Below are 56991 nucleotides of genomic sequence, written 5' to 3'. Positions count from 1 at the left end.
CAGCTAAAAAAAATGTTTTAGAAGAGATATCCATGGCTGTCAATAAAGAGATACTTCCTAATGATGCAACTGTTTGTCCTATTGCTTTAAATCCTCTCAATTGACTATCTGAGCGACTTGTCGTACTATACTCTACTGTAGATTCCTTCATTACCAAATTATCCATTGGAAATAAATAAGGATAATTCTCCCCGATGTAATTATACAAATGTTTCATCTTACAAATTATTTTGTTTAATAATATAAGTACAGTCTATATTTGAATTTTCGTCATAGAAAGATTGGGACACTTGTATTTCTATATTACTTAATTGAAGATAATCTTTGATTCCATCTAAAAAAGCTATTAAAGTGGGAAAAGTTAGATACTGATCAATTTTATATTGTTTAGCAGCTCTATGATAACGATCAACACCTTTCAAATGAATCACAGCATAATCTGACATATATTCTTGCACATCAAACTTGAACTCCGGACTCGAAGTGTAAATAGCAGAAATAGCAACCATAACCATTGATCTGCAATCTCGAACCATAGTAGTATCTTTAATTAATGCTTGCTCTGCTTTTGCTTTGCCAAGATTGTAAAATAGTTTATCGGAGTGCAAACGTATTTTATCTACTCCATACTGCTCTCCTATTGACTGTAATTGCAAAGCATAGAATTGGGAAGTAATATTGGATAAATTAATCGCTAAGTCTGATACAGTCGAAGGAAGATATAAATCAATTAATTTCTCTTTAATCTGCTGTGAAGGATATTGATCATCCCCTCTTAAAAGACGTAATTCTTCAAATAAACTATTTTTTTCTTTCATTGTCACATATTTTATTATTCTACTTTTTAAGTTAAAAAAAACAATACTTGTAAAAATATAATTAAATTAATTTTTTCTTAAATCAGTTATTTAGGATTAGAAAACCGTTTAAATCTTAGTGTAAGCTACTGTTTAAAAAGAGCTATGCTTTATTAACATTTAAATACCCTTTTATTAGAAGATAATAGTTAGTTTTACTTGTATTTTTTAATTAAATAACGTTGAATACATCTATTAAAATAAAAAATAAACTAGAGACAAGAACACTAATAAAAGTTGCTCCTTTTAGACAAGAAATTCGAAAAACTAATCCTCATAAACACAATAATTACTTCGAAATTATTTATTTAAGCGAGGGAACAGGCTTTCATACAATTGATCAAACTGTATTTTCGATAACTACTCCTACAGTTTTTTTTATACAAAAGGAGCAAGTACACTTTTGGGATATTACAAGTATACCTAAAGGCTTTGTACTTCTATTAAAAAAAGAGTTCTTACAAGCCTCATTAGATTATAAGTTAAGAGATCTCCTGTCCCAATTAAGTCATTTTACTTGCTTAAAAATAAATGATACCCAAAATATTGATGCATTATTTCATCTACTTGTATCAGAGAAGGATTTTACGGTAACAGAAGGTCTACTAAAAGCTTTATTGGCTAAGATAATAGCAAGATCTACTTCTTTTTCTACTTCCGTAAATAAAAGCGATACGATCGCCTTGTTTCAGGATTTTTTAAAGCAAACAAATAACTTACATAATAGTGTTGCCTATTATGCTCAAAGATTAAAAATTTCACCACAAAAGCTAAATGCCATCTGTCGCAAAACACTCCAACAGTCAGCATCCGAAATATTAGCAGAACATATTATTGATGAAGCAAAAAGACAATTACTATACTCTGAAAACAGTGTTAGTGAAATTGCTTACAACCTAAACTTTAGTGACTCTTCTTACTTTATAAAATACTTCAAGCGCTATATGGGTATTACTCCTAAAGCATTTCGGGAAATTTAAAGTACCATTCTTTTTTCAAATTCACCTTATTTTAGGTTCTAATTGTGACATATTTGTATGATTAAAAATTCTTAAGATATGAATACCAAACAAGGTGAAGTAAGTCTCAAAGAAATAGTCAAGGTCTTTACAAAATTAGGGATTATTGGTTTTGGAGGTCCTGCAGCTCATATTGCGATGATGAGAGAAGAAGTAGTTGTAAAAAGAAAATGGATGGATGAACAACACTTTTTAGATCTGCTTGGTGCTACGAATTTAATTCCTGGTCCTAACAGTACAGAAATGGCTATTCACATTGGTTATGATAAAGCAGGTTGGAAAGGTCTTATAATTGCAGGGCTATGTTTTATTCTTCCCGCTGTTTTTCTAACGGGTGTATTGGCTTATTTTTATAAAAATTATGGAGAATTACCACAAGTTCAACCATTTATCTATGGAATTAAACCTGCCATTATTGCTATTATCCTTGGAGCTGTATTTCCACTAGCCAAAAAATCCATTAAATCCTTATTCTTAGCCTTTATAGGACTTATTGTCTTAGTAGCTTCTTTATTTGGGACTAATGAGATCATTTTAATGTTTGGAGCTGGATTTTTAGCTTATATAGTTTTTTATATTAATACTACAAAGCGAAGTACCTTACAAAGTTTTCTTCCATTACCCTTCTTACTTACTATACAAAATACTCTTTTCACCAATACCAATATGCAGCTATTTTGGATTTTTCTTAAAATAGGGGCTATACTGTACGGTAGTGGTTATGTATTATTTGCTTTTTTAGATACAGAACTCGTGCAAAAAGGTTTACTCACCAAAGAACAACTTATAGATTCTATTGCTGTAGGACAATTCACACCAGGACCTGTTTTCTCTTCCGTTACTTTTATTGGTTTTCAAATTAATGGTTTATCTGGAGCAATTCTTTCAACTGTTGCAATTTTTTTACCATCCTTTATTCTAGTAGCCTTACTAAACCCATTGATGAAAAAACTTCGCAACTCAAAAGGGGTATCTGTCTTTTTAGATGCGGTGAATGTTGCCTCTGTCGCCTTGATTGTCGCTGTTTGTATAACGATGACACGAGATGTGTTGCTGAACTGGCAAACCCTTGTTATTACCCTACTTAGTGGTATACTCGTTTTTAAATTTAAAAAAGTAAATAGTGCTTTTATTGTTTTAGTAGGAGCTTTGTTGGGATATCTTCTCTTTTAATTGTTTAACTTACATGTGTTTATTTAGACTTTACTACCGACATATCTTCCTTGTCATGTTCAACCCAAATCAAACGAGATACATCATAACCAATTTCATTAGCTAGTGTCAAGTATTGTTGTTTAATAGCTTCGGGGATACTTTTTTCTCGAGATAAAATCCATAAATAATCAAGATCTTTTCCTGCTATTAGAGCATACTTATAATCTGAATCTAATGCAATGATATTATAACCCGAATAAAAAGGACCGAAAAAGCTAACTTTAAGTGCCCCTATATTTTTCTCTGCTCTGAACTTAGCTATTCCTTCTGCTTGTTTCCATTCTTTGGTTTTAACATTAAAACCTCGATTTAAAACCTTGAGATTTCCTTTCTCGTCCAAACTATAGTAAGCTGTGGTATTATTTAAATCTCTTTCAAAATAAAAATCAAACCGAGCAATTTCATACCATGTTCCCAAATAACGATTTACATCAAAATTTTCAACGGGTTTAGCTTTTTCTGGTATTGTACTTGCATTACATGACACAAACAAAAAAGATAGAATAGCAAAAAAACTTATTCTATAAAACACTTGTAAATTCATAAAAAATTAGTTTATCTCAAAAATAAAAAAATAAATGATGAATTGATTTATTCTAGTGATTAATTTAATAGAAACGATTTAAAAACAACTATATTTTATCACTTTGCATAATATTTCTTTTTCATCCACAAACTCACTCGTACCAGTAGAATCAACACAGGAACTTCAACTAAAGGTCCGATAACCCCCACAAAAGCTTGGGGCGAGTGAATTCCAAATACGGCAATAGCAACAGCAATAGCTAGTTCAAAATTATTACCTGCTGCAGTAAAAGAAATAGCCGCATTTTTATCATAATCCACATGCATTGATTTATTTACGAAGAAGCTGACAAAGAACATCAAGACAAAATAAATAATTAGTGGGATAGCAACTTTGATAACCTGCATTGGTAATTGAACAATCTGCTCTCCTTTTAAGCTAAACATAAGCACAATGGTAAAGAGTAAAGCATATAAAGTAAAGGGGGAAATAAAAGGGATAAACTTGCGCTTAAACCAAGCTTCTCCTTTTATTCTAATGAGATACTTATGACTTAAAAAACCTGCTAAAAATGGAATTCCTAAATAAATAAGCACACTTTGTACAACATCACTCATCTTAATTGAAATAGCATAATCAGCAAATCCAAAATAAGAAGGTAATACGTTGATAAAAAGCCAAACAAAAAAGCTATAAAACAGCACTTGGAACACACTATTTAATGCAATTAGTAAGGCAGCATACTCTCTATTGCCCTTCGCTAAATCATTCCATACAATCACCATTGCAATACATCTGGCTAAACCAATAAGGATCAACCCTACCATATAATCAGGTTCATCACGCATGAAGATAATAGCCAGAACAAACATTAAAACAGGTCCTACAATCCAGTTTAAGAAAAGAGATAAGCTTAAGACTTTTTTATCCCGAAAAGCCAGTGGTAATAGATTATAATCAACCTTAGCCAGTGGAGGATACATCATGATGATTAGCCCTATAGCCAGCGGAATATTGGTAGCTCCTATAGAGAGTTTATCCATCACATTAGAAACACTTGGAAATACATTTCCTAAGAGAACACCAATCCCCATCGCCAAGAAAATCCAAAGGGTTAAGTATCGATCTAAAAATTTCATTCTAACTTGCATAACTTACTTTTTAATTTGTGATAAGATGTAAAACATTTCACTTGCAATTTCAAGGCTTCGATTAAAATATCCTGCTTGCTGGTTTTCCGTTCCATCAAATACCTTAGGATCCTCAAATGTAATAGGGATTCTGCGCTCAGCACCTGCTATAAAAGGACAGCCCCCATCAGCTTGTGAACAAGTCATAACAGCTGCAAAATCACTACTTGGATTAAAAGCAGCATCGTACTTCTTAGAAAAACCAATAATAGGAATTTCATTATCACCATACTTTATAGCATAAATAGGATTCTCTCCTTCCGAAATTTTAAATACGTTAAATCCCTGTTCTTCTAAAACTGTAGCAACCATGGGATACATAGCTGTTTGTTCAGTCCCTCCTGAATAACAAGTAACATTTGGAATACCGTAGTAACTAGCCGCTACTTGCATCCAGATCTGAGTCAAATGACTTCTTCTTGAATTATGTGTACAGATAAAATTGATTCGAATTGGAGATTTTGAATCAACCTTAGATTGAATATAAGCCTCCAAGGGAGCCAAAACTTCTTTTCTATGATCAGTTATCACTCTTGATTCAAGCATAGTGCTAATTGTAGTTGATAATGTTTTATACATCTTTTACTTTTTTACGATTAACAACATCCAGCGTTAGAATCACAACAACTAGTTTGAGCTTCTTGATTACTTTGTGTAATTCCACAAGCATCTTCAGCTAAACAAGCAGTCAATGTATTTTTTAATAGAAAGTGAGTTCCATTAAATGCTAAGAAATACTTTCCTATTGTTTCTTTACCTTGAACTTCTACTTCAATCTCCGCATCAACAATACCTAATTTTGTTTCTGACAATCGAATAATATTAAGCAATTTACCTGCTTTTAAACGATGCTGATAATCATCTGCATTCCACAATTGAAAACTTACCTTAACCTCTTCTCTTATTGTACCTCCACAGTCAATAAACTTTTTTGTTACCTGACCTACTTCTGTTACATGGAAGTGTTCTGCTACAAACCTCCCATCTTCAAATTGAAAATCTACTCGATCTAATTTTTCTAACACTACTTTTACTTCTGATAATTTCATATTTTATCTGTTTTAAATTATTCTACTATCGTAATATTACGATGATGTTGAATAAAAAATATTAACAGCAATCCTTTGATTGTATTTTTTGAGCGAAGAAGAATTCAAACTCCTTGAAGAATTCATTCCAAACTACATTGTCAATACAATAACAAACGGATTTACCCTCAATTGTCCCTTTTATAAGTCCACTATTTTTAAGCTCTTTTAAGTGCTGAGAAATAGTGGCTTGAGCTAATCCAAGTTCTTCCACCAAATCATTGCAAATACAAGCATCTTGATTGATAATATACTGAAGAATGGCAAGTCTTGCTGGATGCCCTAAAACCTTAAACATAAGCGATAATCTATTCTTTTTATCACTAAATAATTCTGATTTTGTTACTCCCATTGTTTTATACTTAAATATACATCGCAATATTACGATGTATATTTAAACTATGCAAGTTTAATTAATATTGATAGCAAATACGATAATAAATTATTCTGTAATGTGATTAGACTTCATAAACTTTGAAAAGAAAATACTCACTTCATACAATAAAACTAATGGTATAACCAAAATAACTTGACTCAATACATCTGGAGGTGTAATAATTGCTGATGCTACTAAAATCAAAACATAAGCATATCTGCGATAACCTTTGAGTGTATCTGTTGATAAAATTCCCATCTTGTATAATACTAGAATGACAACTGGCAAAACAAACACAATACCTGATGCTAGTATGGTGGTTCTAACAAGAGAAATATATGAGGTAAGATCGATTTGATTGGCAACAATACTACTAATCTCTATATTCATAAAAAAATGAATAGATAAAGGAACTATAATAAAATATCCAAACAAGACACCTATAAAAAATAAAAGACTTGTGATTGTTACAAATACAATACTATATCTTGTCTTACTATTATATAATTTAGGTTGTACAAGTTTCCAAATTTGATACAAAATCCAAGGAAATGAAGTTATTAGTCCAAAGGTAAAACTAGTCCAAATCATAATCTTTAACTGACCATCCATTTTTCGATTTTGAATATCAAAATCAATCCCTTCCATATACAATGATGAACTCAAATTAAAAAAATCTATCAAAGAACGATGCCAAATATAAATAGGAAAATTAGGGTTCTTAGGAGCAAATAATATTTGCTCAAAAATAAAGTTAGTATATAAAAACGCTATGCTACTACATAAAACAATTCCAATAAAACACTTGATTAAAAAACTTCTTAAAAGTCCAACAAAATTCAAAAATGTCTTTTTCTTAATATCTATATCCATATCTTATTATAAGATGCTAAACTACTGCTATTTTAATTATTTAATATCCAAATTAGGGCTTAGTTTTTAGTTGCTCTAAATATAGTTGTATGCGCTTGATTTAGCTCATCCACATAGTTCCACTCTAAAGCTTTATTTTCATTTTCTGCAAAAATAGTAGCTAACTTATTTGTATAGGGAGAAATATCAGAGACATACTATTCTACAAACCAAAACGTTATCCTTACTGACTAATTCACCTAGATCAGCGTTAATATTATCAGTAAATGGTGATTATTTTACTAAATTCAAGAGACAAATGCTAAATAATTAGCAAACTATTCTAGTTCTAAAAAAAACATACTTAAAAAAAATCTGAATAAGATTTCTCTTGTAGTGCTTTTTTTACCTACTTAGTGATATATCTTTGATTTTTTACTTCAATAATTCTTCTTTTAAAAAACTTATAAAGTTACATTCTTTACTTGTAATAATATTAAAAAATAAATTTATAACAATTAAAAAATCATTAGATTTATAATTCTAAAACTAGTTCTCCTTATTTACTAGTTGTCTTTAAAAAGAGAAAGTCCTAGGGCTTTCTCTTTTTTCTATTTAGTTACAATTTAAACTTCGTCTATAAAGTAACGTAAACTCCGCTTATTACCAAAAATATTATATCTACTTTTTGTCTTTACCTCCTAACAGACCTTAATGAAGATAACTATTTTTACTTTATCTGGTTATTCCCTTTCTCCTGTATAGGATTATTTCCTTGAACAAGTAAAATGGTATCTGCCTTTAATCGAGTCTTTAACCAATTATTAAGTAGCTTACCATCTACTGCCTTTGTTTTTTCTTTTTGATTAAAAAGAAAAAACCAATTCATTGTAATACTATCAGTTTTTATATATCGCTCTACTTTCCCAATGGATACTTCTTCTATATTAGGAAAAAGTACATTAATTTCATTTATCAAATTAGGTTCATCCACTTTATACTTAGACAGTTCTTTTTTTAAGTCATTGATTATAATATCTTTCTCTGCATATGATCGATCTTGCTTACTGAGTTCATTTAAAATTTCTGATTTAATATCCTTTTCATCTTGTTTAAATGTCAGCTCTACATTGTCTAGACCTCTTTCCTTTAATAACCTGTTGTAGAGTAAAATATTTTCTTCAGTTAATTTCTTATCCAAAAAAGCAAGTTCTACTTTTTTGGGCTTAGTATTATAATTAATCTTTTTATAAATCACAGTATACCCTCTATCATTAAACTCAGAATCAATGAACTCCTCGACAGTTTTTGTGAATTTCTTTTCTTCAAATAACGTATAAGCCAAGTAGAAACTAGGTACAATCATCACAACAATCAACATACTAATACCATATCTTATACGTCTTTCTTTCTGGGTATCTAAAGTAGATGATGTTGGATATTTCAAGTACTTAATAACAAAAAAAGTAGCAATACAAATAAAAAAACAGTTAATAGTATACAGGTAAAAAGCTCCCAAAAAGTAACTTATATTAAATGTAGCTAACCCATATCCTGCTGTACATAAAGGGGGCATTAATGCAGTAGCAATAGCAACTCCTGGTATAGGATTTCCTTTTTCAACCCTAGTAATAGAGATAACTCCAACAAGACCTCCAAAAAAAGCAATCAAAACATCATAAATTGTTGGGGAAGTACGAGCTAATAACTCAGATTGAACATCCTTAAAAGGACTAACGTAGAAATAAATAGCAGAAACTAATAAACTAACAATAGTAGCAATGATTAAGTTTTTTATTGCGATTTTTAGCAATAAAAAATTATAAGTTCCTAAGGCAAAGCCTGCACCTACAATTGGTCCCATCAATGGAGAAATTAACATGGCACCTATAATTACTGCTGTTGAATTTACATTTAACCCAACAGATGCAATGATAATGGCACACGCTAAAATCCATAGATTAGCTCCCTTAAAGGCAATATTAGCTCTAATGTTTTCTAGAACTTTTTCCCCTTTCTCTTCTCCTTTATGCAGATTAATGTAATCAAAAAACTTATTTGTCATCTGCTCTTATTTTTATTGTTATTTTTTTTCTCTACTCAAAACATAATATCCAATCACTCCCCCAATTATAGAAGCGACAAAGATTCCTATCTTAGCTTGAGTCATATATTCCTCACTTGTAAAAGCTAATGAAGTTACGAATAAAGACATGGTAAAACCAATAGCTGCAAGAAGGCTCAGTCCAAAAAGATTTTTAATATTCATCCCCTCAGGGAAAGGAGCTACTTTTAATTTTACCAAAACAACCGTAAAACCTACTACTCCTATTACCTTTCCAACCAATAAACCAAGTGCTACACCTAGAGCTACATTTGTACTAAACAAATGATCAAAATCAATAGCTAAAGATACACCAGCATTGGCTAAAGCGAAAATAGGAATAATTAGAAAAGTAACCATCGGATGCATCATGTGCTCTAAACGCTGTAAAGGCGGTGTTGCACAGGCACTACTGTTTTCTATCTGCTCTAAAATATGTAATTGTTCATTAGTTAAAGTAGATTTAGTATTATCGGGATCTATTGCTTTGAACTTATCTAAAAGTACTTGTATTTTTTCACTAAATACTTTTTCACTAATTCTAACATTGGCAGGAATTGTAAACGCTGCTAAAACTGCAGCAATAGTGGCGTGAACGCCAGATAATAAAAACGCTGTCCATACCCCTCCAATTCCTAAAATAGCATAAAAAAGTATATTTCTAACTCCTATTCTATTACCCAAATACATAATAACTAATATAGAAGACCCAACTAATAAATGCAAAGTCGAAATCTCTGAAGTATAAAAGAAAGCTATAACAAGTACAGCTCCTAAATCATCAACAATAGCTAATGCCGTTAGAAACACTTTTAATGTTAAAGGGATTCTACTTCCTAATAAATAAAGAACCCCCAAAGCAAATGCGATATCGGTCGCCATAGGAATTCCCCAACCATTAGACATCTCTCCACTTGGATTTAAGGCAAAGTAAATAACAGCAGGAACAACCATACCTCCTAATGCCGCTCCAATAGGTAACATTGCTTTTCTAGGATTAGATAACTCGCCTGCTACAATTTCTCTTTTCAGTTCTAGCCCAACAACAAAGAAGAAAATAGCCATCAATCCATCATTAATCCAATGGTGTAAACTATATTCAAAAAAACTATTTCCTGCCCATTGAAAACCAAACTTATATTCCAAGATATGATGATAATGCTCTTTTAACGAGGAATTAGCTAATACAAGTGCAATAATTACACTTATCCCTAATACTATACCACCTGACTTCTCTTGTTTAATAAATCGTTGTATGGGGGATACCATCCTCTCAATAGGGGTCTGATTTAACTGGTTCATAAAAATATTCTTCTTGTTTTAATGTTATAAATAGTTTACAATTTCAAAAATAGAAAATTAATTTTGTTAGTTAATAAAAAACACGTATTTACATGAATTATCCCTTACATTTAACTTTTACAAGATTTTTATTGCAATTATAGCTAAAGTAGATTACAAATTATTCTTATTGGACTATCTACTTTATTTATATTGGTTAATTTTTATACGCTATAAACATTTAAATTTGCTTAGATAATAGCTTTCCTTGACATTGACATTAAATCCTTGAAAACAAAAAAAAATAAAAACATAGCAATTAAGAAAGTAACTCTAAACGATATTCAAGAGTTACAAACAATCAGTAGGCAAACTTTTTTTGAAACCTTTTCAGAAACAAACAGTCAAGAAAACATGACCAAATATCTTGAGGATAGTTTTTCAATTAAGACACTAACTAAAGAATTAACTGATATTTATTCTGACTTTTATTTTGCAATTTTATCACATCAAATAATTGGCTATCTTAAATTAAACTATGGAGTTTCTCAAACAGAAATAAAAGATTCCAACAGCATAGAAATAGAAAGAATCTATGTTTTACAAGAATATCATGGGCAAAAGGTTGGGCAAATATTATATGAAAAAGCTTTACAAGTAGCATATATTAAAAAAGTCAACTATTTGTGGTTAGGTGTTTGGGAAGAAAACCCAAAAGCTATTCGTTTCTATCAAAAAAAATAGATTTATAGCATTTGATAAACATATTTTTCTACTAGCAGATGATAAGCAAAGTGATATAATGATGAAGAAAACATTAGTATAGGATTTTTTTAAACAATACAACCAAATCATGTTAACCTTAGAGGTTTTTGACTGGCTATAATCTAACATGTTGAATTTCCATATATAAAAATTCTTCTATTAATTTTATAGAAAAACAGCTCAATTTAGGTTTGTTTTTCATTTGAAAATCCACCATCGGTTCATATTTGCATATTCAAAATCTTGTTTATATCGATCGGGAATATTCCCTTCGAGTAAAGATCCCACTTTTAAAGAAGGAAAAATTTCTTCATACGTCAACATCTCATTCAATGAAACACGTCTGTAAATATGGGTACGCGTGATGTTTTTTATATCATCCAATCCAGAAGCACCTAATAATTCAACGAAGCTCTCCACTGTTCCTTTATGGTAATTGGCCATACGTACTTTTTTGTCTGCAACGTCTAAACCTATGGTTAACTTTGGATCCTGCGTAGCAATTCCCGTAGGACAACGGTTGGTGTTACATAAAAGAGTTTGGATACATCCAATAGCAATCATCATCGCACGAGCGGCATTACACGTATCTGCACCTAAAGCCATAGCACGAGCAATATGAAACGACGAAGTTACTTTTCCAGAAGCAATGATCTTAATGTGCTTGCGAATTCCCATTCCCATTAAAATATTATGTACAAAAGCCAGTCCATCCAACATAGGGGCTCCTACATAATTCGAGAACTCTTGCGGTGCAGCCCCCGTACCACCTTCGCCACCATCTACAGAGATAAAATCCGGATACGTATCTAAATGAACCATCGCCTTACAAATAGAAATAAACTCTGCTTTGTGTCCGATACACAGTTTAAACCCAATCGGTTTCCCCTCTGATAGAGTTCGCAATTCCTTAATAAACGAAACTAATTCTAGTGGTGAATTAAAAGCCGAGTGATAAGGCGGTGAAGCCACAACTGTATGCGGTTTCACGTGTCTGATTTCTGCAATTTCCACCGTATTTTTAGATGCGGGAAGTATTCCCCCATGCCCTGGTTTAGCTCCCTGTGAGATTTTTAGCTCAATCATTTTTACATTCGGTAATTTCGCTTTTTCCGCAAATAAGGTAGGATCAAATTTTCCATGCTCATCTCTACATCCAAAGTATCCCGTACCAATTTGCCAAATTAAGTCCCCTCCACCTTTTAAATGATACGGACTTATTCCTCCTTCACCTGTATTATGCGCAAACCCTCCTAATTTTGCACCACCACTCATAGCTTCTATAGCTTGAGCACTTAGTGAACCAAAACTCATAGCCGAAATATTGAGGATACTGGCTGAATACGGTTGTTTACAGTCTTTATTACCAAATAGTACACGCGGATTGTGATCTAGTTTATCAAAGGCTTTTGGAGCAATTGAGTGACACATCCATTCGTAACCTTCTGCATAAACGTCTAATTGCGTTCCAAATGGAATTGTTTCCAATTCTTTTTTAGCGCGTTGATAGATAGTTGCACGATCGATACGACTAATCGGTTTACCGTCCGTATCGGATTCAATAAAATATTGATACATTTTAGGTCGAAGTTCTTCCATCACATAGCGAAGTCGACCAAAGATTGGATAAATACGCCTCAGTGTATGTTTCTTTTGATACATATCCTGATATCCCATAATCACAAATATGAGAATAACTACAAAAAAGATGCCCCAATTCTTATTTAAAAAGAGAGTAAGTAGAAGCATTACAATCAAAAGTAATGTTGAAAAAACGACAAATTGTTTACGCATAAGTTTGACTTGTTTTTAACCTTCACTATATTATAAGAATAATAAATTAGGTTTACTGTTAAATATCTATCTCTATATTCTAGATAAATTAAACCACTCTTCAGAGAAAATATACCAATTAAACTAACGATTCGATTATAAATAATCCTGTACTGATAGTATAAAATTTATTTTTCTTGTTCTTAGAAACTTTTATTTAACACAATTCTTGATAAAATTAGAATATTATCTTACTATCAAAATCAGTTAAAAAGTATTCTATTTATCATTTTCAAGATAGGACTCAATAAGATTGATGGCATTGGATACTACATCACTTAAGGCAACTATATAATTTCCTTCTTTAGCAATAGATAAAACATGTTTAAGGGCTTCAGCTTCTTTTGGGATTATTTCATAAGTAACCTGTTTATTAATACTAGTTATTCCTATTAATATCAATTGTATTATTTCTTCTTCAGTCCTTCCTCGTAGATGGTTTTCTTGTCGAATAATAATATGATCAAACATTCGTGCAGCGATTTTACCACATTTAATAATATCCTGATCTCGTCGATCTCCTACTGCTGCTATTATACCAATTTTCCTAGAGGCTTCAATAAACGTTAAATAGTCTTCAATGGCTAAATATCCTGCTGGATTATGGGCGAAATCAATCATGATTTTAAATTTTTTAAATTCAAAAACATTCATTCTCCCTGGAGTTTGAGTGGGACTAGGAATAAAACTTTGCAAGGACATTCTGATGTTTGCTGGTTCAAATCCATACAGATAACTGGCCAGAGTAGCTGCCAATACATTTTGCACCATAAATTTTGCTTTTCCCTGCATAGTAAGAGGAACATTAATAACTTTTTCAATTCTAATGTTCCAATGCTCTTTTTTAATGGTTATATATCCATTTTCACAAACAGCTACTATTTCACCTCTTTTCAAGCATGCTTCTACAATAGAGCTATTTACATCTAACGAAAAATATGCAACTTGACAGTCTAGTGTTTGTGAAATCTTCATACAATAGGGATCATCTGCATTTAAAATAGCCCAGCCATCTGTTTTTACACTCTCAACTACAACAGCTTTGACTTTTGCCAAATCAGCCAACGTATGAATATCATCTAAATCTAAGTGATCTTCCTTAATATTGGTAATAATAGCAATATCACAACTAGTGAATCCTAATCCTGCACGCAAAATACCTCCTCTAGCTGTCTCTAATATAGCAATTTCAACACTTGGATCTCGCAGCACATAATGAGCACTAACAGGACCTGTGGTATCTCCTTTTTCCATTAGTTGATGATCGATATATATGCCATCAGATGTTGTAAAACCTACTTTAAAGCCATGATTTTTTGCAATATGAGCCAGTAAACGAGTTGTTGTTGTTTTACCATTTGTTCCTGTTATTGCTAGTATAGGAATTCTAGATTCTTTTCCTGGAGGATATAACATATCCAAAACAGGTACAGCTACATTACGCGAAATCCCTTCGCTAGGCGCTAAATGCATTCTAAATCCTGGTGCTGCATTTACTTCTAACACCACACCCTCATTTTCTTTTAAAGCAGTCGTAAGGTTAACAGCCATGATATCAATTCCACAAATATCCAATCCGATAACTCTTGCAATCCTTTCTGCTAATAAAATGTTTTCTGGATGGATTTGATCCGTTACATCAATTGCCGTTCCTCCTGTGCTTAAATTAGCAGTAGATTTTAAATTAACAATCATATTATCTTCGACAATAGAATCCAGTTGAAGCTCTCTTTTAGACAAAAGACTCAGGGTATCTCGATCGATTTCTATCTTAGTTAAAACATTCTCATGACCATTTCCGCGTAAAGGATCTTTATTTGTTAATTCAATTAATTCTCTTATTGTTCGAACTCCATCGCCAATAATATGAGCAGCAACCCTTTTTGAAGCCGCTACGACTTTATTATTGATGACCAAAACTCTAAAATCATGGCCCCTAATAAATTTTTCAACGATGACTCTTTCACTATATTTTTGTGCATGTATTAAAGCTTGTTTAGCTGTTTCAAAGTCGAGAACTTTAATAGACACACCTTTTCCCTGATTTCCATCTAATGGCTTTATCACTATAGGATATCCTACTTTATCAATGAGTTGTTTAAGTTGATCTTGGTTTATACAAACACCACCTTCTGCAACAGGTATGGAGCATTGTTTGAGTATCATTTTTGTCTTCTCTTTATCACATGCTAAATCTACAGCGATATGACTAGTTTCACATGTGATGGTTGCTTGAATGCGCATTTGATTAACTCCATAACCTAACTGAATAAAAGATTGATTGTCCAATGGTATCCATGGAATTTTTCTATTTTTTGCTTCCTTTACAATACTAAGTGTAGAAGGTCCTAAAATAAAACGTCGATAAATTTGCTTTAACTTTTGAATTGTCGAGTCCAAGTCATAAGCAACTCCATCAACTAGTGCTTGGGCAATTTCTACTGCTGATTTTGCAGCAAATACACCTGCATTTTCTTCCTCATAATCAAACACAACATGATAGGTCCCTGAAACTTTTGTTTCTCTGGTTCTTCCGAATCCCGATTGCATACCAGCTAAAGATTGGATTTCAATAGATATATGCTCCACCACATGTCCCATCCAAGTGCCAGTGCTTACTCTACTGAAAAAACCTCCAGGACTTCCTTCAGAACATCGATGACTGTATAATGATGGTAATAATACTTTTATTCGTTGTAAAAACCCATCAATTACATCTGTGGGTCTTTGTTCTAGCTCTTCTATATTTAATCGCATTTGAATGAGCTTCACTCTTGTATTACTCCAAATATTAGGACCTCGTAAAATTGATATTTTTTCTATAATCATATACCTTACTTTTATATTTATCAAGGTACTATTAAATAAGGACTACAACTATTTTAATTAAAAATATTACCAATAAATTAAGATAATTATTTAATGATATAATGGTTTAATTTGATTAAATTACAAAATCAATAATTTTAAACATGAGTATTAAAGGAAAATTAATTATCGTTGGTGGAGGAATAGATGTAGGAAATTCTATCGCCAGTGAAACAGAAATAAAACAAATAAACAGTAATTACTTTTACAATTGTGGTATTCTAAAGAACATAATAGACGAGTCGAAAAACAAGGAAGAATCCCGAATTGAAATTATAACCACTGCCTCTAAAATGCCAGAAGAGGTAAGTCAAACATATATACATGCTTTTAAACTTCTCGGAGCCACAAACGTTGGACACTTGCCAATCAATAGTAGATTAGAAGCTAATGATCCTGATAATTTACAGCGGCTCACCCAAGCAAATACTGTGCTATTTACTGGAGGAGATCAATTGCGTTTAACTTCTGTGATAGGAGGAACTCCGTTTCAACAAATGTTATTGGATAAATATCATCATGAAGAGTTTTTATATGCAGGTACCTCTGCGGGTGCAGCAGCAGTATCATCTAGTATGATTTATCAAGGTAACAGCTCCGATGCTTTATTAAAAGGTTTGGTAGAAATAAATAGTGGTTTAAGCCTGATTGATTCCATCATTGTTGATACTCATTTTATACAACGAGGTAGAATTGGCCGATTATTTCAAGTTGTTGTTGGAAATCCCATGAAAATAGGTATAGGTCTAGGCGAGGATACCGGATTAATAATTACTGATAACAATGACACCATGATTGCAATTGGTTCAGGTAGTATTATACTTGTAGACGGACGACAAATTACAGATACCAATCTAACTCAAATAGACATTGGGAAACCTATTTCTATTAGTCACTTAATTACCCATGTTATGACTCAAAATGATATTTTTTTCTTTAAAGAAAACAAAATAATTATAAAGGATTCTCAGTATAATAACTAATAAATATAAGTAGTATGAAATTAATTATACATGGTGGTTTTCTCTCAGAATCCCATACCAATGACAAAACAAGAAATCAAAAACAAGAGGCGTTAAAACGTATTATTCATCAAGGTTTTCAATACTTAAAAATGAATACTTCTATTCAGACAGTTGCCTATGTTGTTAGTCTTTTAGAAAATGATCCTCTTTTTAATGCTGGGACAGGTTCTCAGATACAATCCGATGGGATTATAAGAATGAGTGCTGCTTTAATGGATGGAAGTACTTTAAGAATGGCCGGTGTGATTAATATTGAGAATGTAAAAAATCCAATTTTAGTAGCAGAAAAATTAATGTCTTATGAAGATAAAATACTTGGTGGAATTGGAGCTATTGAATTTGCAAGAGCGAATCATTTCATCTTTTTTAATCCTCAAATTAAACAACGCAAAGACGAATATGATAAAAAAAAGCAAAACAAAGATAAAAACACATTAAAAACAAGTACTGTAGGATGCGTTTGTATAGACAATTCTGGTAAAATTGCAACAGCCACTTCTACTGGAGGTAAAGGATTTGAAATACCTGGAAGAATCTCTGATTCTGCAACAGTGGCAGGAAATTATGCTAATACCTATTGTGGAGTAAGTTTAACTGGTATTGGCGAGGATATTGTAAGTCTTGCTATGGCAGCCAAAATTGCAACACGAGTGAGTGATGGCATGACCTTAGCTGAGGCATTTGAAAAAAGTTTTCAAGATCTGAAACAAATACAAGGATTGGCGGGAGCTATAGCAATCGATTATAAGGGCAATATATATCATCAAGAATCACATCCAACAATGGTATATGCTAGTTATGATGGAATTAAATTGGATATTTTCTAAAAAAATTCAATAGCCTTTCACTTCTTTGTCAAGCATATCAAGAGAAACAACAAATGTAAACTTAATTCAAAAACCACCTGACAATAAATATCAAGTGGTTTTAGAAAGAAGCAACAAATTATTAATAAAGTTTTTTTATTTTGGTAAATGAATTAATAATATTATAATCTGTCTTTTTTTTATTTTGTTTAAAGTCTATTACTAATTGCTTTCTTTGTACAGACTTTTTGTACAGACTTGTATCTTTGTGTTACTTTATACAGCTTTTCAACCAATCAATATTTATAACACTTACCAGTATTTAGATGGTATTTAATGCCGATTCTAAATTAAACGTAAGTAGTTTGGTGATGATTTTTAATTGGTTTTTATGGGGTCATAACTAACACCACATTACTACCTTACAAAGGTTGTTTTTATTGATTGACAAAGTATTATATAAAAAACATAAGAGATTACATAATTCACACATCTTCCCTGCTACTTTTTCTAGCCGTGAATCTCTTATATTAAGAAGGCAAAATTGACTTCTCTAAAGCAATTAAATCTATACAAAATCTCAAATAAACTTAATTCATCATACTTCAGATTTGAATCTTACAAACGATATTAAATTATTCTATCGTATTTTGTGGTAAATTATTCAATATATAAGCTTGAGTTCTCATTTTTGTTAAAACGTAGTCCAATCTGAATTCATCTCGTAATCTAAAATGGGATTTACATCATTTTGTATATTAAATTGACCATAAAAAGCAGCCAAATCTGAAAGAAGACTTTGACGTGTGATTTCTATAAGTTGCGTATTAAAACCATCCAGTTGCAAGACGAATTGAAAGCTTATAACTCGAGCTATCATTTTACCTATAAGTATTAAATTGCGTTGTTTTAACGTACTATCAATACTTAAATCTAATTGAGACACAAAATATTCAGCACTCAAACTCGTGCGCTCATACTCTTTTAAAAAACCATATAGATTCGTTTTTTTTGCTTTTCTCATCAATTTTAGTATCCCCTCCGCAATTTGGGTATACAACATTTCGTTTGATCCTTCAAAAATTTGAAAAGGTCTACAATCAACCAAGGATCTTCCAGCAATATGGTCTAATCGATATCCATTAGCCCCAGCTAATTGTAAACTAATTTGGGCTGATTCTTGCATTAAATCTGTAACTAAAGCTTTCAGTACATTAGCCTCAATACTCATTAAGGCCAAGTTTTTGTCAATTCCGCTTATATCAACGCTAAAAACACACATACCAGAACACAAAGTGTAAGCGGCCTGTATCTTTGCAATTTGATTTTTGACTGAATCAATTGTCAACAAAGGCGTACCTCCTACTTGTCTTTCTTGGCAATGTGTTAAGGACTCATCTAAAAGCCTTTTAATAAAACCTAATCCCATACCAGGGAATTGAAGCCTGCTGCGATGAAGCGTATCAAGCATTAATTTAATTCCTGTGGTTTCATTGAGTAATTTTTGCTCCTTAGGAACAATTATATCAATTTCATTAATACCATAAGCAATAGCATACAAACCCAAGTTATTATATCGATGAGTCATAGGAATATATTGATGTTCTTTATTATTTTCACAAACAAAAAAATCAATATCTCTTGCTAATTCTCCATTTGGTCTAGTCTCTCTGGCCGTTACAATCCAAAAATCAGCTGTACCACTTAATCCTTGCCAGTGTTTTTGTCCTTTAATATGATACATATTTTGCTTTTGCTCAAAAGCTGTTTTCATATTCAAAGCGTCACTCCCGTGAGCTTTTTCAGTAATCATTAATCCACCCATCGCTTTGTTTTCTATAAACTCTTTAAAAACCCTTTGCTGAACAGCAGCTTGTCCATATTTAGCCAAAGGTTCCAAAAAAAGAGCGATATTAATCCCAAAAATCAATGAAAGAGGTAAAGATTCATAAGAGGCTGCTGAGAGAATTTGCAAGCATTCTTTTACTTTCATTCCCCTGCCTCCATACCTCTGAGGGATAGCTACAGACAAGGGGGTTTGATCCATAATTTCATCCACTAATTCAGCAGGAAAATCACGGGTAAGTCCCAAAGCATTATAATTATATTTTTCTCGAAACAGATATTTCAATCGCTTCTTAAATTCTTCGATATAAATACTAAAATCCATATTTTCTACTAATGCATTCATCTCTATTATCTTTTATAAATTAAAACTTCTTGATTGTCGGAGAATTTATAACCTTGGCATAGCAATAATATTTGCTGGAATTTAATTTTTATTAATAATAAAAAAACCACCTGACGACAACAAATATCAAGTGGTTTTAAAGAAGTAACAAATTATTAATTAAGTTTTATTTATTTCGGTTAAGAATTAATAGTATTAAAATTTGATATTCTGTTTACTTCTAATTAAAGTCTAGTACGCATCTTTTTGCCAGTTTCACTGATTGCTTTTTCTGTACAGGCTTGTGCCTTAGTATTACATTCTACAGCTTTTTCAACCAATCCATCCTCATAATGTTTAGCAGCATCTAAATGATATTTTACAGCTGATTCTAAATGACCAGCCGCTTCACGATGATTCTTGATTTCATTTTGTGAACTACTAGCTAAGGCTTTGTTTTTTTCATCTTTCTTGTCCATATGTTTTGTGTTTTATTTTGTAGTTTAATTACTACAACACAAATATGGAAATTACTGATTATAAAAGCATTACACAATAATCATTATCTATTATATCATTCACACATCTTCGCGATTTATCCTTTTCTTATCTTTGAGCTTTTTAAAAAAAGTTGGGGTCAAACCCGTGACTTTTTTAAATTGAGCAGATAAATGTGCTACACTACTATAGTTAAGCTTATAGGAAATCTCAGATAAATTTAATTCATCATAAATCAAAAGTTCTTTTACTCGTTCAATCTTGTGAACAATACCAAATTGTTCTATTGTAGTACCTGTAGATTCAGAAAATATGTTAGCCAGATAAGTATAGTCATAATTTAGCTGTTTACTTATGTAATCAGATTTTTTTATTTTTAAAACCTCTATATCACCATACACCATTTCAATTACTACTTTTTTAATTTTCTCAATCAAAATAGCTCGTTTACTCTCCATAAGTTCTAATCCTGTTTGAAGTAAAGCCATTTTTAATTGCGTAAACTCTTCATTGGTAAGTTCTTGTTTTAATTCTACTTCACCAAGATCTACACTACCATAAATGATTCCGAGTTTATCCAGCTCCATCCTCACTATCATCTTACAGCGAAAACTCACCATGTATTTTATGAAAATCTTCATACTTAAGAACTTTTATCTAAAGGTAATCTAAAGAATTGATTAACTGATGTTAATAGTCAAAAAAAGCGAATTGATATATAACCTAAAAAACAAAGAGGAAGATCTATATAGATCTTCCTCTTCTAGCAAAACGCTGTTTAGTTAAATCTCACAGCAGAGATTCCTTTAAAAAAATATTGATAAAAACCAAGGTAAGGATATCGAAAAAAATTACTTTTGGGCATTCAATACCAACGTCTGTTTTCTTACCCCGATTTTTATTCAACATTCATTAAACCCAATCATGAAATTATTATTCTATTTCGATAAATGTTTGTGGCCAATTTTTGAACTGTATTCCACCGCCTTATTCGTGCTATCTTGTGCTTTTGCATTGCACTCAATAGCTTTATCAATATCGCCATTTTCAAAATACCTAGATGCATCAAAATGATACTTTATAGCTAATTCTAAATGATTGATTGCTAAATTGTGATTCAGTATCTTTTGCTCCAAAATCTTTTGATCGCTTTGAGTTTTTATATCCATATTATTTACCTTCAATAACTACATTTACATAACCTAAAGGTCTGTTTTACTTGTCTAAAAAGCATTATACAACAATTGATATAAATTATATTTTTCACACATTAAAACATACTATCAATAAGCTGCTTAAAGAAAAAAACTTTTTATATATTAAAATACCCTTTTTATAGACTATCGAATTAGGTCTCACTTTTTAATTGATTAAGCAAACCAGTTATATTACAACATCCTTATTTCAATTGTAGTAAAATCTACAATTAGATGTAGGTCAATGTAGTTTGAACAAACTAAATTTTAATCCAGACATCCAGATTTTAAGAAATAAAGTGCACCCTAAAGTGCACTTACAGTTATATTAAAGCGTTTTATAACAAAATAATTACACTTTACTCTGTTTTTCATATTTATTGATTAAATCAATCACTTCTGAGCGTTTTTTATTCATTTTCTTCTCAAGACGATTTAATAAATCATTCTCCCTTCCTACCTCATACTTCAAATCAACGTCTGTCAATTGCGAAAATTGCTCTTTTAACTTTTTTGACGATTCATCCCAATTTGAAATTTTAACTACTTCTAATCTTTGATTATTATTCATAATAAAGAATTTTATTATAGCTTAATTGCTATTTAGTAAATGTAGCGTTTATAAACTCCTTAGGTTTATATAATAAAAAGTAATGTTTATATAATAAAGCTATTTTCCAAATTCTATCACTTAATTTTTTTTACAATAAAAACCACCTAAATTTAATCACTATATTGCGTATGTTATTTATAATTAAGATTTTACATCTTGTGTAAATAATACAATTCTAAACTGAATTATTGAAAATAATATCCGATATAACTTATGGCTACTAACCAAGATCAAAATCACCCCCAATTGAAATTTGAAACTAAAAATAATACAGTTAATAAATTAATTACAGTAGCTTATTTTATTACTATAAAATATAGTCCAGATTATTTTTTGACTATGTTTAAAAAATTATACAACAAAGATCAATTATATCTTATTTATATCGATCATACTTGCTCTTTAGAGGTAAAAAACATGATTCAAACCTACGTTGTGCATTTATCAAATGTATACATATTAGATAGTTTCTATCTACAAACAGATAGTTATAATAAATACAAAATTCAATTAAATGCGATGCAATATTTATTAAATGTCAGCGCTAAATGGGACTATTATATCAATTTAACTGATGACCATTACCCCTTAAAATCTCAATATAGAATTTGTGAATACTTAAGTAATAATAAAGAGCATAATTATTTTATCTATTATGATAAAAGCAAGTATAATCTAGATACTTATAATAGTAATAAACATAACTATAGTGGCTTAATTGCATTAAAAGACGCTAGTTTTAGTGAAAATACAATCATACCGTATATGGGTAATACATGGTTAATACTAACACGAGATTCATGTGCTTTTCTCTCTTACAGTAAACTAGTTGATCATTATATAGAATTATATACAAATTCATTATTGCCATCTAATTCATTCTTTGCCACTATCTTATTAAACTCTGATTACAAACGCATAATAATTAATCATGACCAAAGAATATTATTTTCAAAAAGCGAACCAGTTGAAGTAATTCTAAAAAAAATAAAATCTAATAATCATTTTTTTATAAGAAAAATGAATTTGACGTCTAACAGTATAATAGACAAATGCATTGAAGATAATTATCAATTACCCCTAATGGATAAAAAAGAAAATAAAAATGAACTAGGGCTAAATAGTAATCAACAAAATTGAAATAAATTTGTATGTAAAATATTTTACTGATACTAACTAAGTCTATTTTTTAAAATCTAAACTTAAAAACCCCGCCTTTAAAGCGAGGTTTTTTAGAAGTCTTTTATACTTCCTTATTATATACCGATAGATTATTTTCTTTTAACATTCACCGCTATTAACCCTTTTTGACTATGTTGTAGATCAAAAACAACATCATCATTTTCACAAATATTATCTAGTAGTCCTGTTGTATGTACAAAAATATCTCCACTTCCGTTTGTTTGTGCAATAAATCCAAAACCTTTGGATTCATTAAAAAATTTTACTTTACCTTCTTGCATATAGGTTTTTATTTTAATTGATTTATATTCACTTTTATACTTATCTTTTAAGTATAAGATTACATTTATATTTATTTAATTACAAAGATGAATTTAACTCGACATTACCGGAATAGTGAATCCAATGAGTTTTTCAATTTTCTTAAGATCCTTTAACTGATCTTCATCACAAAAAGAAACTGCGGTCCCTTGAACACCTGCACGCCCTGTTCTACCAATTCTATGAACATAACTCTCAGGTTCATTAGGTAATTCATAATTTAATACATGAGGTAGTTCAGCTATATCAATACCTCTTGCAGCAATATCCGTTGCTATAAGCACTCTAATGCGATTATTTTTAAAATCATTTAATGCTTTTAATCTTGCATTTTGTGATTTATTACCGTGAATGGCAGCTGTATAAATCCCCATACTCGCTAGCTTTTTCACTAATTTATCTGCACCGTGTTTAGTCCTTGCAAACACTAAAGAACGCTTTATTGACTTATCCTTTAGAATAGTAAAAAGTAAGTTCAACTTTTCTTCTTTTTCGACAAAGTAGATGGATTGCTTAATTGTTCTGGCTGTAGAAGAAATAGGAGTAACTGTAATCTCTATTGGATTTTTCACAATTTGTAAAGCCAATTTTTTTATTTCGATCGGCATAGTAGCCGAGAAAAACAACGTTTGTCGTTTAGAAGGTATCTTTGTAAGTATTTTTTTTACATCCTTTACAAACCCCATATCAAGCATGCGGTCCGCCTCATCAAGTACTACAATCTCAACATGACTAAAATCTAAACAATGTTGATTTAACAAATCCAACAAACGTCCTGGAGTAGCAATTAATATATCAACGCCACGATTTACTTGAGCTACTTGCTTTTTTTGTGGCACCCCTCCAAAAACAGCTAAATGTCTTAATCTTAGAAACTCACCATAGATTTTAAAATTCTCATTAATCTGAATAGCTAATTCTCTTGTTGGAGTTAAAATAAGAGAACGGATTACTTTTTTCGAACTGCTTTTTTGATGTAAAAGCTGTAAAATAGGTATTGCAAATGAAGCTGTTTTACCAGTTCCTGTTTGTGCACACCCAATTAAATCTCTCCCTTGTAATATATGCGGAATTGTTTGCTCTTGTATAGCTGTAGGCGTCTGATATCCCACTTTATTAATTGCCTCTAGTATGGGTTGAATTATATTTAATTTTTTAAAACTCATCTTGGTTTGACTGGAATTACCAGTATTTATTTAACTCCTATATATAGTTTTAAATAATCTGGAGTAGTTAGATTATAAAAAACAAAGCTTCTTATCTGAAAAAAATAGGTAGTTAAATTATAAGACCATCTAATATTTAAAGAAAATTAAATTTAAAACCTCTTATTACTTTTATTTTAGTTGTTATAAAAATTAGTATAATCAAAATCCATTTAAAAAATGTATTAATAATTTTTAACTTTTACAAAAAGTTACTAACATTATATATTTAGCAACAAATAAAATGTACTTTTTTACGAAAGTAATTGTAATTAAGACAACTGAAAGCAAAAACTGAGAAAGAAAAAATGTTTTTGACTATTTTCAGATAAGGCAGAAGGCAGAAGCCCGTTTATAAATTCTTGACAAAGATAGATTAATTTATTTGAATTACAATAAATAAATTGATCTGGACAATAAAACAGTTTTTTAAACCTAATTGATAATCTCATTAATTGGCAAAAAGAAAATATTTATTGAATCAAATTTTGCTCTTTTAATTAACTATATAATTTTATATTATCATTTTTTGTACTAAATTAAGGATAGATAATATTATCATTGTACCTTTTAACAAACTACTTAAAATATGTCAGAGGCTATATCAAAAGAAAAAGTCAAGCTACAAATTATTAAGACATTACATATAATTTCAGCCTTTATGCTAATTGTATTAGGAGTAAGTATTTCTATTGATACCTTTAGTAATATTTCTTATTTAACTGGGGATACTTATATGAAAATTCAATTGTGGATTTGTATTTATTTTTTACTAAGTCTATTCATTGAATTTATTCTATCAAAGAAGAAATCAAAATTCTTTTGGAATAATATAATTTTTATTCTAATATCTATTCCTTATCTCAATTTATTCGAAGCATTTGATATTAGTTTCTCCTCTGAAATGAAATATTTCTTTCGATTCATTCCCTTAATTAGAGGAGGATATGCACTTGGTTTTGTCATTATCATGTTAAGTAGAAAGAAAATTTCGGGTTTGTTTTTCTCTTATATACTAATTTTAATGTCATTAATATATTTTTATAGTCTTATTTTTTATGTTTTTGAACATGAAATCAATCCAGATGTAAATTCATATTTTGATGCTCTTTGGTGGGCGGCTATGGGAGCTACTACTACTGGCTCTAACATTATTGCAATTACTCCAGTTGGTAAAATATTATCTGTTATAACAGCTATTTCTGGCATTACTATGTTTCCTTTTTTTACAGTATATGTCACTTCTTTAGTACAGCGAAAAGTTGCTTTTCAAGGAAAAAAAGTTAAAAGTAAAATTAAGTAGTCTAATTTATCATAAGTGAAATATTATCTCAATGCTATATATTTACTTTTTTCTCTTTTCTAGAAAGTAAAAAAATCCGTATTAGAATATTATCTTATAAGGATTTTTTCATGTTATTCTTTTATTGTTTTATAAATAAGAAAGTTATAGCAAAATATTAATTATCTATCATTACAAAAGTTAATAAAAACAAATACAACGAATAACCAAATTCAAGTGAATTTAAAACTAAATTCACAATCATAAATATCTAAGGCAACCTTTGTTTGCTTTTTTATACAAGAATCAAATACTGATTCCCATACGCGTTGTGCAATCAAATGATAAATACTTTCTTTTATAGCGCTAAGTCTATTTGTGGTTAATAGCCCATGATGATTGGTAACCTTCACATCATTCACTATCTTCTATTAAACCTTGCAAGCTTTAATTTTAAAAGCAGGTTATTATACCTACTATCATCAGAAAGTACTTTTAATAAACTGGGAATCTCCCGCCATAAATCCCCAGGAACATACTTACTCGATGTCTGCGGATAGGTAATAAACTTCTTTTCATACAAGCTTAGAGCCATCCAAAGAGCTCATAGGCTCTTTTTTGAAGTGAGGTTAAATCAAAAAGTAGTTGAGAATCTTCTTTAACAGTCTTTATTTCTACTTTTGTAATGATAGATTCGCTTTGTTTCTCAATGCGTTTGAACGCTTGTTCTGCCTTGTGTTGATCCTCTGACTTATCAATTGAGAGTGACTTGAATAATACTCCTTCTTTTTGATGGGTAAGTTCTAGTTGATAATACAGCTTCTTTGTAAAAGAAGTATTCTCTATATAGCTTGTCGAATTATTTTACTCTATTTCAAAGTGTAAAAAAAAGTTCGATTTGCTTAAGGATAATTATGTTTTAGCCTTCAAAGCAGTAATAAATATCAAGTATTACTTATAGTATTACTTAGTGACAGTTAGAGAAAAATTAACCATTCTCAAATGTGAGATCAGTAAACAAAAATAGACTATCCAAATTTGGATAGTCTATATAAATCAAGCACTTATATTGATTCAAAAAGTAAAATATTACTAGGCTCAAATTTAAGCTCAGTGAATACATGGCGCTAATAGAAACAAATAAGAACTCAATTGAGCGGCTTATCTATTAAGAACCTCCTTATGCAGGTTACCATTTTTTTTTAATTTTCTGTTTGTGATTTTAGATATTTTCTTTGAGATTTTTTCGCTGTGAGTTTTATCAAAAATTTTTCCAAAACCAATCATATCATTTTTTATTCTAATATTCTTGCAAGCCGTAATACCATTGATTTATTCATATATACATATTTTGCTTAATAACTCTTATTTATTTCCACGTCTACTTTTACATGAGGGTAATATCCTTTACTAAATTTTGTTCCATTACTTTTCAAGAACTCATATACTTTCTTTTTTTCTTCAGAAAATTGATCAATAGATGTCAACTCAAATTCAACTATATGATAAATCAAATCAAACATTAATGTTTCCATTATCATATCCAACTCTTCTTGGCTAATTTCGTGTTTCATAGAAATCTGTAATAAAGATTATTCTAATACTTTCTTCTTATTAATCTTTTTCATTCTCCTGTCAACAATGTCTATATGTTGTAATTCATTCGTTCTGTTATCTTTTAAAAAATTATATGAATCCTGGATATCTTTTGTCATCTCTGAAACAGAACCTATATTATGCTCTAAAATATACATCAATATAGTATGAAGCATAATATTCATTACTGAATTAAGTTGGCTTTTATCTCTAAAGTTTACTTCCATTGTTTTTTATTATTGATTAAGCAGTGTAAAATGACTGTCTAAAATTAAGACAGTCATTAACAATAAGATGTAAGATATATAGCTCCTTACACAACAGTAATTATAAAATACGATATTACTAAAAATATAGAATTCACAAAAAGCTGCCTTAAATAATTAAGACAGCTGGACGCAATTTTTTATACGATTTAAGCTCCCTAGGCCCACGTATTATAATGCTAATATAAATAAAAAAATCATATTAAAACAAATTATATTAAAATTTAATTATTTATTGTTAATTTAAATTATATAAATACAAATCCTTTGCTTTTTAAGCAAAAAGCAATATTTTTTTTTAATTCAATATATCTATACTGTATAAAAAATATCTTTGGATTTATTTAGTTAAATTATTATCAACTATAGATATAAAAACATTTAATTAAATTTATTAGTAGATGAAATATATGATATCTATTTTTAACTTAATATACCACTCACTCAATAAAAAGGCTATTTCACTAAATTCAAAATATACTGTTCTAGTAACAAAAAAAAGCCCCAATTAAGGGGCTTTCCTGTTTATATAAATATATTTTTATTTAAAAATAACGATTTATAAGATCTTGAATAATATCTCTAAAAGTGAAATGTCTAGGATAATGATATTCTCCTTCATAAATATCCCACACCCCTCTATTTCTATCATAGATTCCAACATATAAAGTAAAAGAACCTCCGTAATTTGAAGAAGAAGGTGAAATTCTTTGGCCTTCTTCTAAAATAGCTTTAACAGCATCTTTGCTTATTGAGCGTTCAAATTGATATTCAAGAACCTCTCCGCTTCTTACATCTTTAAATTGCGCTCTGGTCTGAGCTTGGACTGCGGTATTTACTCCAAATACCAATAAAAATAACATAATAAAATTCTTCATAGTTTCTGATTTTAAATTATTAAAAATAATGGTTAACCATATCAAATATAATAAAAAAAGAATAAAAATTAATTTATTTTCAAATAAAAGCTAATTTTTATTCTTTTTTTATCAAAAAATTACGTTTAAAAAACAAAAAAAATCTAGGTTTTTCAAGCATTCAAGACTAGAATAAAAAAGCCCCTTAATTGGGGCTTTTTTATTTAAGCATATTATATAAGACATAAGGTATAATACTTATTTCTTATCAAATTTTATAAATCTTGTAAACTTAATAGATAGACTCTACAAACGGAACGAGTTTTACATAGCAAGTAAATATCTTCTTGGAGAGACCATTGTAAATCAAATAGGGAAAACACCAGCTTCAAGATGAGCTTTTTTTGCAAAAACGATATAACTTAACTGTTAGTTTACCTATCCAAAAATGGAAACCTAAAGTTGAATTTGAGCCTTTATTTTAAATGAAAGATTTTACCCAAATACCACAAGAACGATTTTTATATAAAGATGATTACTTTTTGATAATTAAAGATATTTTTCCAGTTAATCCTAATCATTTACTTATCAGAATACTGTAAGATAGGATTACCTATAATATGATTGATTATCATTTTCGAGTCATAATCACACATATGATTAATATTTATCAAAAAGTATGGAATGATTTTAAAATCAAAGATTTCATAGATTCTCCAAATGATTAATTTGAAGTAAAATAAGACATGTAAAAAAATCGCCAATTCGCTACTAAAATCCCCCATTCCTTCTAATAAATCTGTTAAAATTCATCAGTTGATTTTCCTTTGAATTACTTTGAAAAAAGTGTTGTACAAAAATACAAAAATTGGGGATAAACCCCTATGAATGCTAGGATCTTATTTATTGTATCGATATGTAATCCCTTTATTTTTGTTTTATTGAGTAAAATTTACTCAATAAATAGAGGTTGATAAATTTAATGTAGTATATTTGTTGAGTAATAAGTACTCAGTGTTTCATTTTAAACGAAATCATTATGATTATACTAAACAATCAATCGATAACAACGCAAGAGTTTCCAAATAAGGAAACGAAAGTAAAAGATTTTGATGCGTTGATTCAACCAAACAACTTGCTGGAATTTACGTATACCTGCGACGGAGATTTAATTCAGTTACTTTTTGTCAAAAAGAGATTAGATCAAGATAATGTACCGTGCACACTTTGGATCAATTATATGCCGTATAGTCGTATGGATCGAAAAATTGAAGGAGATTTATTTACCTTAAAATACATTTGTGAATTCGTCAATAGTTTGAATTTTAAAAACGTATATGTTGTAGAACCACATTCATCAACAACAATGGAATTGTTAGAAAATAGCATCGCCATTTACCCTGCACTTTCTTGGTTGCCAACTGTGATGAATGAACTTCATTTTACAACCAACGATCGCATTGTTTTTCCTGATAAAGGAGCAGCCTTGCGTTATGAAAATGCAGGTTACGACAATTGTTGTGTTTTTGATAAAACGCGTAATCCACAAACAGGGCGCATTGAAAACATGGTACTCAAAAAAGGAACTATTCCACAAGGTGCGCGTTGTATCATTGTAGATGATTTGTGCTCTGCAGGTGGTACTTTCTTAAAAGCTGGCGCAATCTTAAAAGAAATGGGTGCAAGTGAAATATACTTGTTGGTAACACATTGTGAATCTCGCGTACTAACGGGCAATTTATTAGACGAAACTAGCCTTGTAGAAAAAGTATTTACAAGTACTTCTATGATGAATACAGAACATCCCAGAATACAATACATTAACATTAATCCAGAAAGCTATGTTTAAACCAGTAAGTAAAAATCCCATTCTTTGGACAGACGGATACAAACTATGTCATAAAGATCAGTATCCTGCTTTAACAAGTTGGGTGTATGAAACATGGACACCTAGAATGTCTCGTATTGCAGGAGTTAAACACGTTGTTTTTTATGGATTACAAGGTGCTTTAGCCGAAATGACGCATGCTTTTGCTACGTATTTTTTTGGTCAACCACTAGCACAAGTTGTAGCAGAATATGAAGAAGCAATTGCCGAAGTATTTGCAGGAACAAATCCAAACTTTGCCCAAACACATTCAAGTGAACATATTGCAGCTTTGCATAATTTGGGGTATTTACCCATCAAAATAAAAGCACTGCCAGAAGGTACAATGGTGCCAATAGGTGTACCTATGTTTACCATTGAAAATACACATCCCGAATTTTTCTGGTTGCCTGGCTATTTAGAAACGCAACTTTCATCTTACATCTGGCTGCCAATGACGTCAGCTACTATTGCAGATCAATACAAACGACTATTAATGTCGTATGCAAAACGCACGAGCGATCCTATGAAGGTAATCAACCAATGTGGTGATTTCTCAATGCGTGGTATGGGATCTCCAGAAGCAGCACAACGCAGTGCAGGGGGACATTTATTGAGTTTCTCCGGATCGGCTACACTTTCGGTACGCGAATATTTAAAAGCGTATTACGGAGCAACTAAAAATGTAATGAGTTACACTCCTTCAACAGAACACAGCGTTATGTGTTCTTACGGAGAACAAGAAGTAGAAGCCTTCAAACATTTAATTACGACAGTTTATCCAAGTGGTAATATTTCGATTGTATCAGATACGTATGACCTTTGGAATGTAGTTGATCATGTATTACCACAACTAAAAGAGCTTATTTTACAACGCGATGGCAAAGTAATTATTCGTCCAGATAGTGGTGATCCAACTTTAATTTTATGTGGGGATAAAGAAGCAACATCTCCTACAGTCACAAAGGGAATAGTACAGCGTTTGTATGAGATTTTTGGCGGGGTTGTGAACGAAAAAGGCTTTATCGAATTAGATCCTCATATTGGTGTTGTTTATGGAGATTCGATTACAGTAGATCGCGCAACTAGTATTTGCAATGGATTAATGGAAAAAGGGTTTGCAACAACCAATGCTATTTTAGGAATCGGATCATACACCTATCAATATGTAACGCGCGATACGTTTGGTTTTGCCTTAAAGGGAACTGCAGAGATTATTGATGGTCGCTTCAAAGCGATTCAAAAACGCCCTGCAACAGATACAGGTAACTTCAAAAAATCACAAAGAGGAATGGTAGCCGTTGTTTTTGAGGAGAATGAATACAAATTGATCGATGATTTAAATCCAGAACGCGCAAAGGAACTAAAAGACCAAGATTTGCTACGCGATTTTTACATCGATGGAGAATTTGTATATACCCATAATTTTGAAGAAATAAGAGCTCGAGTATTAACCGAATCAAACCGAATTTATGAAACCGAATCAAAGTAAATCATTTGTAATAGATCGTCAAAATGTAAAGTATTACGCCGACAAAATAAGTGCATGGATAGCAGAATTAGTTAAAGCCAATCATAGAAAAGGAGTTGTATTAGGCATGAGTGGAGGAATCGATTGTAGTGTAGTAGCTTGTTTGTGTCACCAGGCAAATATCGATATACACCTGGTGATGTTGCCTTACGGTATAGATATGAAGCAAACTAAAAGCAATGCACATGCAATGGAACTGATTGAAAAATTTGGTTTTTCGCATGAAACATATGATATTCAGCCTGCAGTAGATATGTTGACCATTACATCTAAACAAGCACTAAACTTGGCAACAGAGGCAAATATAACCTTGAGTAGAGCTAATATTCGTCCACGTGTGCGCATGACCTATTTGTATGAATTAGCACAATTGAGCAGTCGTTTTGTTATCGGAACAGGTAATATGTCTGAGCGTACTGTGGGTTATTTTACAAAATGGGGAGATGGTGCATGTGATTTAAATCCGCTGGCTATGCTAACCAAACAAGAAGTTTATATTCTTGCAGAATTTTTAGGCGTACCAGAAGCAATTATAACTAAAAAGCCCTCTGCAGGATTGTGGGAAGGACAGACAGATGAGGATGAATTAGGAATGACTTATGCACAAATCGATGCTTTTATCTTAAATGGAACTTCAGGCGATACAGCTATCGATAAAATTATAGAACAACGAATGGCACAATCTAAACACAAATTTGACTCCCTTCCAATTTTTACAGCATAACAGCATCAAATCGATATAATATGAAAACAACATATCAAGAAATAATAAAAGTGGAGCACATTGCAGCTGCAACTAGTTGTGAAAATATTCCTCAGATTATTAGCTTAGCACAAGCAGAACAAATAACGCCCGCCCAGAACGATACTAAGCGCGTATTGCTTTTAGCCATTGACATTCAGAATGATTTTATGGAAGATATCGGAAGTTTGGCTGTTGGAGGTTCAAGACAAGATGTAGCTCGATTAACCCAATGGATATACGCCAATTTAACATCACTTACACAAATAATGTGTAGCTTAGATTGTCATTCGATCATGCAAATTTTTCATGCTGACTGGTGGATTAACAGCGATCAAAAACATCCAGCGCCTTTTACCATAATCACATATCAAGATGTGGTGGATGGTATTTGGTTGCCTACAAACGGAGAATTACAAACTAGTTTAGAATATTTAAAAAACCTAGAACTAAATGGACAAAAACAATTGTGTATTTGGCCGTATCACTGTTTGGAAGGAACTGATGGAGCAAAGCTTGAAAGCGAATTTACCAAGATGGTGTATTTTCATGCAGCAGCTAGACAAACCTCACCAAAGTTGATTTACAAAGGACAAAATCCATACACTGAAATGTATGGTATCATCAAAGCGGAGTATGACAAATTGGGATATATTAATCAAGAAATAGTAGATACAATAGCCTTATATGATGAAATTTACATCGCAGGGCAAGCTTCAAGTCATTGTGTATTGGCTTCTACACAGCAGATTGTAACTTATTTTGGAGCTGATGCCGATGTAAACAAGCGCATTACTATTTTAGCAGATTGTATGTCTCCCATTGTTGGGTATGAGGAGTCAACTCAAGAAGCATTTGAAATGCTAAAAGCAGAATACGGTATCCAAATTAAAAATTCAACAGAAGTAATACTATAAGAAATGAAACAAGTAAAAGAACAATTTTGTTATGATTATGCCAGACCTGCTGTAACTGTTGATTGCGTTATTTTTGGTTTTGATGCCAACGAGTTGAAAGTGTTACTCACCAAGCGTGCAATTGATCCTTATTTGGGCAAAATGGCTTTTTGTGGAGGTTTTATTGGCGAAACAGAAACAGCAGAGCAATGTGCACGTAGAAAATTGTACGAAGAAGCAGGTTTATCAGATATTTTTTTAGAGCAGTTATATACTTTTTCAGATTTGGATCGTGATCCTCGTTTTCGGGTAATTAGCGTTGCGTATTATGCCTTGGTACAATCGACTAATTATCAACCAGTAGCTGGTGTGGGCATTGAATCAGTGCAGTGGTTTAGTTTAGCTGAAGCCAAAGATCTAGCATTTGATCACAATCGTATTTTAGAACTAGCACTGCAACGCTTGAAAGGAAAAATAAGGTATGAACCGATTGGTTTTGAGTTATTGCCTCCCCGTTTTACATTACCCGATTTGCATAAATTGTATGAAACTATTTTAGAACGACCTATTGATCGTGGTAATTTCAGAAAGAAAATATTGAGTTTAGATGTTTTGGTTGATCACAGCGCAACACAACAAAACCGACGTGCAAGAGAAGCCAAAATATACAGCTTCGACCAACAAAAATACGAAGCATTAAAAGTCAAAGGATGTTACTTCGAAATTTAAGAAAACATCGTGTTGATACGCCAAAAGATAATCAGATGCCAAAATTAATGGCGTTAAAATCAGAATATGATTTTGAAGATTTACTATGGAGAACTATTTTGAAAATTAATCGCGTTTCTAAAATATTGCATTGCTAATTGTTGCAAAAGAGAACGATATGTTAGTTGAAATTACGGCCGTAGATGGCTAACAGTCGACGTTGATTTATAGTATAGATTCAAATAGTGTGTTGTTCCTCAATAAATAGTACCCTCGTATTGAGTAACAACACTGCGTTAACCGCTTGGCTTTTAATCTGATGTTTCAGACTGCAACAGCTGATGCCCTTGATTCAGTTTTTGGAAGAGTTTCAAAATTTATGAACGTCACCGAGATAGAATTGAGTACTTAGGCAAAGGAGCTTACAGAAGTAAAACCGATTTTGACTAAAACATAAACAGATTAAAGCCAAGCGATACGTTGTAGCACCCTTGGCTTTTGTCTTTATCTTGTTATTTAACTCTACGTTGTTTTAAATTTGTATGCAAGATTTTCACTATTTAAACTAGTATTTCTTTCAACATATTGCAGTCCTTAATTCACACAAATCATTTCTTTCTGTTAGCTATAGCAAAGCCTCAATCGTTTCTTTACAAGAAACACTTAAAAGAATGTAATTTCATCCTTATTGGCTTGATCAATCTCTTGTTGCGATAAAGGAGGAAGATTAACTAATTCTCTTCTTTCATTCACCCTGTTATCCACTTTTCCAGGTAACATACCATAAAGGGTATGATTATTTTCTCTGAGTGCTTTACTGTCCTCAAAAATACACCAAAAGCTTTTTTCAATCTTCCCTTCTGCAATTTCTTTGTCTATAAGGGGGATAAAAAACTCCCATACTTCATTTTTCTCTTTGTATGTTCCCCTTTGATGCCATAACAAAATCCAAGCTTCATGTTGCCAGCCATGATCCTTTGTTATTTTCATTAATTTTTGAATATTTTTATCATCTATACGCAACATCTCACTTGCAAAAAAAGCACTTAATTTTTCGTCATTTACCACTGTTTCAGTGTTACTCATCGTTCGAATTAACTGATCTTCTACAATCATCTGTTCAAGAAGTAAGTATAGATCCATATCCGCTACGTAAAAAGCAAAATACTCTTTTCTAAGTTGAGGATAACTTTTTATTATTTCCTTCCATAGTCCCGTTTGTTTAAACGCTTGCGTAAAACCTTCATAGGCATTCAAATAGAATAAAGGGGCTCCCCCTTTTCTTATTCCTTCTCTAATATAATGGGCGGCTAAATCCTCTTTTTGTATCTGCAAAGCACAGGCAGCAACCTCAAAAAAAGGAGTCGAAGTATTATGTTTATCTAGTGCACTAATTCCAAGTTCATACTCTTTTATAGCCTCATTATATTTCTGTTCTATCTTGAAAGTACGAGCGGTATGAATCTGATTTTCATATTGATCTATTCCTTTTATTTGAGCAAATGAAGGATAGCAAAATAATACGAGTATGATAATACTCACAATAGTTATGTTTCGCATCAGTATAAATTAAAACTTTGATTTTTATTCTATATTTCTAGTGTTTACCGTTCTGTATCGCCCCTCATAGAGTTGATAAAATTTACACACAATAATCTATAAACCAGATATTTATAACTACCAGATTTGATATTCAGCCATTTTTAAGGGTTCATTCTTTTTAATGTAAAAAATGCCATCAAATACATCCAACCATCTACCAGGTTTATTGTCATAACCAAGTAGCATACTATTAAACGTTGTTTGTTTGAGTTTAGGTTCTTTCTTTTTTATTTCATTAAAATCGAGGTAACCAAAGGAAGTATTACCCTGATGTAAATAATATTCTAATGCATTCTCAGGGGTATAGATTTGACCAAGCGTACTATTTACATGAATATCTTTTACCTCTCCTGAAGAGGATATAAAGGCGATACTGTAGACTTTATGATGAAACGCATCAACTAAATATTCTGCAAATAGCTTAAAACTTTGATATAACTCTGAATCATTTTCTCTATACCTTACATTTTGTACTTGTTTGGCTCCGTGAAAATTTGCAATCCAAACAATAATTTTCACATCAGGATTATTTTTTTTATGCCAAATTACATTTTCGGCCATCCTTTTATCGCGAATGTTAACATAGTTATTTTCACCTTCATATCCACCTAAAACATCAAGGTACTTGTAATCTTCTATGCCTCCTTTAATATTGACTAACGCTTGTTTAATAAATCCATTTTTAGATTCATCCTTTATATTTTCAATAATAGATGATATGGTTTGTAAGATAAAATCAATTTCTTCGACAGTAATCTCTTCTTTAAACTGATTCATTTTTTCATACGTTTCTTTAAACTGATTCTGAATACTTACATCAACACCTATTTTTTCTAATGCTGTATAAAGAAAATCATGTACGGAAATATTTCGATTATATCCTTCAAGCCCTATGTATTTCCAATTGAAGTTATCGTTGTGTAAAATATCTAATACCAGTCCCTTAGTCTGCACAATATCTCCCCAATGTGGTTTCCATTTACTTACATCAGCAGAGGGAAAAAGATCCGTGTACAGATTGTTTTTTAATTCCAAATCAATAAACCCCTCGCCTTCTAGAGCTAAGGTATTAAATCCTTTTTCCTTCATTAAATACTGAACAAGCTCCGCTTTCACTTCATAGGTTTTACCATCACCATGCCCCGCCTCTCCTAAGATTACAATATCACTATCTCCGATGCGATTGGCGATTTCTTCAAATGAAGTTTGACCCACTTGCTCAAATGGAATCATATAGGATGCTATTTGTTTTTCAATAGTTGCTTCTTGACAGCTGGAAAACAAGGTAACGACAGCAAGTAAAAATGCAGCAATAGTTTTGATCATAAGTAAAAAAATAAGCTGATTATTAATGAGTTAAATCGCAAAAAAATTGACATCCTATTGCTTCTTAATCCAATCTACAATTTGTTGTTTCGGTTGTTGGTGAATGTCATAAGGCTTGCTTTCTTCATCCGAAAAAAAGTGGTTTTCACCTTCTACGACAGTCGCAGATATCGCGGGATTCGCAAGGCTATTTAAGCGATTGATATTCGCTACGGGATCAACAATCACATCCTCCGAACCAATCATATAAAAAACGGGGATGTTGGTGTTCTTCAATAAATCAATACGGTCTTTTAACACTAAATCACCTTCTAAACGAGCGGTTAAAAAAGGAAAACGAGAAGCATATCTTTTCTTTGTATAACCGAGTCTCTTCATCTCTTTCTTATACAATTTCCAAGCGTTTTTTGGGTCTTGATTAGCGATGCAAAAATCGACTAAATCCGAATATATTTTTTCTTTTTCTTCTTGGGTATCATAGAGAAAGTAATCATTAAATATATTTTCACTGTGTTGTAATTGATAAAGGAATAGTTGTTTACCTGTAACAACGGGAGCAGCGAAAAGCACTAAAAAGTCTGGGGTAATCTCGTGTTCTAAGGCTTGTATAACTGCTATGCCCCCTAAACTATGACCAATAATCCCCATTTTTTTATCTTGTAAGTCTGGGTGTTTTTTTAAAGTGTTAAACGCACAAGTCAACTCTGCTCCCATCATCGTAGCCGTGTAGGACATATCGCCTCCTTCTCCTTTAGAATTTCCTATATTGCGTTCATCATATCGAAAAACAGCGATATGATTATCCAGTAACGCTTCAGCTAAAGGACTATGGGTATTACGCGTATTATAACCCGTTCCTGGTTTAATAATCACAACTTTATCAAAACCATCTTTGGGAAGGATTAAACTTCCTTCAAAAGTCACACTGTCCACTTTTTGTCTATAATCAAAGGCAGGTACATTAAAATTGATCGTGGTAAAAGAATAGTTGTCCTTTTCAGGGATAAAGGTTTCGTATGGAGTTTTCAAATTTTGTCCAAAACAAAGGGTCGTTAGTAAAAGAAAAGCCCCGAGATATTTCATCTTCATAGTTAATTATTTAATTTGTTTTATATTTATTTCACTTAACAAGGAAATAAACATAATTAAATTCAACCTAACCAACAGAAGGGTTATGTTTATTTTAACATATGATTTTTTTTTGTACTCCCCATAAGACCGCAATGTTGATTATCTTAGCCTATAATCTTTATTGTAGTCATGAATATTCTACCTCAACCATTGAATGCGCTAGATATCTTAAACATTTTTATAGAGGAACATCGTATTTGTAGTCCTTTAGACTTCGAAGCCGATGTAACTATTATACTAAACTTTAATACAACAGTCAGTGATTGGAGATGTGCCAGAGACCTCATGCGCTGGAGGCCTCTTTCTCATTTTTTGAATGCCGAATTTAACCTCAGCCTATCAGAAGAACAGTGGAAATCGGTCCTTACACCTGCCCGAAAAAGGACCTTGCGAGAGGTATGCGAATTGATTGCCAACCATTGTTCTTTTCCAACCGTTACTCCCGTTCGATTACTTGGAAATTCTTGTTTAAGTGCGGCAGTATTTGTCACGCTAAAAAAGTATTTAGCGCGAAGAGGTGTCCAAGTTGATAATCTAAAACCCTCAACGCTTATTGCTCCCTATCTCAATGATCATTTTTCTGAAATGATTGAACAAATAGGAATCCTAGCGCGAGGGAATAAGGTTTTTGAGGTATTCGATTATGCTTCAACATCGCATCTCAATAAATCCTTTTTTAATTTAGTCTCCCCTCGAGTTGCATTAGAGACTGGATCTATACTGACATTTCGAGATGTAGTAGAGAAAATTATCGCTGTAAATGATCCCTATAGTTCTCCTAAATCCTAGCGAGCGCTGTTCAATTTATACCTGACAAACTTGATTACTTTAACCTTCACCTCACCAATGAAACAATACATTTTACTTCTAACCCTACTTGGTACATTTACGCTACATGCTCAAGAACACGTTTTTACCTCTCGTAAAGGCCCCAAATTTTTACCTGGTCATTACGATATCACAATAACGGTTCAAAATGACACCTTGAAGTACGAACTATTTAATCACTGGTATTCCAGATCCTATGCTCAATTGCGAAATGTATCCATTCCCTTAAGCGACATCCACAAAAAAGATAGTATTACCTTCAAAATAACCAAAAAAGGCATTCATCTAACGGATAAAAAATTTGGTATTACTAAAACAGTAAGGCGTAAAAACCTGTGTGATTCGCTGGAAGATATGAGAAAAATATCCTATGCGTATGAAATCGCGCAAGACAACAACCTAAGGCATTATGAGCTATTTAAGTCTGCTGATTTACAGCTATCGGAAGCAGCCTTTCGAGCAAAAGTGAATGAAAACCTATTAAATAAAAGGGAGAATGAGTGACAAAATGATTCCATCTCAACCGATCAAACACTGTGACGAATGCGACAGCGCATACTATGTACATACTTCAGCTATGGAGGGGCTATGCCCTGCTTGTACTCATGTCTTGTACGGATATCCCGACTGTGACCATCTATTTGAAGCAAATCGCTGTATCCGTTGTTATTGGGATGGTAGTAGGAGTTCCTATATAAATTCGATACTAGAAACAAAGAAAAGGTAAACACAGCGTTTACCTTTTTTATTTTGTATTGTTATAGTTTGCTCTTACTTCTAAAACAAACGATTATGTAGATTATCAAATTTATACTTGAAAAACTTGATGATCTGGAGCAACTAGTTATCTCTAATAACAAAGAGATTCTATCTGTTGAAGAACTAGAGAAATACACGGAGTTTAAAAAATTCTATATAACACTAATCATTTTTTATCCGTTTTTCTAAAGAATCTTTTCTTTCAAGTTTGGGTTACCAATTATATAATCTATTTTTGAAAGACAACCTAATCACCAATCTATTTATGTCAAATTTAGCTTCTGATCTTTTATTTGGAGTCGCGGTAGCCGATGCACTAGGAGTTCCTGTAGAATTTAAAAATCCCACAGAAATCAATATGACTTCGGTACAATCCAATTACCAAGATATTCCCAATCGCTTTGCTCCTTTTGGTTCTTGGAATAAACCCGTTGGTACCTTTAGTGATGATTCCTCCCTTACTTTTTGTACAGCAGAGTATTTAGCAGCTGGAGAAACAGATTTAAACGACCTGATGGATCGCTTCAAAGATTGGTTAAAAAATGGCTATTGGACCGCAGACGGTCATACCTTTGACGTTGGAAGAACAACACTATTGGCCATTGAAAACTTTAGAAATGACTATAATTGGAGAACAGCTGGTCTAAATACCGAACGCGATAACGGCAACGGTTCATTAATGCGCATAGCTCCTTTACTCCTACCCTTGTTATTTGATGATACTATAAGTAATCCTTACCAATACATTAGTAATTTTAGTAGCTTGACTCATGCTCATCCGATATCAGTTGACAGCTGTTTTATTTATTTGATGTATGCAAAGCACCTCTATTATTCTAAAGATGCCTTAATCGCTTTTGTAAGGTTAAAAGAAGAATTAACCTTGAAATATGATAATAATGATGTGTTTAAACGCATTTTTTCAGATGAGTTTCTATTACTAGATCCTAGTATATTTAATCCGAGTGGTTTTGTAGTAGGAAGCTTAGAAATTGCTTTACATACCTTGCTCACAACAACAAGTTATGAAGAGGCTATTTTAAAAGCAATCTCATTAGGGAAAGACACAGATACTAATGCTGCTATAACAGGCGCTTTAGCTGGGATTTTATATGGATATGATAGTATTCCTTTACATTGGGTAGAAACGTTGAAACGAAAAGAGGATATTGAAGTATTAGCGAATCAACTAGACTTAACCTATAAAAAATAACATTTTGAATTACATCACCCTAAATGATCTAACAGAGCATAATCCTTCCAATCTTTACATCGGCAAAGGAAACCCCAACAGTACTATCTTATTTATAGGAAAAGAAGCAGCTATTGATCAAAGCACAAATACAGATGTTTATAACCGAGATATTAAAAACAATAACCTTCAATGGATTCAGAATAGTAAGGATCATACAACGCAAAATGACATACAAAATTGGTCTCCTTTATATTTAAACCAAAACTATAACCCTTTGTATCCTTACAAGGGTCAACTAAATAAAATTGAAAAAACAACTAAATCAGGTATCGGAAATGGAGGTACAAACTCTACCTGGTTTTACTATCAAAAATTAATTGATGCAGTTTTTTTTAATCATGTTAAAAGTGAATATATTAATTTTCATGAGAAGGCATTTCTGACTGAGTTAAGTGAAGCATCCGCCAAATACAGTAAAGATGTAGACAAATATGATAGACAACTCAGTCTAACTCAAAGACAGGAATTTTTAACCCATGAATTTTATCAAAACTTTCCTATTGTCATAGTAGCAGTTGGTCATTATGTTCGCGATCATCAAATTGATATTGAAAAAATATTCAATGTAAAATATGATTCCGAAACAGGAATAATTCCTATTGGTAAATCTAATTTCATTAATATTCATTATGATGATATTAATCAACCCAAAAAGCTAGTTATTCATACCAATCAACTAAGTATGGGAATCTCAAATGAATTAATTTACGAGCTTAGTTTGATTATAAAAAAATTCAAGGCTAAACTATAAACTGAATCAAAAAAATACCAACTTATTTATTCACAACCATTTATATCGTTTACTTTTGAGTAATTGATGTAAAAAAATTTAATTTTCACAAGAATACCTAATGGATAAACATGAACTTTTAAAAGATTTCCTAGATACCTGGCCTATAGAACGCTTAAGAACAATGTCATTAGATCAATATACCAACCTTAATAAAGAAGACTCATTTTGTTATTGGTTGGAACAAAGAACAAATGAACTTGGAGGAATTACAGGAGGATCATCATTTAAATTCGGAATTTATAAACGCAATAATAAAGAAAAAGAAATCTCAACTTCAAACGGTTTGACAGATGGAGAATATGCTTGGTTTGATAAATACGGTAAAACTAGAGATGAAGCTTTTGAAACAGTAAAAAATATTATTATTCAAATTGCTGAATTTGCAACAAATGGAGAATTTGAGAAAATAGAAGAAATTGACTTAGGGGAAACAACTAAATGGAAAATTGCATTTATGTATAGTGATTTTCAGTTAATAAATACATTTAGTAAAGATATGGTTTGTTCTATACTAGATTTTTTACAAATTGATTATTCTTACGATGAGAGTCGATTTTCCCTTAGTAATAAAATACTCTCTCAAAAAAAAGAAGAGGAAGATTTTTTTGAATTTGGAAGTAAATTTTGGAATGAAATATTGATTTCACAAAGTTTAAAAAAAGTACTTATTAAATTAGGGAATAGAGTATTTCCTTATTTTGAAATACTAGATAAAATTATTGAGAATTTTAATCTTGAACCTAATAATGATAAATATTATTTTAGCTACAACAGTAAAGAATTAATTTTTACAATTGGACAACGATACATCTGGAATCTTACTAAAAATGAATACAAATATATTTCTCTAAGCAAAGATGAAGAAATAGCTGAAATTTTTGGTCGTGAAGGTCAAGAACCTGAAGCTTATCTCAATTTCTCTGAAAACCCTGAAAACTTTTCTAAGATTCTTGATAGAATGTTGATTCCTATTAATAACGAATTAAAAGGTACCATTAAAGCAACTCATCGAAATCAAAATAAAAAAGATTTACAAGAATTAGTTTTTAACAAAGAGTTTAGAAATAAGATTTTAAGTAATAAACGAAGGCTTTTTATACAATGGTTGAACAAGCAATTTGGAGAAAAGAACGGAACTAACAGCTCTTATGTGAGAGCAATGGATATTTTAAGTGAATTATTGAATGTTGATCTATTTACAATTTCTGAAATAGAATATTTCAAGGATTTGTATCAAGATTTAATTCTAAATCAACAAGATGAATCTGGTAAATATTATTTTGAAAAAGCAAAATCTTATGGTAAAGACAGATATTATTCTACTTCAATACAAACATATATCAATTTTTTACTATCAACATCTAATCAAGTAAATGAACCTATTTCTATGGATATTAATATTCCTCTTAATCAAATACTCTACGGTCCTCCAGGTACTGGAAAAACATACAACACTATTAATAAAGCAGTTCAAATTGCCAATCCAGGTTTTAAAATTGCAGAAGCATTAACTGATCAAGAAAAAAGAAAAGCTATAACCCAGGAATACAAAAGATTAGTAGATAAAGGACAAATTGTATTCACTACTTTTCATCAAAGTATGACCTACGAGGATTTTATTGAAGGAATTAAACCCGTTATAGAAGAAAATGAAGAAGGGGGAAAAAGCGTTATTTATGACATAAAAGATGGCATATTTAAAGCGATCTCAATACAGGCGCAACAACCTCATTTAAAAAAATCAGAAGAATTAACTAGCTATACTTTTGATGATGCATTTAACGACCTTGTTTTAGAAGCCAATCAAAATTTTGAACATAACGAGCAATTATTCTTGCCTATCCAAACCAAAAATCTTGGTTTAAAAATAACTGGAATTTCAGATAAAGGTAATTTAATTCTAAAACCGATTTATTCTGAAAACGCAAAAGAATATACCGTTTCTTATTCACGTGCGGAAAAATTACAAAAGGCCTATCCCGATTTATCTGTAATAAAAAACATAGACAAAGAATTTAGGGCTGTAATTGGAGGTTCAAATTCTACGGCATATTGGGCTGTAATGAATTACATAAACAATAAAATTAATACAGAAAAAAAATCACTAGCAACAGAGCGTCCATTGCCACAAGATCCACATGTATTAATCATTGATGAAATCAACCGAGGTAATGTCTCTCATATTTTTGGTGAACTAATTACTTTGATTGAGGAAGATAAACGTTTAGGCAATAATGAAGAAATAAAAGTTATATTACCCTATTCTAAAGAGCCTTTTGGAGTTCCTTCTAATCTCTATATTATAGGAACTATGAATACTGCGGATCGAAGTGTGGAAGCACTAGATACGGCTTTACGTAGACGTTTTATTTTCGAAGAAATGCCACCTGAGTACGATTTGGAAGGTTTGCAACAAAACCTGTATGGTTATACTGCTTCTGAAATATTAAAAACTATCAATAGGAGAATTGAAAAATTACTTGACCGAGATCACCTCATTGGTCATGCTTATTTTATCAACAAAGATGAAACAACAATCATAGCATCTTTCTACAAAAACATTATTCCTTTGCTTCAGGAATACTTCTTTGGTGATTATGGAAAAATCGGATTGGTATTAGGCGCTGGATTTGTTGAAGCAATTGAAAATAAATCTGTTTTTGCCTCATTCAATTCTGCGGATTATTCGCAATTTGAAGAAAGAGAATCTTATAAGATAATCGATCACAAAAAAAATACTACAGCATTTAGAGAAGCTATTAACTCACTAATGAACTAATTGCACTGTGAATAAAGAAAATAAAATCACCGTTTTTGAACATGAAAAGCACGTATTTAATTTAAACAATACAGCCGAAAAATTGTTGCATGATGCCTTGGAACTGTATCATGGTGATGGTACGCCATTTTTTAAATTAATCCGAAACGGTGTACAATTCAATGAACATGTAGGTGTCATTCAAATTGGAAAAACAACAATTGAGGTTCTACCTAAAGCTGATCAATCCGGTGAGAAAAAATGGAGAGATCTATTGATTGGAATGATTAAAACGGTTTGGGGATTTGATGTAAAAACAACTGGTTCTAGCACTCTAAAACTGAAGTCAAATTCAATTTTAGAGCTGTATTTTGAACTATTTATTTCTGAAGTGGAATACTTGCTTCATCGAGGATTGATTAAAAAATATCGCAAGCAGGAAGGAAATCAAACATCTTTAAAAGGGTCTTTACAATTTTCACAACACATTGCTCAGAACCTTGTACACAAAGAGCGTTTTTATGTCAAACACACACAGTATTCAACGGCACATATCTTACATGAAATTATCTTTAAAACAATTAAATTACTAGCTAATACCAATACTAACGTTGCACTAAAAGGAAGGATAGCTTCTCTAATGATGAACTTTCCTGAAATGAAAGATTGTAAAATTACGTCATCAACTTTTGACAAGCTTGTTTTTGACCGCAAAAGTAAGCCTTATGAAAAAGCGATTGAAATTGCTAAACTATTACTTCTTAACCATCATCCTGATGTAGTAAAGGGAAGAAATAATGTTTTAGCCCTAATGTTTGACATGAATAAGCTATGGGAGCAATTTATTTTGGTAACATTAAAAAAGAAACTAAAAACACATCAGGTCTCCGCTCAATTATCCAAAAAATTTTGGCAACCTATTGAAGGCTATTCATCTACCCTACGACCTGATATTGTTATAAAGCATAATGAATCAAAAGAAATCATTGTGCTTGACACCAAATGGAAGAATATAAATAATTCGAATCCTTCCTCTGAAGATTTACGTCAAATGTACGTCTATCATCGTTTTTATCAAGCCAATAAGGTAGTTTTATTATATCCTTCAGATAAGCATCAAATTAGAAAAGGAAACTATTTTAATTCTACTATCCAAGGTGAGCTATCAGATAAAGTATGTAGCATGATGCAAATTGCCACAGGTGATACAATACAAACTTGGCAGGAGGAGATTGTTGAAAATATACAGATTTATCTTGGTGTTTAATTCTACTTAGAAACCAAATCATCATGCGCATTGAATATACGAAGTGTGTTTCACCCTTTGAGTAATGACTGAAAGGCTTTAGTTAAATCAACAGCATTAATATGCTCCAGCAAGTATTTATTTGTTGTCAGAATATGCCCGTTTTGATGTTTATTACTTTTTGCTAAGGATTTAGCATCTGCTACATTTAACTCAATTGCTTTAAGTATCCCTCCTTGCTTATCAAATATCACAACTACTAGTACATCAAAATCCCAACTTCTAAATACGTTTAAACTGGTAGATTTAATTTTATCTAGTTTTCTAGATTTAACCTGAATAAGTTTTCCTTCTTTAGTCTCTACATCTGCGCTTTTACAAGAAGCTGGTAATTGTTTACCTTTATAATAATTTGCAACTAAAAGTTCTGCAAATTCTCCAACTTCATTTGAAGTACCTCCCATAGCCTCTACTAATTCAGTACTTGTCTTATTATATTTTTTCCAAAGTACAGCAAGCTCTTTAAATTGAATATCCATATTTAACGCTGTTTTTTTTTCATTCTTTTGAAAAGTACAACTATAATTACAATTAAAACTAATTATTCTGCTTCATAAACAGAAAAGACAAACAAAAACTCCTCTTTTATTCATTGACTAAATCCTCAATACTATCTGCCACTTTCTTCGGAATCCCCTCCTCGTGCCACCAAGCATAAATCACTTCACTCAGTTGTTTTTCATTGCCAGCTTCTGGTAGTAGAATTAAATGATCGCCGCTCCCATTAGAAGCAATCGCTATTGCATTAGCGGGAAAATTGCGCCACGCTTGGGCTTGTTTCGTTTCTAAACCAATGTGATTACATGTTCTGCTGATTCTTTTCTTATCAGATCGATCAAAAAAAGGATATAACTGCCAATCATCCTCTTCGGTTGATAGTTCTCCCCCATTTTCTTGCATCATTTTAGCTTTAAAATCATCAGGAAACCAAACACCTAATTCATCTTCTGTCTGTTTAATATAGGTAAGTTCAATTGGAAAGGGCATAATCATTATTTTTTTGAATGAATAAATTTATTTCTTGCTATAGCTATTCAATACTAGATAGAACATATCGAAATCCCGCTTGTATACAGGACATACAACTGCGAATAACACAATTAAAAATCAACATAACGAACAACATCAAGAAGAAGATAATCACTCAAATCCGCAGCACTAATGAGTATTCTTTGTCGTTTATTTTCTCCCCTTTCGTAGTTTGCTTTTTCCAACAAGCTCCAATAAAATTCATTTTTATGAACAATTAGTTCTAAATCGGTAGTAGGAAGGTTTAAATATGCTTCACCTAAATCGTAGAGAGCACAAACCGTTGTATTTTGAAAGGGTTTTACTTTTCCTTTAGGAAAGTTATCTGTACTGATGATGTTCATTTTTTCATCGAGGGCAAAACCAACACAGTACTTTACATTTTCAAGAGGCTCAAAATAATAATCTATTGTATATTTAGCTCGACACTGCGTTAGATCCATTGTAGGGACTCTGTGTTTAAAATCATCTGCTCGATCTAAATCAACAATTTCTAATGTATAAAAATTCAAATGCTCCAAAAAATACGCATTTGTGTTCTTCAACACGTGTTCTTTAATACAAGCTTCTACAGCCGAGAACTCGCGCTTTACTAAATTGATATCATTGTGACCTAAAATATCCAATATTTCCGTTGTATTATGGGGTGAAAAAGAATATTGATACCCAGGGCAACGCAAAGTAAAAGGAATACTTGCAAATGTGCCAGTCAAAAGTTTTTTATCACATTGGGCAAATGAAGAGCTAGAAAAAAATATAATGATTAGAAGTAGTACATAATTCAACTGTGGTCGATAACTGGTATGCGGTTGTTTATTCGATTGCATAATAGCGTGCATTGATGATGTGGATACTAAAATAGTTGAACCTTATACTTTAGCATCTATCGATACTAATTTTCCATTTTCAGGAAATAAGATAGCTCCTTCCTCACTCGATACGTCAAAAAAACCAACCCCGTGTTTTGCCGCTAATTCATACATTTTATTGTATGCCTCTTCTGCTACAGACCACGCAAAAGCAACATAGATGACATCTTTTCCAATACAGTAGTCAGATTCATAAGCACCTTCAAGATCTTCGTCCTCTATATCATTTCCATTCATATCCGGAAATGTTTTAATCATTTCTATATACCAATTGCTTAATTCGAGAGCGGTATTTTTTGGATCATCATAACCGTGATCTTCTGTCCATGTTGTTTGATGATCATACCATTTCATAAAATCAGTTCTATACTTGGGTGCGGCTTCTTTTTTAAAAACCATTAAGTCATAACTCATATTCTTGGAGGTGTTTTTTAGTACTACTGAATGTTATACTTTTAGATAGCCTATTTCAATATGCAATGTCAACTGAAATAGATCTCTTTGATTATCTTCTAAATGTAGAAAAATATAAACGATTATTGCTAAAAAAGACCTTTATTTTCCTTTCCACTACCTTGCCTCCTATCCCAATCCTACCTCTTATTTTTACTTTTGAAGCTTTGAAGTTTGAGCAAGCTACTATTTGGTTTAACGCATACACTCAATGTTCAACAGTTTCAACGGTTACTTTATGGGTGCTGTTTTTATCTTTCAAGGTCTTCTATAAAATTCGCAGTATTGAAATTTCGCTCCAGAAAGTTATACCCTAAATCATACGTTATAGCCTCCCTATCTTCAAATTCAAATTTGTAAAACTGTCCGTCAGTTACCACATTGTTTATTTCATATTTATGTGTTCTTGCTTCATTCGGATCTGGTCCCCAATAGTCAAAATTACGAGTAAAAACAAGCTTGTATTGCGCAGTAAATGATTTGTCTATTTGTTTTGCTTTTTTGAGTTCCGTCCAAAGGTAAAAACTTTCTGATTTGGCAAGTGGTAAGACGAAATTATCCCTTTTAAAAGTGAACGTATGTAACTTAGGATAGAAAGGTTCATCATAAGGCAATGGGTTAAGATGCATCACATCGTGAATATTCGAAAGTAACATATACGCCCATATCAACTCCTTGGTTCCTGCCATTCCATAATCGCCAATTGTCTTAACAATCTTTCCATTTTGAATGAAGGTAGTTGTCAGCGTTTGGTCATCTGTATGATCAACGGCATAGCTATTCTCAAGTGCTAAGGGATTTGCTTTTCTGAACTTGTCAAAAATAGTTTGCGTTGTTTGACGGTCCAGATGCCCTGTGAAAAAACCAAGCGATTTTACATAACCTTCGCCTTGAAATAAAACATGTCCTTCTCTAGTGACTGAAATATCGAGTATTGGACATCCGCCATAACAACCCGAGCTAGAAAAGATGATTTGATCAAAATCGGGTAAAGTGTCTAAGTTATAGGTAAGTCTCTTATATCGAATAATTGTACTATCGTTACTTGCAAGCTGTAAGGTATCATTTCTTTTAGCAATAAATTTCCATTGGAATGCCCAATTACGAGTCACCAGACTTTTAATATGAACACTGTCTTTATTGACTTGATAGGGCACCGTATTTCCTAAAAATTGTCGCATTCTCCTACCCGTCATGCTATCTAGTTTTTCTTGATAAAATCCCAAATAAAAAGCGATACTATCCTTAGTTATTGTCATTCCTAGAGGTAAACGAAAGAATTCTAGTGGGAAATCATCCACAAGACTTTTATCTATAATTAATTCCCAATCACCAACCAGCATTTCTCTTACTTGGTTATCTGCCTTTTGTTGCTCCTTTCGCTGATTACATCCTAAAAGTATAATCGTGAAAATAATAAAAAGAATTGTACGTATTCCCATAATTTAAACTGGAATTGTGGTTTTTATTTAATTGAGTTATAAGCGTAGTGAGCTCTACGAGATCTAATTTCGTAACCGTTTCTAAAGTAACCTTTTTATCAAAGTTGATCACTAATACACCTTTATTGTCTTCTTCATATCCAACTTGATGCGAGGTGAACTGAATTTTTTTAAAAGAGAATTCCGTTACTTTATCCTTAAACCAGTTGTAATCCGCTATATAGATTAGTTTATTATCCAAGATAGTGATTATCTCTTTTCCACACGTATTCCACAAGGCAATTCGCAACATAAAATAAAAGATTAACCCACCGAGAAGTAAAGCAATTAGATTAAAAAATTTGAACGATTCACCATTGACAATATTTACGACAAATCCACCTATAGGCAAAGCAGCTGAAAGGAATGTAATGATGTACAAAATTACACGAGCAAAAAGCGTACTCTTCTTCACTTTCAGTACAAATGTAGTATCATTCAAGGTTATTTGATTCATAGCGGTCTATTCTTATACGAAATGAAAAACTGTCTTTGTTTGCTGTTAACATACAAAAATATCATAAATAACTTAAAAACAGTAGATGACAATTTGAAATGTAAAATACTCGTTTTCAAACATTAATCTATTAAAATTCATCCGTTGATTTTCATTTGAATTACGTTGAAAAAGTACTCAAAATCGATTACCACCTACAAATACTAGGACCTAAATTGTTATTTCACAAAGCACAACCACATACATCATTCGATTTAGCTATTTAAAGCACAATCTTATCTATTATTTCGAAATTCACTCCTAATTAGTAAACTATTTTTTACAGCGACTGTTGTATGTCTCTTAGTTAACGATCACTTTTTACTTTAGTTTCACCTGCAACAATTCCATCCATTTTGCTCGATCATTAACTACAAAACGACATTCTTGATCCGCTAATTTCACCTTTAAACCGTTGTCAATCACCCCCATGGTTCTGCAAGGTTGGATGGTTTGCACATCGGCAAAGGCAATGCGTACCGTTTTCTTTGTAAAATTAAACTTGTGTGAATGGAAGAGTAAATAGTCTTGAGTTATCCCCAGTTTTCCACCAACGGCCTGTCCTTTTAAAAACAAGTTGGCAACGCCATAAGCTTCTAAGACTTCCCCTTCTTCTAAGGGTAAATCTAATTTAAGTAAGATTCCCTTAGTCATCTTCTCGATAAAGAAGTAAAACACCAAGGAGAAAAATACACCAAAAAGCACCCCTTTTATTAAATAGTAATACCATGCAACTAGGCTACGATCAAATAGCCAATCCAATAGTACCCCCAAAAGAATATACGTTACAATAACTAAGCTTACAATCTTGATGGCGTCTTTTTTGCTTACCCCTAAAGCATCTGCTCCAATTTTCATATTTTTTCGTTTAATGGTTTTTCAAAGATACGGATAAGATAATGTTAATTTTTATAAAAATGCAACATAACTACCAAAGGATAGCAAGTGGAAAATTGAAGCTATTTTATGCGTGAAAAGGCAATTTCTATTTTTCAACGTTAAACACCGAGCTATTTCCCCTTTTGGGATATAAATAAGTATAATTTTGCTGTTCAAACAAACCTAGGGCCTTTTTAAAACGCTTTTTTATGGCTTCCTTTTTACTATTTCGGATTAACGACAAAAGTTTTAAACTGCAAAACAGAGCAAAGTCAGACACTTGTAATCGGCAATACAACCACAAAAAAAAGTCAAGCAGTAAACTACTTGACTCTTTTATATAATTTAAAAGCGAAACGCCTTCGTTTAAAAACGTGTCCAATCTGAATTTACTTGATAATCCAAGATAGGATCCACATCATTTTGGGTTTTAAATTGTCCGTAAAAAGCGGCTAAATCAGCTTCAACCTGTTGACGGGTAATCTCCACTAGTTGGGCATTAAAGTCGTCCATTTGCAACACAAATTGAAAGGCAATAACGCGAGAAAGCATCTTGCCTATAAGCAACATATTGCGTTGTTTTACAGCACCATCCACTGTAAAATCGAAGTACGTTCGAAATAAATCCACACTTAGATTTGTGCGTTCATACCCTTGTAAAAAGCGATATAAATTGGTTTCCTTCGCTTTTCGCATCAACTTTACAATACCTTCCGCAATTTGTGTATACAGCATCTCATTGGATCCCTCAAAAATTTGGAAAGGTCTACAATCAACTAAAGATCGCCCTGCAATATGGTCCAAGCGATACCCATTTGCGCCTGCTAATTGCAAGCTAATTTGAGCCGATTCTTGCATTAAATCCGTCACAACCGCTTTGAGCACATTCGCCTCAATACTCATCGAAGCCAAGTCGTTCTCAATGCCACTAGTCGCTACACTGAAAATACACATCCCTGAACATAGCGTGTAAGCTGCTTGAATCTTGGCAATTTGATTTTTCACGGAATCAATACTCAATAGCGGAACTCCTCCTACTTGTCTTTCTTGACAATGCGCCAGTGATTCATCTAATAGCCTTTGAATAAAGCCCAACCCCATTCCAGGAAATTGCAACCTACTGCGGTGTAGCGTATCGAGCATTAATTTAATTCCCGTACTTTCGGTTACTAATTTTTGTTCTGAAGGAACAGCAATATCAATTTCATTAATACCATAGGGAATCGCATACAGTCCAAGGTTATTGTAGCGATGCGTCATGGGGATATGTTGTTCCGCTCTGTTGTTTTCAGAAACAAAAAAGTCAATATCACGAGATAATTCGCCATTGGGTTTGCACTCTCTTGCCGTTACTAACCAAAAGTCAGCCGCACCACTCAAACCTTGCCAGTGTTTTTGTCCTTTAATGTGAAACATGTCTTCTTTCTGCTCAAAAGCCGTTTTCATATTCAAGGCATCACTACCATGGGCTTTTTCCGTAATCATCAAACCTCCCATGGCCTTATTTTCCATAAACTGATGAAATACGCGTTGCTGTACAGCTGGTTGGCCGTACTTCGCTAGAGGTTCTAAAAAAAGCGCAATGTTAATCCCAAACATCAACGACAAGGGCAACGACTCATACGAAGCAGCAGCAAGTATTTGCAAGCATTCTTTTACTTGTACTCCTCGTCCACCGTGCATGGTCGGAATAGCCACTGCCAATGGCTTTTCCTCCATGATTTCCTCCATTAATTCAGCTGGAAAATCACGGGTTAACCCCATATCGTTATAATTGTATTTTTCGCGAAACAAATACTTCAATCGCTTCTTGAATTCTGCGATATAGGTACTAAAATCGATGTGTTCTATTACTGCATGCATAACTATCTCCTTTTTTTCAATTAAAAAATCTACAGCGGTTTGACAGCTTCCTCCCCTATGTGCTGAAAAATCGATTAACGATTGGCTCATCTATAAGGACAAAAACGATCAAACATCACTTTGAACAAATTTAAGGAGCTGATTGCGAAACAAATATGATAGTTTAGATTAAAACTAGGACAAATCGTGCATCTTTAGCATACAACTAAAATTATATCTTCCTGTATGCTGAAGGAGTAATTCCTACGTGTTTTTTAAAAAGTCGAGCAAAATAAGACGGATCGACAAAATCGAGTTCATAAGCAATGGTTGCAATGCTTTTATTGGTTTCCAGCAATAACAGTTGGCTGTGAATAATGGCAATTTCTAAAATAAGTTGCTTGGATGATTTTTGATACACAGCAGAAACACAGCGATTCAAGTAATTAATTGACACTTTGAGTTGATCCGCATAAAAATCGACGGTCTTGTGCTTGCTGAAGTGCAAATGAACGAGTTGTTTGAACGCAATGGCAATCTCTTGCCTACGCTCAATGGGTGTCGTCGAATCTGACAGTTTAATCACTTTCAATGCAATGGTTTTGAACAAGCTTTCATACAGCTCTTTATAGGGTTTATCGCTGTGAATTTCACCATATAATAAATCAAGTAGACTACTAAGTGCCGCACTGTTTTGCGCATTGAGGTTGAGCAACGGAGAGATAGTAAAAATATTTAAAATCTGTGTTTCGCGAAACATGGAAGTCATTGCGTGTTCTTTAATCAGCACACAATACCCTTCCGCCGATTTGTCTACAGATTCAATGGCTGAAATATAACCATAGTTACACAGCAATACCGCAGGCGCCTCTACCGTAAACGTAGTCGAATCAATTCGTTGGGTAAAATAGCCTTTCGTTAGGTGAATCAATAAATTGTACCCAAAGAAAATAGGCGGAATTGGAATTTTGAGGTAAGGTGCAATATCCTTAAGAGAAAAAATTTTAATCGGAGTACGGATATAGATCAAATGATTCCTACTCATGTCCATGAACTTGGAAACAAACTCATCTGCATTAATTTGATTGTCTATCATACGTAATGGTATTTATTCAAAGTTCAGCAATTGAATTGAATTAACCATCAAAAACAGGCTTTTTTTCGTTATTTGTAAGGAAAATGAAGCGGAGTTTGAACGAGTGCTCGTATACGCAAAGTCGCTTTTATTCTTGCTTTTCTTTCGTTTCTAAGCCGTTATATAAACAAGGATAATCCCCCTGTGATGAACAAGGGGGCTCATATTAAAAAAAGAATCACTCCTTTCAATTGCTCAGGAGTTCTCTTGACTTAGGCTTGTTTATCATTTTTTCCAGGGCGTTTTCTAGGTCTATTGTTGCGTTTATTTCGCTTCTTAACCTGCTTTACTTTTGCCTCGGGTTGCGGTTCTGATAAAGGAAACGTAGTTGACAGCACAGGAATTTTAATGCCAATTACCTTTTCTATCTTTTTTAACTCTTTGATTTCATCTGTTCCACAAAAAGAAACTGCAACACCTGAAGCCCCTGCGCGTCCGGTACGTCCAATGCGGTGTACGTAACTTTCGGGAATATTGGGTAATTCGTAATTTACTACATGAGGTAATTCCTCTATGTCAATACCTCGAGCGGCAATATCTGTAGCAATTAATACCCGTATCTTATTCGCTTTAAAATCGCTAAGCGCTCGTTGTCGAGCATTTTGTGACTTATTACCATGGATAGCAGCAGCAGAAAGCCCCATGCTCACCAATTTTTTTGCCAATCGATCTGCTCCGAACTTCGTTCGTGTAAACACTAAAGAACGCTGGATGGACGCATCCTTCAATATAGAAAAAAGCAAATCTAGTTTGTCGTCTTTTTCTGCAAAATAAACACCTTGTTCAATCGTTCCAGCAGTAGAAGAAACTGGAGATACATGTACTTCTTTCGGATTCCTTACGAGTTGCATGGCTAATTTTTTAATCTCTGGAGGCATGGTTGCCGAGAAAAATAGCGTTTGTCTTTTTGTGGGGATCTTGGTAAATATTTTGTTCACATCTTTGACAAATCCCATATCCAACATACGGTCAGCCTCATCTAGTACCACAATTTCTACGTGTTGGAGTGAAATCAACTGTTGATTTAACAAATCCAACAAACGACCTGGAGTTGCGATAACAACGTCCACACCCCGTCTAAGTTGTCCTACTTGTTTGTGTTGAGACACTCCGCCAAAAATAGCCACGTGTTTTATTTTTAGTTGTGCCCCATAAGCTTTAAAATTCTCATCAATCTGGATGGCTAACTCCCTTGTAGGGGTTAAAATAAGCGAACGAATTCCTTTTTTAGGGTTTACTTGCTGCTGTAACAGCTGTAAAATGGGAATGGAAAAAGATGCTGTTTTTCCCGTCCCCGTTTGGGCACATCCTATGATATCATGTCCTTGTAAAATAAATGGGATACTCTTTGCTTGTATTGCAGTAGGTTGATCATATCCTATTTTCTCAATTGCATTTAGGATGGGTTGTATTATATTTAATTGTTTAAAAGTCATAGTCGATGGGCTGAAAACCCAGTATTTCCAATACTCCATTGTATCAGGTTGAAATAACTTGGAGTAGTTAACTTATTTCACCTCTTTTTTCATCTTACAAAGAACGAGTTTCTTCAGCTAACTTTTGCAAATGGCTCCTTTTATTTTGCTTTGTCCACCTTATACCCATCAAAATACGTCACTTAGAGTAAAGCTTCTCACTCGTGTTTTTCATCAAAAAACCATCTACCATACAAAGAGGTATCCTTTTACAAAGCATTTTTACCCCTTGTTACATTGATAACTAACAATTTAAGCAAGCAACTAACTAAACAAGAAATACCAAAATTACTTGAGCGAAGTCAATTCAATAAAAGAAAAATAATGCGTGCTGATTATGATCAATTTACGTTAAGTCTAGAAATGACAGAAATTGTAAGAAATAATCTTTATCAAGATTTCTCTAAACAAACGATCAAAGTAAACGATTTACTAGATAGAAGTTTTTCAATAAGTATAAAAAAAATGATAGTATTATAACAAAGGGTTAGTATCTTTTATCAAATCCTAACCCTAATTTTATTTTACATAACGCTTATAAAACAGATAGTTCTATAAAAAAATAGTTACTTTCAATAAAGTTTCACAGTAATAACAAAATGACCAAATTCAATTTTATGATTACTATCAGTAATAGTACAAACAAACAAAAAACTATCCTTAGATACTTGTCGGTAATGAACCAGCGAGCTTAATTCTCTATAAACTGGGGTAGCTGTATTTAGAAATGTTTCTAAATTATCTACAACTAATTTTTTACTTTGGAGATCCTCTGCTTGAAGCTTAAAGAATTTTTCAATTCCCTCTAATAATCGATCCATTATAAAAACACCTGGCAC

53 protein-coding genes and 3 pseudogenes are annotated in these 56991 nt (G+C 32.2%); 19 read left to right on the top strand and 37 right to left on the bottom strand.

Annotated elements, in window-relative coordinates; translation table 11 throughout:
* Together ACUTSE_RS15695 and ACUTSE_RS15690 are read right to left on the bottom strand one after the other, a co-directional pair.
* Positions 1 to 217: pseudogene (locus tag ACUTSE_RS15695) on the bottom strand (hypothetical protein); the annotation flags it as partial.
* 1 nt (position 218) lies between these two features.
* Positions 219 to 818, bottom strand: a complete 600-nt coding sequence (locus ACUTSE_RS15690) for a hypothetical protein (RefSeq protein ID WP_259188737.1) — start codon at positions 816 to 818, stop codon at positions 219 to 221.
* 221 nt (positions 819 to 1039) lie between these two features.
* Here ACUTSE_RS15690 and ACUTSE_RS15685 point away from each other — a divergent pair, with 221 nt between their 5' ends.
* Complete coding sequence (locus ACUTSE_RS15685; protein WP_259188735.1) at positions 1040 to 1837, top strand: helix-turn-helix domain-containing protein; 798 nt, start codon at positions 1040 to 1042, stop codon at positions 1835 to 1837.
* Positions 1838 to 1915: 78 nt separating this feature from the next.
* On the top strand, positions 1916 to 3049 hold the full coding sequence (gene chrA / locus ACUTSE_RS15680) for a chromate efflux transporter (protein WP_445640911.1): 1134 nt from the start codon (positions 1916 to 1918) through the stop codon (positions 3047 to 3049).
* 19 nt (positions 3050 to 3068) lie between these two features.
* On the opposite strand, the gene ACUTSE_RS15675 is transcribed toward chrA, so the two are convergent.
* From ACUTSE_RS15675 to nhaA, 8 genes are all read right to left on the bottom strand, one after another.
* Positions 3069 to 3635, bottom strand: coding sequence for a lipocalin family protein (locus ACUTSE_RS15675; protein ID WP_445640910.1), 567 nt, complete (start codon positions 3633 to 3635; stop codon positions 3069 to 3071).
* 98 nt (positions 3636 to 3733) lie between these two features.
* The gene (gene arsB, locus ACUTSE_RS15670; RefSeq protein ID WP_445640909.1) at positions 3734 to 4768 is read right to left on the bottom strand and encodes an ACR3 family arsenite efflux transporter; all 1035 of its coding nucleotides are present in this window, start codon (positions 4766 to 4768) and stop codon (positions 3734 to 3736) included.
* A 3-nt stretch (positions 4769 to 4771) separates the two neighbouring features.
* Positions 4772 to 5386: an arsenate-mycothiol transferase ArsC gene (locus ACUTSE_RS15665; protein WP_445640908.1), complete on the bottom strand. Its 615-nt coding sequence runs from the start codon at positions 5384 to 5386 to the stop codon at positions 4772 to 4774.
* Positions 5387 to 5403: 17 nt separating this feature from the next.
* Positions 5404 to 5856 (bottom strand): DUF6428 family protein, encoded by a 453-nt coding sequence (locus ACUTSE_RS15660; RefSeq protein ID WP_445640907.1) that lies wholly within the window; start codon positions 5854 to 5856, stop codon positions 5404 to 5406.
* Positions 5857 to 5917: 61 nt separating this feature from the next.
* Positions 5918 to 6247 carry an ArsR/SmtB family transcription factor gene (locus tag ACUTSE_RS15655; protein ID WP_002992107.1) on the bottom strand — a complete coding sequence of 110 codons (330 nt, stop codon included), beginning with the start codon at positions 6245 to 6247 and terminating at the stop codon, positions 5918 to 5920.
* Positions 6248 to 6337: 90 nt separating this feature from the next.
* Positions 6338 to 7144 carry a twin-arginine translocase subunit TatC gene (gene tatC, locus ACUTSE_RS15650; RefSeq protein ID WP_060875535.1) on the bottom strand — a complete coding sequence of 269 codons (807 nt, stop codon included), beginning with the start codon at positions 7142 to 7144 and terminating at the stop codon, positions 6338 to 6340.
* Between the two features lie 709 nt (positions 7145 to 7853).
* Entirely contained in the window at positions 7854 to 9188 is a 1335-nt protein-coding gene (locus ACUTSE_RS15645) for a DUF389 domain-containing protein (protein ID WP_002992104.1), read from the bottom strand.
* An 18-nt stretch (positions 9189 to 9206) separates the two neighbouring features.
* Positions 9207 to 10529, bottom strand: coding sequence for a Na+/H+ antiporter NhaA (gene nhaA / locus ACUTSE_RS15640; protein ID WP_115089925.1), 1323 nt, complete (start codon positions 10527 to 10529; stop codon positions 9207 to 9209).
* A 291-nt stretch (positions 10530 to 10820) separates the two neighbouring features.
* On the opposite strand from nhaA, the pseudogene ACUTSE_RS15635 reads away from it, so the two are divergent.
* Positions 10821 to 11334, top strand: a pseudogene (locus ACUTSE_RS15635) (GNAT family N-acetyltransferase).
* A gap of 137 nt (positions 11335 to 11471) precedes the next feature.
* Here ACUTSE_RS15635 and ACUTSE_RS15630 read toward each other — a convergent pair.
* Both ACUTSE_RS15630 and cphA read right to left on the bottom strand, forming a co-directional pair.
* On the bottom strand, positions 11472 to 13067 hold the full coding sequence (locus ACUTSE_RS15630; RefSeq protein WP_115089924.1) for an FMN-binding glutamate synthase family protein: 1596 nt from the start codon (positions 13065 to 13067) through the stop codon (positions 11472 to 11474).
* A gap of 258 nt (positions 13068 to 13325) precedes the next feature.
* A complete protein-coding gene (cphA, locus tag ACUTSE_RS15625; protein ID WP_445640906.1) occupies positions 13326 to 15935 on the bottom strand; it encodes a cyanophycin synthetase in 2610 nt (869 codons plus the stop codon).
* A gap of 143 nt (positions 15936 to 16078) precedes the next feature.
* Between cphA and ACUTSE_RS15620 the strand changes: the two genes are divergently transcribed.
* Together ACUTSE_RS15620 and ACUTSE_RS15615 are read left to right on the top strand one after the other, a co-directional pair.
* A complete protein-coding gene (locus ACUTSE_RS15620; RefSeq protein ID WP_060875538.1) occupies positions 16079 to 16957 on the top strand; it encodes a cyanophycinase in 879 nt (292 codons plus the stop codon).
* 14 nt (positions 16958 to 16971) lie between these two features.
* Positions 16972 to 17826, top strand: coding sequence for an isoaspartyl peptidase/L-asparaginase (locus ACUTSE_RS15615; RefSeq protein ID WP_002992092.1), 855 nt, complete (start codon positions 16972 to 16974; stop codon positions 17824 to 17826).
* Between the two features lie 673 nt (positions 17827 to 18499).
* On the opposite strand, the gene ACUTSE_RS15610 is transcribed toward ACUTSE_RS15615, so the two are convergent.
* The 5 genes from ACUTSE_RS15610 to ACUTSE_RS15590 form a co-directional block, all read right to left on the bottom strand.
* Positions 18500 to 19996, bottom strand: a complete 1497-nt coding sequence (locus ACUTSE_RS15610; protein ID WP_445640905.1) for an acyl-CoA dehydrogenase family protein — start codon at positions 19994 to 19996, stop codon at positions 18500 to 18502.
* Positions 19997 to 20220: 224 nt separating this feature from the next.
* Positions 20221 to 20454 carry a hypothetical protein gene (locus tag ACUTSE_RS15605; RefSeq protein ID WP_002992090.1) on the bottom strand — a complete coding sequence of 78 codons (234 nt, stop codon included), beginning with the start codon at positions 20452 to 20454 and terminating at the stop codon, positions 20221 to 20223.
* A 99-nt stretch (positions 20455 to 20553) separates the two neighbouring features.
* Positions 20554 to 21114, bottom strand: a complete 561-nt coding sequence (locus ACUTSE_RS15600; protein ID WP_002992089.1) for a helix-turn-helix domain-containing protein — start codon at positions 21112 to 21114, stop codon at positions 20554 to 20556.
* A gap of 297 nt (positions 21115 to 21411) precedes the next feature.
* Positions 21412 to 21642, bottom strand: a complete 231-nt coding sequence (locus tag ACUTSE_RS15595) for a hypothetical protein (protein ID WP_060875540.1) — start codon at positions 21640 to 21642, stop codon at positions 21412 to 21414.
* 379 nt (positions 21643 to 22021) lie between these two features.
* Positions 22022 to 22240, bottom strand: coding sequence for a hypothetical protein (locus ACUTSE_RS15590; RefSeq protein ID WP_002992087.1), 219 nt, complete (start codon positions 22238 to 22240; stop codon positions 22022 to 22024).
* Between the two features lie 255 nt (positions 22241 to 22495).
* Here ACUTSE_RS15590 and ACUTSE_RS15585 point away from each other — a divergent pair, with 255 nt between their 5' ends.
* Positions 22496 to 23422, top strand: a complete 927-nt coding sequence (locus tag ACUTSE_RS15585; protein ID WP_060875541.1) for a beta-1,6-N-acetylglucosaminyltransferase — start codon at positions 22496 to 22498, stop codon at positions 23420 to 23422.
* 131 nt (positions 23423 to 23553) lie between these two features.
* On the opposite strand, the gene ACUTSE_RS15580 is transcribed toward ACUTSE_RS15585, so the two are convergent.
* Together ACUTSE_RS15580 and ACUTSE_RS15575 are read right to left on the bottom strand one after the other, a co-directional pair.
* Positions 23554 to 23745, bottom strand: coding sequence for a cold-shock protein (locus ACUTSE_RS15580; protein ID WP_002992085.1), 192 nt, complete (start codon positions 23743 to 23745; stop codon positions 23554 to 23556).
* A 93-nt stretch (positions 23746 to 23838) separates the two neighbouring features.
* Positions 23839 to 24951, bottom strand: coding sequence for a DEAD/DEAH box helicase (locus ACUTSE_RS15575; RefSeq protein ID WP_445640904.1), 1113 nt, complete (start codon positions 24949 to 24951; stop codon positions 23839 to 23841).
* A 628-nt stretch (positions 24952 to 25579) separates the two neighbouring features.
* Between ACUTSE_RS15575 and ACUTSE_RS15570 the strand changes: the two genes are divergently transcribed.
* A complete protein-coding gene (locus ACUTSE_RS15570) occupies positions 25580 to 26293 on the top strand; it encodes an ion channel (protein WP_445640903.1) in 714 nt (237 codons plus the stop codon).
* Between the two features lie 564 nt (positions 26294 to 26857).
* On the opposite strand, the gene ACUTSE_RS15565 is transcribed toward ACUTSE_RS15570, so the two are convergent.
* The 4 genes from ACUTSE_RS15565 to ACUTSE_RS15550 form a co-directional block, all read right to left on the bottom strand.
* Positions 26858 to 27091, bottom strand: a complete 234-nt coding sequence (locus ACUTSE_RS15565) for a DNA topoisomerase (RefSeq protein WP_231738184.1) — start codon at positions 27089 to 27091, stop codon at positions 26858 to 26860.
* Between the two features lie 536 nt (positions 27092 to 27627).
* Positions 27628 to 27846: a hypothetical protein gene (locus ACUTSE_RS15560; protein WP_002992054.1), complete on the bottom strand. Its 219-nt coding sequence runs from the start codon at positions 27844 to 27846 to the stop codon at positions 27628 to 27630.
* 18 nt (positions 27847 to 27864) lie between these two features.
* On the bottom strand, positions 27865 to 28095 hold the full coding sequence (locus ACUTSE_RS15555) for a hypothetical protein (protein WP_060875544.1): 231 nt from the start codon (positions 28093 to 28095) through the stop codon (positions 27865 to 27867).
* Positions 28096 to 28679: 584 nt separating this feature from the next.
* The gene (locus tag ACUTSE_RS15550) at positions 28680 to 29012 is read right to left on the bottom strand and encodes a hypothetical protein (protein WP_002992048.1); all 333 of its coding nucleotides are present in this window, start codon (positions 29010 to 29012) and stop codon (positions 28680 to 28682) included.
* Between the two features lie 1018 nt (positions 29013 to 30030).
* Between ACUTSE_RS15550 and ACUTSE_RS15545 the strand changes: the two genes are divergently transcribed.
* The 5 genes from ACUTSE_RS15545 to ACUTSE_RS15525 are packed head-to-tail and all read left to right on the top strand — an operon-like array spanning position 30031 to position 34756.
* Entirely contained in the window at positions 30031 to 30840 is an 810-nt protein-coding gene (locus tag ACUTSE_RS15545; RefSeq protein ID WP_445640902.1) for a phosphoribosyltransferase family protein, read from the top strand.
* On the top strand, positions 30833 to 32350 hold the full coding sequence (locus tag ACUTSE_RS15540) for a nicotinate phosphoribosyltransferase (RefSeq protein ID WP_445640901.1): 1518 nt from the start codon (positions 30833 to 30835) through the stop codon (positions 32348 to 32350). Before ACUTSE_RS15545 ends, ACUTSE_RS15540 begins: the two co-directional genes overlap by 8 nt.
* Positions 32331 to 33113, top strand: coding sequence for an NAD(+) synthase (nadE, locus tag ACUTSE_RS15535; RefSeq protein WP_445640900.1), 783 nt, complete (start codon positions 32331 to 32333; stop codon positions 33111 to 33113). Before ACUTSE_RS15540 ends, nadE begins: the two co-directional genes overlap by 20 nt.
* Positions 33114 to 33133: 20 nt before the next feature.
* A complete protein-coding gene (locus ACUTSE_RS15530; RefSeq protein ID WP_445640899.1) occupies positions 33134 to 34048 on the top strand; it encodes a hypothetical protein in 915 nt (304 codons plus the stop codon).
* Positions 34049 to 34051: 3 nt separating this feature from the next.
* A complete protein-coding gene (locus ACUTSE_RS15525; protein WP_445640898.1) occupies positions 34052 to 34756 on the top strand; it encodes an NUDIX hydrolase in 705 nt (234 codons plus the stop codon).
* A 642-nt stretch (positions 34757 to 35398) separates the two neighbouring features.
* Here the strand turns inward: ACUTSE_RS15525 and ACUTSE_RS15520 are convergent.
* The 3 genes from ACUTSE_RS15520 to ACUTSE_RS15510 form a co-directional block, all read right to left on the bottom strand.
* On the bottom strand, positions 35399 to 36295 hold the full coding sequence (locus tag ACUTSE_RS15520; protein WP_445640897.1) for a hypothetical protein: 897 nt from the start codon (positions 36293 to 36295) through the stop codon (positions 35399 to 35401).
* A 117-nt stretch (positions 36296 to 36412) separates the two neighbouring features.
* Positions 36413 to 37663: an erythromycin esterase family protein gene (locus ACUTSE_RS15515; protein ID WP_445640896.1), complete on the bottom strand. Its 1251-nt coding sequence runs from the start codon at positions 37661 to 37663 to the stop codon at positions 36413 to 36415.
* Between the two features lie 54 nt (positions 37664 to 37717).
* Positions 37718 to 38752: an alpha/beta hydrolase family protein gene (locus ACUTSE_RS15510; RefSeq protein ID WP_445640895.1), complete on the bottom strand. Its 1035-nt coding sequence runs from the start codon at positions 38750 to 38752 to the stop codon at positions 37718 to 37720.
* Positions 38753 to 38923: 171 nt separating this feature from the next.
* Between ACUTSE_RS15510 and ACUTSE_RS15505 the strand changes: the two genes are divergently transcribed.
* From ACUTSE_RS15505 to ACUTSE_RS15475, 7 genes are all read left to right on the top strand, one after another.
* A complete protein-coding gene (locus ACUTSE_RS15505; protein ID WP_445640894.1) occupies positions 38924 to 39583 on the top strand; it encodes a hypothetical protein in 660 nt (219 codons plus the stop codon).
* Between the two features lie 57 nt (positions 39584 to 39640).
* Positions 39641 to 40126, top strand: coding sequence for a hypothetical protein (locus ACUTSE_RS15500; protein ID WP_002991609.1), 486 nt, complete (start codon positions 39641 to 39643; stop codon positions 40124 to 40126).
* A 56-nt stretch (positions 40127 to 40182) separates the two neighbouring features.
* Positions 40183 to 40320 carry a hypothetical protein gene (locus tag ACUTSE_RS15495; RefSeq protein ID WP_445640893.1) on the top strand — a complete coding sequence of 46 codons (138 nt, stop codon included), beginning with the start codon at positions 40183 to 40185 and terminating at the stop codon, positions 40318 to 40320.
* Between the two features lie 326 nt (positions 40321 to 40646).
* Positions 40647 to 41594, top strand: a complete 948-nt coding sequence (locus ACUTSE_RS15490) for an ADP-ribosylglycohydrolase family protein (RefSeq protein WP_445640892.1) — start codon at positions 40647 to 40649, stop codon at positions 41592 to 41594.
* A 4-nt stretch (positions 41595 to 41598) separates the two neighbouring features.
* Positions 41599 to 42387, top strand: coding sequence for a hypothetical protein (locus ACUTSE_RS15485; protein ID WP_445640891.1), 789 nt, complete (start codon positions 41599 to 41601; stop codon positions 42385 to 42387).
* Positions 42388 to 42487: 100 nt separating this feature from the next.
* Positions 42488 to 45208 (top strand): McrB family protein, encoded by a 2721-nt coding sequence (locus ACUTSE_RS15480; RefSeq protein WP_445640890.1) that lies wholly within the window; start codon positions 42488 to 42490, stop codon positions 45206 to 45208.
* Positions 45209 to 45215: 7 nt separating this feature from the next.
* The gene (locus ACUTSE_RS15475) at positions 45216 to 46454 is read left to right on the top strand and encodes an McrC family protein (protein ID WP_445640889.1); all 1239 of its coding nucleotides are present in this window, start codon (positions 45216 to 45218) and stop codon (positions 46452 to 46454) included.
* A 50-nt stretch (positions 46455 to 46504) separates the two neighbouring features.
* Here the strand turns inward: ACUTSE_RS15475 and ACUTSE_RS15470 are convergent, their stop codons facing one another.
* The 11 genes and pseudogenes from ACUTSE_RS15470 to ACUTSE_RS15420 all read right to left on the bottom strand — a co-directional run.
* A complete protein-coding gene (locus tag ACUTSE_RS15470; RefSeq protein WP_445640888.1) occupies positions 46505 to 46972 on the bottom strand; it encodes a DUF6998 domain-containing protein in 468 nt (155 codons plus the stop codon).
* 106 nt (positions 46973 to 47078) lie between these two features.
* Positions 47079 to 47480, bottom strand: coding sequence for an SMI1/KNR4 family protein (locus ACUTSE_RS15465; RefSeq protein WP_445640887.1), 402 nt, complete (start codon positions 47478 to 47480; stop codon positions 47079 to 47081).
* A 113-nt stretch (positions 47481 to 47593) separates the two neighbouring features.
* Entirely contained in the window at positions 47594 to 48349 is a 756-nt protein-coding gene (locus ACUTSE_RS15460) for a hypothetical protein (protein WP_445640886.1), read from the bottom strand.
* Positions 48350 to 48391: 42 nt separating this feature from the next.
* A complete protein-coding gene (locus ACUTSE_RS15455) occupies positions 48392 to 48805 on the bottom strand; it encodes a hypothetical protein (protein WP_445640885.1) in 414 nt (137 codons plus the stop codon).
* 290 nt (positions 48806 to 49095) lie between these two features.
* The gene (locus ACUTSE_RS15450) at positions 49096 to 50286 is read right to left on the bottom strand and encodes a DUF6438 domain-containing protein (RefSeq protein WP_445640884.1); all 1191 of its coding nucleotides are present in this window, start codon (positions 50284 to 50286) and stop codon (positions 49096 to 49098) included.
* On the bottom strand, positions 50231 to 50782 hold the full coding sequence (locus ACUTSE_RS15445; protein WP_445640883.1) for a hypothetical protein: 552 nt from the start codon (positions 50780 to 50782) through the stop codon (positions 50231 to 50233). Before ACUTSE_RS15445 ends, ACUTSE_RS15450 begins: the two co-directional genes overlap by 56 nt.
* A gap of 360 nt (positions 50783 to 51142) precedes the next feature.
* Entirely contained in the window at positions 51143 to 51679 is a 537-nt protein-coding gene (locus ACUTSE_RS15440; protein ID WP_445640882.1) for a hypothetical protein, read from the bottom strand.
* Between the two features lie 387 nt (positions 51680 to 52066).
* Positions 52067 to 53563: an acyl-CoA dehydrogenase family protein gene (locus ACUTSE_RS15435; RefSeq protein ID WP_445640881.1), complete on the bottom strand. Its 1497-nt coding sequence runs from the start codon at positions 53561 to 53563 to the stop codon at positions 52067 to 52069.
* A gap of 211 nt (positions 53564 to 53774) precedes the next feature.
* Positions 53775 to 54638, bottom strand: a complete 864-nt coding sequence (locus ACUTSE_RS15430; RefSeq protein ID WP_445640880.1) for a helix-turn-helix domain-containing protein — start codon at positions 54636 to 54638, stop codon at positions 53775 to 53777.
* Positions 54639 to 54889: 251 nt separating this feature from the next.
* On the bottom strand, positions 54890 to 56113 hold the full coding sequence (locus tag ACUTSE_RS15425; protein ID WP_445640912.1) for a DEAD/DEAH box helicase: 1224 nt from the start codon (positions 56111 to 56113) through the stop codon (positions 54890 to 54892).
* Positions 56114 to 56724: 611 nt separating this feature from the next.
* Positions 56725 to 56991: pseudogene (locus ACUTSE_RS15420) on the bottom strand (hypothetical protein); the annotation flags it as partial.

Source organism: Myroides sp. TSA_177.3 (genome assembly GCF_052691955.1).
Note: the sequence above shows the minus strand (reverse complement) of the source record. Positions and strands in the feature narration are given on the sequence as shown.

Excerpts from the sequence above, each read along its gene's own strand:
- ACUTSE_RS15570 (WP_445640903.1), top strand. The coding sequence starts at position 25,580 with ATGTCAGAGGCTATATCAAAAGAAAAAGTCAAGCTACAAATTATTAAG.
- ACUTSE_RS15630 (WP_115089924.1), bottom strand. The coding sequence starts at position 13,067 with ATGCGTAAACAATTTGTCGTTTTTTCAACATTACTTTTGATTGTAATG.
- ACUTSE_RS15445 (WP_445640883.1), bottom strand. The coding sequence starts at position 50,782 with ATGAATCAAATAACCTTGAATGATACTACATTTGTACTGAAAGTGAAG.
- ACUTSE_RS15480 (WP_445640890.1), top strand. The coding sequence starts at position 42,488 with ATGGATAAACATGAACTTTTAAAAGATTTCCTAGATACCTGGCCTATA.
- nadE (WP_445640900.1), top strand. The coding sequence starts at position 32,331 with ATGAAACCGAATCAAAGTAAATCATTTGTAATAGATCGTCAAAATGTA.
- ACUTSE_RS15555 (WP_060875544.1), bottom strand. The coding sequence starts at position 28,095 with ATGGAAGTAAACTTTAGAGATAAAAGCCAACTTAATTCAGTAATGAAT.
- ACUTSE_RS15500 (WP_002991609.1), top strand. The coding sequence starts at position 39,641 with ATGAAACAATACATTTTACTTCTAACCCTACTTGGTACATTTACGCTA.
- ACUTSE_RS15465 (WP_445640887.1), bottom strand. The coding sequence starts at position 47,480 with ATGCCCTTTCCAATTGAACTTACCTATATTAAACAGACAGAAGATGAA.
- ACUTSE_RS15655 (WP_002992107.1), bottom strand. The coding sequence starts at position 6,247 with ATGGGAGTAACAAAATCAGAATTATTTAGTGATAAAAAGAATAGATTA.
- ACUTSE_RS15505 (WP_445640894.1), top strand. The coding sequence starts at position 38,924 with ATGAATATTCTACCTCAACCATTGAATGCGCTAGATATCTTAAACATT.
- nhaA (WP_115089925.1), bottom strand. The coding sequence starts at position 10,529 with ATGAACCAGTTAAATCAGACCCCTATTGAGAGGATGGTATCCCCCATA.
- ACUTSE_RS15470 (WP_445640888.1), bottom strand. The coding sequence starts at position 46,972 with ATGGATATTCAATTTAAAGAGCTTGCTGTACTTTGGAAAAAATATAAT.
- arsB (WP_445640909.1), bottom strand. The coding sequence starts at position 4,768 with ATGCAAGTTAGAATGAAATTTTTAGATCGATACTTAACCCTTTGGATT.
- ACUTSE_RS15560 (WP_002992054.1), bottom strand. The coding sequence starts at position 27,846 with ATGAAACACGAAATTAGCCAAGAAGAGTTGGATATGATAATGGAAACA.
- ACUTSE_RS15660 (WP_445640907.1), bottom strand. The coding sequence starts at position 5,856 with ATGAAATTATCAGAAGTAAAAGTAGTGTTAGAAAAATTAGATCGAGTA.
- ACUTSE_RS15575 (WP_445640904.1), bottom strand. The coding sequence starts at position 24,951 with ATGAGTTTTAAAAAATTAAATATAATTCAACCCATACTAGAGGCAATT.
- ACUTSE_RS15460 (WP_445640886.1), bottom strand. The coding sequence starts at position 48,349 with ATGCAATCGAATAAACAACCGCATACCAGTTATCGACCACAGTTGAAT.
- ACUTSE_RS15430 (WP_445640880.1), bottom strand. The coding sequence starts at position 54,638 with ATGATAGACAATCAAATTAATGCAGATGAGTTTGTTTCCAAGTTCATG.
- ACUTSE_RS15675 (WP_445640910.1), bottom strand. The coding sequence starts at position 3,635 with ATGAATTTACAAGTGTTTTATAGAATAAGTTTTTTTGCTATTCTATCT.
- ACUTSE_RS15595 (WP_060875540.1), bottom strand. The coding sequence starts at position 21,642 with ATGGATATAAAAACTCAAAGCGATCAAAAGATTTTGGAGCAAAAGATA.
- ACUTSE_RS15525 (WP_445640898.1), top strand. The coding sequence starts at position 34,052 with ATGAAACAAGTAAAAGAACAATTTTGTTATGATTATGCCAGACCTGCT.
- ACUTSE_RS15510 (WP_445640895.1), bottom strand. The coding sequence starts at position 38,752 with ATGAAGATGAAATATCTCGGGGCTTTTCTTTTACTAACGACCCTTTGT.
- ACUTSE_RS15425 (WP_445640912.1), bottom strand. The coding sequence starts at position 56,113 with ATGACTTTTAAACAATTAAATATAATACAACCCATCCTAAATGCAATT.
- cphA (WP_445640906.1), bottom strand. The coding sequence starts at position 15,935 with ATGATTATAGAAAAAATATCAATTTTACGAGGTCCTAATATTTGGAGT.
- ACUTSE_RS15530 (WP_445640899.1), top strand. The coding sequence starts at position 33,134 with ATGAAAACAACATATCAAGAAATAATAAAAGTGGAGCACATTGCAGCT.
- ACUTSE_RS15585 (WP_060875541.1), top strand. The coding sequence starts at position 22,496 with ATGGCTACTAACCAAGATCAAAATCACCCCCAATTGAAATTTGAAACT.
- ACUTSE_RS15520 (WP_445640897.1), bottom strand. The coding sequence starts at position 36,295 with ATGCGAAACATAACTATTGTGAGTATTATCATACTCGTATTATTTTGC.
- ACUTSE_RS15440 (WP_445640882.1), bottom strand. The coding sequence starts at position 51,679 with ATGAAAATTGGAGCAGATGCTTTAGGGGTAAGCAAAAAAGACGCCATC.
- ACUTSE_RS15615 (WP_002992092.1), top strand. The coding sequence starts at position 16,972 with ATGAAATTAATTATACATGGTGGTTTTCTCTCAGAATCCCATACCAAT.
- ACUTSE_RS15620 (WP_060875538.1), top strand. The coding sequence starts at position 16,079 with ATGAGTATTAAAGGAAAATTAATTATCGTTGGTGGAGGAATAGATGTA.
- ACUTSE_RS15580 (WP_002992085.1), bottom strand. The coding sequence starts at position 23,745 with ATGCAAGAAGGTAAAGTAAAATTTTTTAATGAATCCAAAGGTTTTGGA.
- ACUTSE_RS15450 (WP_445640884.1), bottom strand. The coding sequence starts at position 50,286 with ATGGGAATACGTACAATTCTTTTTATTATTTTCACGATTATACTTTTA.
- ACUTSE_RS15665 (WP_445640908.1), bottom strand. The coding sequence starts at position 5,386 with ATGTATAAAACATTATCAACTACAATTAGCACTATGCTTGAATCAAGA.
- ACUTSE_RS15540 (WP_445640901.1), top strand. The coding sequence starts at position 30,833 with ATGTTTAAACCAGTAAGTAAAAATCCCATTCTTTGGACAGACGGATAC.
- chrA (WP_445640911.1), top strand. The coding sequence starts at position 1,916 with ATGAATACCAAACAAGGTGAAGTAAGTCTCAAAGAAATAGTCAAGGTC.
- ACUTSE_RS15610 (WP_445640905.1), bottom strand. The coding sequence starts at position 19,996 with ATGAATGCATTAGTAGAAAATATGGATTTTAGTATTTATATCGAAGAA.
- ACUTSE_RS15545 (WP_445640902.1), top strand. The coding sequence starts at position 30,031 with ATGATTATACTAAACAATCAATCGATAACAACGCAAGAGTTTCCAAAT.
- ACUTSE_RS15490 (WP_445640892.1), top strand. The coding sequence starts at position 40,647 with ATGTCAAATTTAGCTTCTGATCTTTTATTTGGAGTCGCGGTAGCCGAT.
- ACUTSE_RS15550 (WP_002992048.1), bottom strand. The coding sequence starts at position 29,012 with ATGAAGAATTTTATTATGTTATTTTTATTGGTATTTGGAGTAAATACC.
- ACUTSE_RS15600 (WP_002992089.1), bottom strand. The coding sequence starts at position 21,114 with ATGAAGATTTTCATAAAATACATGGTGAGTTTTCGCTGTAAGATGATA.
- ACUTSE_RS15435 (WP_445640881.1), bottom strand. The coding sequence starts at position 53,563 with ATGCATGCAGTAATAGAACACATCGATTTTAGTACCTATATCGCAGAA.
- ACUTSE_RS15605 (WP_002992090.1), bottom strand. The coding sequence starts at position 20,454 with ATGGACAAGAAAGATGAAAAAAACAAAGCCTTAGCTAGTAGTTCACAA.
- ACUTSE_RS15515 (WP_445640896.1), bottom strand. The coding sequence starts at position 37,663 with ATGATCAAAACTATTGCTGCATTTTTACTTGCTGTCGTTACCTTGTTT.
- tatC (WP_060875535.1), bottom strand. The coding sequence starts at position 7,144 with ATGGATATAGATATTAAGAAAAAGACATTTTTGAATTTTGTTGGACTT.
- ACUTSE_RS15455 (WP_445640885.1), bottom strand. The coding sequence starts at position 48,805 with ATGAGTTATGACTTAATGGTTTTTAAAAAAGAAGCCGCACCCAAGTAT.
- ACUTSE_RS15645 (WP_002992104.1), bottom strand. The coding sequence starts at position 9,188 with ATGACAAATAAGTTTTTTGATTACATTAATCTGCATAAAGGAGAAGAG.
- ACUTSE_RS15495 (WP_445640893.1), top strand. The coding sequence starts at position 40,183 with ATGTACATACTTCAGCTATGGAGGGGCTATGCCCTGCTTGTACTCATG.
- ACUTSE_RS15690 (WP_259188737.1), bottom strand. The coding sequence starts at position 818 with ATGAAAGAAAAAAATAGTTTATTTGAAGAATTACGTCTTTTAAGAGGG.
- ACUTSE_RS15590 (WP_002992087.1), bottom strand. The coding sequence starts at position 22,240 with ATGAATAATAATCAAAGATTAGAAGTAGTTAAAATTTCAAATTGGGAT.